We start from the raw sequence: 56,138 nt of genomic DNA, 5'->3' as shown, positions 1-56,138 counted from the left end.
AGTCCCCCGCCGGGTCCAGGGCGGTCCGCCACGCCTGCGCCACCAGGTCCTGGGTCATCGGCTCGCCGAGGCGGGCCGCCAGTTCGTCCCCGGCGTTGGTACGCCAGCGGGTCTCCCCCGAATACGCGAGGAAGAGCACCGGCCGGACGACCCCGTCGCGCAGCGCGTCGGCGTAGCCGTACACCGAGTCGGCGCGCGAGCGCAGCAGCCCGTCCCCGCCCCGCTCGTACTCGACGAAGGGGATCGGGTTGTCGTCGGAGCGGAACGGCGTACCGGTGAGCATCAACCGGCGTACGGCCGGCTCGAAGGCGGCCTTGACCCCGTCGCCCCAGGTACGGGAGTCGCCGGCGTGGTGGATCTCGTCGAGGATGACCAGGGTGCGCCGGGTCATCGTGCGGCGCCGGTGTACCTGCGGGGCCATGCCGACCTGGGCGTAGGTGATCACCGCACCGTGGAAGTCGGCGGCGGAGTGCACGTCGGCGTTGCGGAACGCGGCGTCGAGCTGGATGCCCACCCGGGCTGCGGCCTCGGCCCACTGGGTCTTCAGGTGCTCGGTCGGGGCCACCACGGTGACCGCCTCGACGGTGCCGTCGGCCAGCAGCTCGGCGGCGATGCGCAGGGCGAAGGTGGTCTTGCCGGCGCCCGGTGTGGCGACCGCGGTGAAGTCGTCGGTACGACGGCGCAGGTACTCCACCAGGGCCTTGCGCTGCCAGGCACGCAGTGCCGGGAACGTCTCTAGCACCGGTGTCCGGGCTGCCACGCGAAGCTCCTCTCCGACCGCACGAGGGCGGACACCGGGCGAGGGCCACGAGTACCGCCGCCCATGAAAACGCCTCCGCGCAGAAGCTGCCGCGAAGGCCGACTCAGCATAACCAGCGCGCGCCCGTGGGCCCAGGCGACGCCACGCTGGTCACATCCGTGACCCTCACCAGGGCTCGCCGGTGCGCGGTGGCCGCAACGCCGCCACCGGCGCGGACCAGCGGCGACGCATCGCCACCAGGCGCAACCCGAACACCCCGACGGCGGCGGCGATGAGCGGTACCGGGCCGGTCTGGCCGGTCCGGTACAGCAGCGCCACCGCGACCGAGCCGGCCAGCGCGGCCACCGCGTAGATCTCCCGGCGCAGCACCACCGGGATCTCCGCGGTGAGCAGGTCCCGGCCCAGACCGCCGCCGATCGCGGTCAGCATGCCGATCAGGCAGGCGCCGACGGCCGGCACCCGGGCGTCGAGCGCCTTGAGCGTGCCGGTCACGGTGAACAGCGCGAGGCCGGCCGCGTCGAGCACCAGCACGGTGGTGCGCAGCCGGGCGAGTTGCGGGTGCAGCCAGAACACGGCGACCGCGGCGACCGCGGCGGTGGTGGCGTACCGCCAGTCGGCGAAGGCCAGCGGCGGCACCTCGTCGATGGCCAGGTCGCGGAAGATCCCGCCGCCGAGCGCGGCGACGAAGCCGACGAACGCCACACCGAAGAGGTCGAGCCGTTTGGCCACCGCGGCCGAGGCGCCGGAGGCGGCGAACACCGCGACGCCGGTCAGGTCGGCGAGGAGCAGGGCGGTGGAGGTGGTCACCGCCGCAGGCTACGTCGCCGACCGGAGCACCGGCCCGGGTTCACTCGCTGTACGAGTCGTAGATCTCCTTGCACTTGGGGCAGACCGGGGAGCCCGGCTTGGCCGCCTTGGTGACCGGGAAGGTCTCGCCGCAGAGCGCGACCACGAAGGTGCCCATGACGGCACTCTCGGCGATCTTCTCCTTGCGGACGTAGTGGAACATTTCCGGACCGGTGTCGGCGTCCTTCAGCTCCGGACGCTCGAGAACCTCTGTGCTCACGTCTGCACCTCCAACCGACAAGTTTGGCAGGTCATCACGGCCGGGTCCACCTGAGGCCGGTCGCCCTCGGACCCCGTACGGTGCCCGTGTGACTGACTTTCGCATCAGCTATGGCACCGAGGTCGCCGCAGCCCTGCGCGACGGCCGACCCGTCGTCGCCCTGGAGAGCACCATCGTCTCGCACGGCCTGCCCCGCCCGCAGAACCTGCGGGTGGCGCGGGACATCGAGCAGGCGGTCCGGGACGCCGGGGCGGTGCCGGCGACGATCGGCATGATCCGTGGCGAGTTGGTGGTCGGTCTGGACGACGCGCAGCTCACCCGACTGGCCACCGTCGATGGTGTGACGAAGCTCTCGGTGCGCGACCTGGCCGTGGCGGCGGCGACCGGCGCGGACGGGGCCACCACCGTGGCCGCGACCAGCGCGGTGGCCGCGGCGGCCGGGATCGGGGTGTTCGCGACCGGCGGGCTGGGCGGGGTGCACCGGGAGGCGGAGCACACCTTCGACGAGTCGGCGGACCTGGTCACCCTGGCCCAGACGCCGATCACGGTGGTCTGCGCCGGGGTCAAGTCGATCCTCGACGTGGGCGCGACCCTGGAACGGCTGGAGACCCTCGGGGTCGCCGTGCTCGGCTACCGCACCCGACGGTTCCCCGGCTTCTACCTCACCGACGCCGGCTTCGACCTGGACTGGTCGGTGGACTCGCCGGAGCAGGTAGCCGCCGTGCTGGCCGCCCGGGACGAGCACGCCGTGCACACCGGCGCCCTGCTCGTGGCCAACCCGCTGCCGGTCGACGAGCAGCTCGACCCGGAGCTGCACGACCGGACCCTGGCCGAGGGCCTGGCCCTGCTGGAGCGGGACGGGGTGACCGGCAAGGCCGTCACGCCGTACCTGCTGGCACACTTCCACTCGGCCACCGAGGGCGCGAGCCTCGCGGTGAACATCCGCATCATCCTGCGCAACGCCGACCTGGCCGCGCGCATCGCGGTCGCCGCGGTCGCCCGCGCCTCCGCCGTCCCGGCATGACCCCTGGGACCCGCGTGGTGGTCGTCGGAGACGTGATCACCGACGTGGTCGCGGTGCTCACCGGGCCGCTCGCGGCCGGTACGGACACCGCCGCCGAGATCAGCCTCGGCGGCGGCGGGCAGGCGGCCAACACCGCTGCCTGGGTGGCCGCGCAGGGGGTCGCCGTCACGCTCGTCGGCGCGGTCGGCGACGACGCCGCGGGCGGCGACCGGATGGCCGAGTTGGCCCGCGCGGGCGTGGACTGCGTCCTCGAGCGGGTGCCGGGCGTCCCCACCGGCACGGTGATCGTGCTGACCGCCGACGGCGAGCGGACCATGGTCACGTCGCGGGGCGCGAACCTGCGGTTGAGCGCCGAGCACGTCGAGAAGGCCGTCGCGGCGGCGCCCGACGCGGGGCATCTGCACCTGTCCGCGTACACCCTGTTGGACGACGCGTCGCGCGCAGCGGGGCTGCGGGCGTTGGCCGCCGCCCGCGAGCGCGGGCTCACCACAAGCGTCGACGCGGCCTCCGCGGGGCCGCTGCGGCGCGTCGGTGCGCGGACCTTCCTGGGTTGGGTACGCGATGTCGACCTGCTCCTGGTCAACGCGGACGAGGCCACCGTGCTGGCCGGCGGGCTGGACCCGGCGGCGCAGGGGCGGGCGTTGTCGGCGACGGCCCGGCGGGTGGTGGTCAAACGTGGCGCGGCGGGCGCGGTGTGGGTCGAGGGCCGCACGGCCACGGTCAGCGTGGCGGCGGCCCGGCGGGTGGCGGTGGTGGACGTCACCGGGGCCGGCGACGCCTTCGCGGCCGGCCTGCTGACCGCCTGGCTCGGCGGAGCCACCGCGACCGCGGCCCTGGACCGCGCGACCGAGCTGGGGGCGCTGGCCGTCTCCAGCGTCGGCGCCCGACCACCGGCCTGAGGCGTCGGAGCCCTGGCCCGCGTTTGGCGGGTCAGGGCTCGACGTCGATGATCTTGTGTGGGTGCTCTTCGGTGGTGAGGCTCATCGGTGGGGCCTCGTCCCGCCGCCGGGGATGGAACCGGTTGGCCAGCCGGTGCTCCTCCTTGGGCGGCCGGTCGTTGGCCAGCAGCACGGCCAGCCACGGGATGAGCACCATGCCGACGGCGCACAGCGGCAACCAGAGCCAGAGCAGGGGTGCCTTCGCGCCGACCAGGATCGCTCCGGCCACGATGCAGGCCACCCGGATGCCCATCATGAGGACATAGCGGCGCTGACGGCTGGTGAGCTGATCGTGCTGGCTGCGCGAGGCATCGGTGATCAGAATCGGCTGGTACGCCTGACGCTTCACCATGGACCTCCTCGAGGGGATTACGCCTCATCCTGTCACCACGAAGCCGTGATCAGCGAATATCGAGTCATCCCGGTACGTGTTACGCGCGTGGTACGCTGCGCCTCGTGGGCAGCAGGTTCAGCTTCACCGACGAGGCGTTGGCCAACCTGAGGGTCTACGACGTCACACCCGGGGAAGTCTGGGAGGCACTGCACAGCGCGCGGCGGGTCATCCGCCACCTGGGCGACGACGTGATGGTGGTCTACGCCGCCGCCCGCCGGGGCCGCCGGCTGGCGGTGCTGCTCGCCGAGGCCGATGGCACCGACAACGACTGGGACATCCTCTCCGCCCGCGAGCTGAGCGACGTCGAGTCCAAGCGCTACGACGAGGCCGTGCGGAGAGATCGCCGATGAGGGGAGCCGTGACGATGCACCGCAACGACGCGACGAAGCAGTTCCACAGCGGCGACGACCGGCTCGCCGAGCTGATCGACGAGAGCCCCGCGGTGGACCTGCCGACACCCGACACCGACGTGCCGATGGTGAGCCGGTCGGTCCGGCTGCCGCTGGACACCTACGAGCGGGTCCGGGCCGCCGCCGACGCCCGGGGCATCGGGGTCACCACGCTGATGCGGCAGTGGATCGAGGCCGGCCTCGCCGACCTGGACGACTCGGCCACCGTCTCGCTGGCCGACGTCCGGCGCGCGCTGGCCTCCCTGGCACACCCCACCGCCGCCTGAACGTCAGCCCTTCTCGGCCTTCGCCGCCGCCTTCATCTGCTGCTTGTACTCCCGCACCCGGCGCAGCGAGTCGGCGTCGGTGACGTCCGCCACCGACCGGTAGGCGCCGGGGTCGCCGTACCCGCCGGCCGCCGTGCGCCAGTCCTGCGGGGTCACCCCGAACCGCTTGCCGAGCAGCGCCACGAAGATCTGCGCCTTCTGCTTTCCGAAGCCGGGCAGGTCGGCGACCCGCCGCAGCAGCTCCGGCCCGTCGGCGACGTCCGACCACAGCAGCGCCGCATCGCCGTCGTAACGCTCCACGAGCACCCGGCAGACCTCCTGCACCCGGCTCGCCATCGCCTTCGGGAACCGGTGCAGCGCGGGCGGGGTGGCGAAGAGCGCGACCAGCGCCTCGGTGTCGTAGCCGGCCAACTCCGCCGCGTCCAGGTCGTGGCCGAGCCGCTGCGCCAGCACGTACGGCGACGAGAAGGCCTTCTCCATCGAGACTTGTTGATCAAGAACCATGCCGACCAGCAGGGCCAGCGGGCTGCGCTCCAGCAGCCGGTTCGCCTCGGGGTCGATGGGGAGCACGAGCGTCATGGCCACCATCCTGCCCGGCGCACCGACCCGGCCGGACACCGACGCTCCGACGGCTACCGGCGGGTGCCGCCGACCCGGGACGCGACGCGGGGCAGGATGGCGACGTGGACGAATACGACATGCTGCTCTCCCCCGCCGGCGTCGACGCGCTGCGGACCGCGCTGACCCGGGCCGGGTTCACCAGCAACGGCATCGCCGAACGGCTCGGCCCGCAGGCCACCGCCTCGGTGGCGCGCAACGACTACCGGGCCGCGCTGCGCGCCACCGAGGACCGCGATCCGCTCGCCACGCTGATCCGGCTGTTCATCTGCGACCAGACCGAGCCGGAGGACGCCGTCGCCGCCGCGCTGGCCCCGTTGGGGCTCGACGAGGCGCTGGCTGGCGGGCTCGTCGAGCGGTACGACGAGGGCCTGCGCGCCGGCGTCGACCTGGAGCCGTACGGCGACGACTGGTGGGTCCTCGCCGACGTGCCGGCCAGCGCCCGGCCGGGTCGACCGCTGCATGCCGAACACGTGCTCGGCATCGGCGGCGCCACCCACACCCTGATCGGGGCGACCGTGCGCCGGCCCGTCGGCGCGGCGCTGGACCTGGGCACCGGTTCCGGCGTCCAGGCCCTGCACCTCGCCACCCACGCCGACACGGTGACCGCCACGGACCTCTCCGAGCGGGCCCTGCGCTTCGCCGCCACGAACGCCGCCCTCAACGGCCAGGACTGGGAGCTGCTGCGCGGCGACATGGTCGCACCGGTGGCCGGCCGCCGGTTCGACCTGGTGGTGAGCAACCCGCCGTTCGTGGTCGGCCCCGGCACCACCACGCACGTCTACCGCGACTCGGGGCGGGTGGGTGACGCCATCGCCGCCGAGCTGGCCGCCGCCGCCCCCGGCCTGCTCACCGAGGGCGGCACCATGCAGTACCTGGCGAACTGGGTGCACGTCGCCGGCGAGGAGTGGGACGAGCGAGTCGCCGGCTGGTTCGCCGGTACCGGCCTGGACGCCTGGGTGATCCAGCGCGAGGTTGCCGACCCAATGGCGTACGTCGACCTGTGGCTCACCGACGTCGGTGAGGGCGCCGACCCGCAGCGGGCGGCCGTCTGGCTGGACTGGTTCGACCAGCACAAGATCGAGGCGATCGGCTTCGGAATCGTCTCGCTGCGCCGTGGCGGGCACGCCGATCCGGTGGTCCGCGTGGAGGACCTGCGCCAGCGGGTCCAGCCGCCGCTGGGCGACCAGATCGGCGCCTGGTTCGACCGCCAGGACTTTCTGCGGGTACGCGACACCGAGGCGTTGCTCGCCGAGCGCTACCGGGCCGCCGACGGTCTCCAGCTCCGCCAGGAGGCCACCATGGGTGACGAGGGCTGGGCGGTGGACCGGCAGGTGCTCGCGATGCCGCACGGCCTGCGCTGGACCGAGGAGATCGACCCGTTGGTGCTGGCGCTGGTCGGCGGGGCGGACGGTCGCCTACCGCTGCGCGACCAGCTCGCCCTGCTCGCGGCGGCCCACGACGTGGAACCCGACGAACTGGCCGAGGCCGCCGGCCCGATCGTCGCGCACCTGGTCGAGCGCGGCTTCATCGAGCCGGTGACGGCGTGAGGCCGCCGACCCACGCGGTGCCGGCGGCGTCCCGCATTCCCGCGTTGGTGCCGCCGGCGGCGCTGGTGCTCGGGTCGGCGCTGGTGCTCGGGTCGGCGCTGGTGCTCGGGTCGGCGGGGGTGCTCGGGTCGGCGGGGGTGCGCTGATGCGGGCGGTGGTGCAGACGGTCGAACGGGCCCGGGTGACGGTGGACGACGAGGTGGTCGGTGCGATCGAGAACGGCCTGCTGGTGCTGCTCGGCGTGACGCACACCGACACCGCCGAGACCGCCGCGACGATGGCCCGCAAGGTGCACGAGCTGCGGATCCTGGACGACGAGCGGTCCGCCGCCGACGTCGGGGCGCCGATCCTGGTGGTCAGCCAGTTCACCCTCTACGGCGACGCCCGCAAGGGCCGCCGTCCGAGTTGGACGGCAGCAGCCCCCGCCGAGGTGGCCGAACCCCTGGTGAACGCGGTCGTGCAAGCGCTCCGCGACCGTGGCGCGAAGGTCGAGACCGGCCGCTTCCGCACCCACATGCTCGTCGAAAGCACCAACACAGGCCCGAAAACCATCCTCCTAGACCTCTAACCCCACCCCCTCCACCCCCCACCCCTCCACCTGCCCCACCCCCTTCCGGCGTTGATCAAGAGGTTCGCGTCAAATTACGCGCGGTTCTTGACGCGAACCTCTTGATCACCGGGGCCGAGGGCGGGGCGGGCGGGGCGGGGCCGGCCGGGGTGGGCGCGGGCCGGGGTGGGCCGGGTGGGTGGGCGGCAAGCGGTCTGGTGACAGTTTTTTGGGGCGATCCTGCGGGATTGCTGTCGGGTCCGCGATCAGCTCACTCCCGTTTCACGTCCTGCCCGCCAAGCTGTGTTTCACACCGGCACCACTGGGCCGGAGACACGGCACAGACGTGGATACGGGGAGACAGAGATGGTCCTGCAGATGACGGAACACCGGACGCGCCCGGCTACCAGCACCGAGACCGACGCCCTCACCGACCTGGACGCCACCGACGAGCGTGGCATCTCCACCGACCTGGTCCGGGCGTATCTCAACGGGATCGGCCGGACGAAGTTGCTGACCGCCGCGCAGGAGGTGGACCTGGCCCGACGGGTCGAGGCCGGCCTGTTCGCCGAGGAGAAGCTCGCCACCTGCACTCCGGTCTCGGAGGAGCTGCGGTCCGACCTGGAGCTGATCGTCGCCGAGGGTCGCGCCGCCAAGGACCACCTGCTGGAGGCGAACCTGCGGCTGGTGGTCAGCATCGCCAAGCGCTACACCGGACGCGGGATGGCCTTCCTCGACCTGATCCAGGAGGGCAACCTCGGTCTCATCCGGGCGGTGGAGAAGTTCGACTACGCCAAGGGTTACAAGTTCTCCACGTACGCCACCTGGTGGATCCGGCAGGCCATCACCCGCGCCATGGCCGACCAGGCCCGCACCATCCGCATCCCGGTGCACATGGTCGAGCAGGTCAACCGGATGGTCCGGGCCCGCCGCGAGCTGGCGGTCACGCTGGGCCGCGAGCCCAGCGTCGGCGAGGTCGCCCGTGCCCTGGAGATCCCCGAGTTCCAGGTCATCGAACTCATCTCGTACGACCGGGAGCCGGTCAGTCTGGACCAGGCCGTCGGCGACGACGGGGAGAGCGCGCTCGGCGACTTCGTGGCCGCCGTGGACCCGCGTACCGACCCCGGCGAGGGGGCCGCACAGGGCGAGCTGCGCAACGAGGTGAGCATCGTGCTGGCTACGCTGTCGCAGCGGGAGCAGGCGGTCATCCGGCTCCGGTTCGGGCTGGACGACGGCCGGCAGCGCACCCTGGACGAGGTCGGCCGGGAGTTCGGCCTGTCCCGCGAGCGCATCCGGCAGATCGAGAAGGTGACGCTGCTCAAGCTGCGCGCGCCCGAGCGGGCCCAGCGCCTGGAGGCGTACGCCTGCTGACACGTCCACATTCCTGGAAGGCCCCGGCGGTTCGCCGGGGCCTTCCCTGCTGCCCGGATGGTTGACTGCACACACCCGACGAGAGGGCACCCGTGAACTGGACGTTGGAAGTCGTGATCGTGCCCGTGTCGGATGTGGACCGGGCGAAGGGGTTCTACGCCGACCAGCTCGGCTTCGCCGTCGACCACGACACCGTGATCGGCGACGACGCGCGCATCGTGCAGCTGACCCCGCCCGGTTCCGGCTGCTCGATCGTCATCGGCAAGGGCGTCGTGCCGGAGATGCCGCCGGGCTCGCTCAAGGGCTTGCAGCTCGTGGTGCCCGACCTGAAGCGCGCCCACGCCGAGCTGGTCGAGCGGGGGGTGGAGGTCAGCGAGATCCAGGTGGTGGGCGTCAACCCCGAACCGGTGCCCGACCCGCTGGACAATGTCGGCTTCGTCTTCTTCGCCGACCCGGACGGCAACACCTGGGGCGTACAACAGATCTCCAGCCGCGCCTGACCGGCGCGCGCCCGCAGAGCCGCCGGGGGCCGGTGCAGCCTCACAGCCGCCGGGGGCCGGTGTCGGGGCGGGCGGCCACGCCGCCGACGCGTACCTGGGCGTGCAGGACCGAGATGCCGTCCGGGCGGGCGAGCACCGGGTTGAGGGTCACCGAACGCACCCGGGGCTGCTCGTCGGCGAGCTGACCAACCCGCAGCAGCAGGTCGGCCAGGGCGGCGCGGTCCACCGGCGCGGCGCCCCGGTGCCCCCGCAACAACGGGGCCGCGCGCGGTTCGTCGACCAACTCGGCGGCGTCGGTGTCGGTGAGCGGTACCGCCCGCCAGGCCCGGTCCCCGAGCAGGTCGGTGGCGACGCCGCCGAGACCGAAGCCGACCACCGGCCCGAACGCCGGGTCCTCCACCAGCTCCACCACGCAGGCCACCCCGGGCGGGACCATCGGCTGCACCAGCACGTCCGCGCCGAAGTCGGCGGCCAGCTCGGTGTACGCGCGGCGCACGTCCGCCTCGTCGCGCAGGTCGAGACGGACCGCGCCCAGGTCGAGCCGGTGCCGGAGTCCGGGATCGGCGGCCTTGAGCGCCACCGGGAAACCCACCCGCGCCGCCGCCTCGGCCGCCGCGTCGACCGTGGCCGCCGGCTTCGAGGGCACGGTCTCGATGCCGTACGCGGCCAGCAGCGCCGCCGCGTCGGCCGGGTCGGCGCGCAGCGCGGCCTGTGCGGCGTCCCGGCCGATCCCGGGCAGCTCGGGTGCCACGCCGGACGGGCGGTCCAGCCACCGCGCGTACCGGTGCACCCGGGCGAGGGCGCGCACGGCCTCCTCCACCCCGCCGTACGCGGGCACCCCGGCCGGCAGCCGGCCGACCAGGAACGTCGCCACCGTCGGTTTGCCCAGGGCGAGGGCCGCCGGCAGCGCGGCGGTGACGTCGGCGTCCACATCGGTGCGTTGTCCGGCCAGCGGTGGGGCGAAGACCACGACGAGGGCGTCCACCCGGTCGTCGCCGGCCGTCTCGGCGAGTGCGGTGGCGAACTCGGCGGCGCCGGCGCTCGGCCCGACGTCGCGGGGATAGCCGTCGGCGACGGTCAGGCCCTGCCCGACGCAGGCCGTGGCCGCCAACCCGGTCAGCGCCGAGGAGTTGCCGACCACACCGACCCGACCGCCCGTCGGCAGCGGCTGGTTGGCCAGCAGCACCCCCACGTCGAGCAGCTCCGCCACGGTGTCCACCCGGATCACCCCGGACTGGGCGAAGAGCGCGGCCACCGCCACCTCGTCCGGGCCGGCAGCGTCACCGACCCCGGGCGGGCGGGCCGGCGAGGCGAGCGCCACCACCGGTTTGGCGCGGCCGATCCGCCGGGCCAGCCGGGCGAACTTGCGCGGGTTACCGAACGTCTCCAGATACAGCATGATCACGTCGGTGCCGGGGTCGTCCTGCCAGTACTGCAACAGGTCGTTGCCGGAGACGTCGGCCCGGTTGCCGGCCGAGACGAAGCTGGACAGGCCGAGGCCACGCCGGTCCGCCTCGGCGAGCAGCGCCACCCCGAACGCGCCGGACTGGCTGAAGATGCCGACCCGACCGGCCGGCGGCAGCGCCGGCGCGAGCGTGGCGTTGAGGCGTACCGTCGGATCGGTGTTGGCCACGCCCAGACAGTTCGGGCCGACGACCCGCATGCCCGCGGTGTGCGCCGCGCGGACCAGCGCCCGCTGGGTGGCCGCGCCCTCCGGTCCGGCCTCGGCGAAGCCGGCCGAGATCACGACGAGGCCGTGCGCCCCGGCGGCGGCCGCGTCGGCGACCACCCCGGTCGCCGCCTCCGGCGGGACCGCCACCACCGCCAGGTCCACCGCCACGCCGGCGTCGACAGCACGGGGGTACGCGGGCAGCCCGGCCACCGTCGCCGCGCTCGGATGCACCGGCACCACCGAACCGGTGAAACCGCCGTCGCGCAGGTGCCCGAGCACCGCCGCGCCGACGCCCTGGCCGGTGGCGCTCGCGCCGTAGACGGCGATGCCGCGCGGAGCGAGCAGCCGGGCGATCGAACGCGCCTCGGTGCGGTGCTCGCGGCCGCGCTGCACCTCAAGGGTGGCCTCGGTCGGGGCGATCGGGAAGCTGAGGTGTACCACGCCGTCGGCGTACGCGCGCTGGACCTGGTAGCCGAAGTCGGCGAAGACCCGCAGCATCGTCCCGTTGGCCGGCAGCACCTCGGCGACGAAGCTCATGATGCCGTTGCGCCGGGCGGCGTCGGCCAGGTGCTCCATCAACACCGAACCGATCCCGCGGCCCTGGAAGGCGTCCTCCACGACGAAGGCCACCTCCGCCTCCGGCGCCTGCGGGCCGAGCCGCTCGTACCGGCCGACCGCGACGATCCGGTCGGCGGCCAGCACCACGAACGCCTCCCGGTCGTGGTGGTCGACCGTCACGAACCGGATCAGATCCCGCTCCGGAATGCGCGGGTACGGCGAGAAGTACCGCAGGTAGCGGGTGCGCTCGGAGAACCGGCTGTGCATCGCCACGATCCCCGGCGCGTCGCTCGGCTCGATCTGCCGCAACTGGACGGTGCTGCCATCGCTGAGCAGCACGTCGACGGTCTGGTCCACGCTCGTCACCGCAGAACGGCCCGGCTCAGTCCCGCGGGTCGTACGGGTCGAGCCCGAGCAGCGGGAAGACGGTCTTGCGGGTCGCCGCGATCGCCCGGTCCACCGCGTTCGGCTCACCCGTCGGCTGCCACGGCTCGTACGACGGGTCGGCGTCGTCGGTCATCCGCAGCGGGATCTCCCGGCCCGGTCGACGTGCCGCCGCCAGTTCCCGCCAGGCCAGCGGGGTGAGCGTCGCCGGGTCGATCGGATCGCCGGTCGCCACGGCGAGCAGGTGCGCCCACGCCCGGGGCACCGCCTCGACCAACGCGTACCCGCCGCCGCCGGTGGCCACCCAGCGGCCCTCGCACAGCTCGTCGGCGAGCGCCCGCAGCGCCAGGTAGGTGGCGCGCTGCCCGTCCACCGTCAGGTTCAGATCGGCCAGCGGATCGAGCCGGTGCCCGTCCGCGCCGCACTGGCTCACCAGCACCTGCGGCCGGAACGCGCGCAGCACCGACGGCACGATCGCGTGGAACGCCCGCTGCCAGCCGCTGTCGTCGACGCCCGGCGGCAACGGCATGTTCACCGCGCTGCCCTGCGCCCCCGGCCCGCCGGTCTCGTCGGGGAAGCCGGTGCCGGGGAAGAGCGCGAGCGGCGTCTCGTGCAGGCTGACCGTGAGCACCCGCGGGTCGTCCCAGAAGATCTCCTGCACCCCGTCGCCGTGGTGCACGTCCACGTCGACGTACGCGATCCGATCGGCGCCCAGGTCGAGCAGGCGGGCGATGGCCACCGCCGGGTCGTTGTAGACGCAGAAGCCGGACGCCCGGGCGGGCAGCGCGTGGTGCAGGCCACCCGCCACGTTGACGGCCCGGCGGGCGTCCCCCCGCCAGACCGCCTCGGCCGCGGCCACCGTCGCGCCGGCGATCAACGCGCTCGACTCGTGCATCCCGTCGAAGACCGGGTTGTCGGAGGTGCCCAGCCCGTAACCGGCGAACAGCGGATCGCGCGGCGCGGCCCGTACGGCGGCCAGGTACGCCGGGTGGTGCACCCGGGTCAGCAGGGCGTCGTCGGCGGGCTCCGGCTTGACCACGCGCACACCGGGACGGGCCAGCACGCCCAACTCCTGGGCGAGCGCCACGGTCAACTCCACCCGGACCGGGTCGAGCGGATGGTCACCCAGGTTGTAGGCGAGCAGCGCCGGGTCCCACACCACCACCGTGTCGTCGGACATGAGCCCATCGTCGCACGAGGACCGTCGCCGGCCCATCGCACGCGCTGGTCAGCGCTCTGGTGTCGATCCGGTGGCGACCGGCCGGGACGGGTCGGCGACCCAGTTGCTCCACGAACCGACGTACAACGCCGCGTCCGGCCGGCCGGCCAGGTGCAGCGCGAGGACCGCCTGCGCGGCGGTCACGCCGGAGCCGCAGTACGCCCCGATCTGCCGCGCTCCGTGCACGCCCGCCGCGGCGAACCGCTCGCGCAGCACGTTGGCGGCCGGGAAGCGCCCGTCGGCGCCCACGTACTCGCCGGCGGGCAGGTTCGCCGCACCGGGCACGTGACCGGCGACCGGGTCGATCGGTTCGACCTCACCCCGAAAGCGCGGCGCCGCACGCACGTCGAGCAGCACGGCGTCGTCGGCCGCGGCCAGGGTGGCGGCCTGCGCGGCGTCGAGCACCGGCAGGTCACCGGGACGCACCTCGACGTCGCCGGGGCTCGGGGTGGGCGCCTCGGTGGAGACCGGCTGCCCGGCGGCCACCCAGGCCGGGAACCCACCGTGCAGCAGGCGTACCGGCCGGTGCCCGGCCCACCGCAGCGTCCACCAGGCGCGGGCCGCGGCCAAGCCGTCGCCGCCGTCGTACACCACCACGGGGTGACCGGCGCGGACGCCGGCGGCCCGCAGCGCCCCCCGCAGCGCGCCCGGGTCGGGCAGCGGGTGCCGGCCGCCGACGCCGGGCGGCCCGCACAGCGCGGTGTCCAGGTCGACGAAGACCGCGCCGGGCAGGTGGCCGGCCAGGTAGTCGTCGCGGCCGAGCGGGCCGGTGAGCCGCCAGCGGACGTCGAGCAGAGTGGGCGGGTCGGCATGGTCGAGCTCGGCGGCGAGCCGGTCGGCCTCGACGAGCAACTCCTCGGTACCGGACATGGCGACCATCCAACACCATCCGGTCAGCACCGGGGCGATTCGGCAGCGGTCGCTCGCCGGGCGGCAGGGTAGCATCGTTGGTCGGAGGGCCGCTTACCTTATGAAGTCTCACGATCTGGTCGACACGACCGAGATGTACCTGCGCACCATCCTCGAGCTGGAGGAGGAGGGGGTGCCGCCGCTACGCGCCCGGATCGCCGAGCGCCTCAAGCAGAGCGGCCCCACCGTCAGTCAGACCGTCGCCCGGATGGAGCGCGACGGCCTGCTCACCGTCGAGGGCGACCGGCACCTGACCCTCACCGCGCTCGGTCGTGGCACCGCCGTCTCCGTGATGCGCAAGCACCGCCTCGCCGAGCTGCTGCTCGTCAACGTCATCGGGATGCCCTACGAGGAGGCCCACGAGGAGGCCTGCCGCTGGGAGCACGTGATGAGCGACGCCGTCGAGAAGCGGGTGTACGACCTGCTCAACCGGCCGACCCGCTCGCCGTACGGCAACCCGATCCCCGGTCTGGAGGAGCTGGGCTCGCCCGAGGCGGAGGTCAGCGAGGCCGGTGAGGGCGAGCGCAACCTGGCCTTCCCGGGGCTCTCCGGACCGGTCGTGGTCCGCCGGATCTGCGAGAGCGTGCAGACCGACTCCGACGTGCTGCGCCAGTTGCACGCCGCCGGTGTCGACCCGGGTGCCACGGTGACCGTGGCGCAGGAGCGCGACGGGGTGTCGATCGACCGCTCCGGCGACCGGGTACGGCTGCCCCGCGAGGTCGCCTCCCGGGTCTTCGTCGCCGCCAGCTGACCGGAGACGGGCGTCACAGCGCCCGGGTGTCCACCTTCTTGGCCAACGCGACCAGGTCGCCGGCCATCTTGTCGGCCGCCGCACGCTCGGCCCCCTTCGCGCCGGTCCAGGTCAGGGTGGCCAGGCGTCCGTCGCCGGCCAGCCAACCGACCTCGGCGACCGGCCCGTACCCGCCGGCCGCGGCGGCGGTACGCCGGTACGCCAACTGGCCCAGGCCGGTGACCTTCGTCGCCTTGGCGGGCACCACGTCCGCGCTGAAGCTGGCCTTGTCGATGCTGGTCTCGGAGACGCTGAGCATCAGCTCCGGCAGCGCCGCACGCTCGGCCCGGACCACGCAGGTGTGGGTGTCGTTCCGTTCGCTGGCCGCCGCCACGTCGAAGCGCACCTTGACGACCTTTTCGATCACCGCGAAATCCAGCAGCCGGCAGGCGCCACCCGACGAGGCCGCCGCCACGTCCAGGGCCACCGGCGCCGGCGGTGGCACCGCCACCGGCTCGGCCTCGGCGGCACAGCCGCTCACCAGCAGGCCCGCCAGCCCGGCGACCACGATCCGCCCGCGCACGCTCCACCCTCTCGCCGACCGACGGCGGAAGGGGTCCCGCCGGATGTCCGTCGGACACCGTACGGGTTGTCCGGGTCGGGCGGAAGTCCTCATTCCGAGGGTGGATCGTCCACGTACGGGCAGTGCCGGCAACCCCTCCCGCAGCATGTGCCGCGACGGGCCAGGAAGCCGGCGCTGAGCACGAACAGACCCGTCGCCGGGTCGGGATAGCCGGCCTCTCCGGCGGCCAGCGCGGCGTCGTGCGCGGCGATGATCCGGGCCCGGTCGGGGTGCTCCGGCGGCAGGCGGGACGGGTGCGGCTCGGTGAGCGGCCGGCCGGCCAGGGGTCGTCGCTCACCGCTCATCCGCAGCAGTCTAGGAGGGGCTCGTACGGCCGCCGCAAATGCCGTGCCGGACCAGACGTCGCCTCGGTAGAGTCCGCGGGCCGCCGCCCGGTGGTGCCATCCCCAGAGACAGGCGACGACGGTGCGTCAGCAGCTGGAGCGGTCCGCGACGGCCGGGACGGCGGTCGCGTCGCTGTGGCGCAGCCGGAACTTCCTGCTGCTCTGGGGCGGTCAGACGGTCAGCGAGCTGGGCACCCGTATCGCCAACGTCGCGGTGCCGCTGCTCGCCGCCGACACTCTGCACGCCAGCGTGTTCCAGGTCTCCCTGCTGACCGTCCTGGCCTGGCTGCCGTACCTGCTGTTCTCGCTTCCGGCGGGCATCGTCGCCGACCGGCTCGACCGGCGACGGCTGATGATCGCGTGCGACCTGGGTCGGGCCGCGCTCCTGCTGTCTCTGCCGGTGGCCGCGCTGGTCGGCCACCTCACCCTGCCCTTCCTGTACGCGGTGGTGGGGCTCGGTGGCGTGCTCACCGTGCTGTTCACGGTGGCGTACAAGACCCTGCTGCCCCGGCTGGTTCCGCCGGATCTCCTGATGGACGGCAACGCGAAGCTGACCATCAGTCAGGACGCCGCCGAACTGGTCGGGCCGACGATCAGCGGCGCGTTGATCGGGCTGGTGGGCGCGGCCCGCACGTTCCTGGCCAACGGGCTCGCCTTCATGGTCAGCGCGTTGACGCTGATCCTGATCCGGGAGGCGCCGGAACGCCGCGAGCCGGCTACCCGCGCACCCCTGCGGGTGGAGTTGACCGACGGACTCGGCTTCATCCGGCGGCAGCCCATCCTGCTGAGCATCCTGGCCTGCACGACCTGGTCGAACTTCTGGGTGATGGCGTCCGCCTCGATCGAGGTGACCTTCCTGGTCCGCGAGCTGCACGCCGCCCCGGTGCAGGTCGGGATGGTCTTCTCGGTGAGCGCTGTCGGCGGGCTGGTGGTGGGGGTGCTGGCCGCCCGGCTGTCGGCCTGGCTCGGCTCGGCCCGGGTGATCTGGGTGGCGATGACCGTGCCAGGCCCGTTCTACCTGCTGATGCCGCTGGCCCGACCCGGTTGGGGACTGCTGCTCTACGGCGTCGGGCTGGCCGCGTTCTCGGCCAACGCCGTGCTGTTCAACGTGGCGGCGATGTCGTACCGGCAGCGGATCACCCCACCGGCGATCCTCGGCCGGGTCAACGCGGCGTTTCTCTGGATCTGCTTCGGTGTGATCCCGCTGGGGGCGCTGACCGGCGGCGCGCTCGGCACCGCGCTGGGGCTGCGCGGCGCACTCTGGGTGTGCGTGCTGGGCACCTGGGCCGCGTGCCTGTTCGTGGTCTGCTCGCCGCTGCGCCGGATGCGGGACACCGCTTGAGTCTCCCGTGGCGGGAGACGTGAGGGTGAGGGCATGAGCGGTGACGAGCGGTACACCATCGGCGAGCTGGCCCGACGCACCGGCCTGAGCGTCAAGACCATCCGGTACTACGCCGACAGCGGGATCGTGCCGCCGACGGACCGGAGCCCGGCCGGCTACCGCCTGTTCGACGCCGAGGCGGTCGCCCGGCTGGAACTGGTCCGGACGTTGCGCGACCTGGGTGTGGACCTGGCCGCCATCCGTCGCGTGGTGGACCGCGAGGTACCGCTGCACGAGGTGGCCGCCACGCACGCCGAGGCGCTGGCGGCGCAGATCCGCGCGCTGCGGCTGCGTCAGGCGGTGCTGACCGTCGCGGCGAAGCGCGGGGCGGGCCCGTCCGAGGTGGCCGACCTGCGCCGGTTGGCCCAGCTCACCGCCCGCGAACGGGCGCACCTGGTCGACGACTTCCTGGCCAGCGTCTTCACCGGCGACCCGCCGACGTACCCCGGGGTGCTCGTCTCGATGACACCGGAGCTGCCCGACGACCCGAGCGCCGAGCAGGTGCAGGCGTGGGTGGAGTTGGCCGAGCTGTGCCGGGATCCCACCTTCCGGGCGAGTATGCGGCGGCTCGCCCGCCAGCACGCCACCGACAACGACGTGCCCGGTCTCCCCCGCCCGGACGCCGTCGCGCTGGTTCGGGACGGGGCGGCGGGAGCCCTGGCCGCCGGTATCGATCCGGCTGGGCCCGAGGCCGAGCCGGTGGTCGCGGCGGTCATCGGCCGGTACGCCCGCCGGCACGGCCTGTCCGACGACGCCGACCTGCGCCAGCGGCTGCTGGACCGGCTGCTGCTGGCCAACGACCCACGCCGGGACCGCTACCTCGACCTGCTCTCGGTGATCAACGGCTGGCCGGGCGGTGGCGCGGTCACGCCGGCGGTGGACTGGTTCATCCGGGCCCTGCGGGCCCGGATGTCGGTCGCGGCGGGCTCTCAGCCGAACCAGGTCATCGCCTGACCGTGGCCCCGGGTCCAGGCCAGCGGCTTTCCGTCGAGTGCGAGGACGTTGTGCAGCGCCGCGTCCGGCGAGTCGGGCAACCCCTCGTAGGGCAGCACCTCCGGGGCCTCGTTCGCGATCCAGTGCCCCGGCAGCTCACCGACCAGCCGCACGAACGCGTCCCGGCGCGCGGCGGGCACCTGGTAGAGCACGGACGTGTGGAAGATGACGAGCGTCGCCTCGGCCGGCGCCCGCGCGGCCAGCGCCGGCAGGTCGTCCACCAGGTCACCCCGGACCAGCAGCGGCGGATCGGCGGCGGCGACCGCCGCCGCCGCGCGCAGCCGGGCCCGCCGGTGCGCGTGCTCCGACCAGATCAGGGCGTCCAACCAGGACACGTCGTCGGGGTCGCGCACGTCGAGCGGGTTCAGGTCGAGGCCACCCCGCCACACCACCCGGGGTACGCGCCGAGGCGGCACCAACCCAGCGGCCGCGCACTCCAGGATCGGCTCTCCGTCGCCTACCTCGTGCTCGCCGTACCGGTAGGCGTACCGGTCGGGGTAGAGGCAGAGCCCGGCGGACGCGCCGACCTCCAGCAGGGCGAGGGGCTGCGGCAGCGCGGCGAGCACCGGCAGCAGCACCGCGCACCGGCCGGCCTCGTTCGTCTGGGTGGCCCTGCGCCGCAGCTCGGTGTCGATGGCCGGCCAGTGGGTCAGCACGTAGTCGTGGAACGCGGCCGGGTCGTCGACCGGACCACCCAGCCAGCGGACCACGCCGTACAGCAGGTTCGGCTGGCGCTTGGCCGGCGGAAGCGCGTCGAGGAGGGCGAGCAGGTCGTGGTCGTCGGCGACGGCGTACGACAGCCGCTCGTACGTGGGTGAGACCCCGTGCGCCTCGCGGCGGGCGAACTCGACGTACGCCTCGGCGGTTGTCATGCCCTGATCGTCGCAGCCCATTGGCCGGAAATTCAGCCCCCGGACCCGTGTGCCGGCTCACCCGCCTTCTAGAGTGCTGCGGCGGCCGAGGTGCTGAGCAGCAGCTCAGCCGGCCTGTGCAGCGGGAGGGAACACATCGTGCGGGGGAACAGTGTCCGGGTACTCATCGTCGGCGGGGGCATCGCCGGGCTGGCGACGGTCGCCGCGTTGCGCGAGTGGGGCGCGACGGTCGACGTGGTCGAGCGGACGCCCGGACCGACCGACTCGGGCACCGGTATCTACCTGACCGGCAACGCGACCCGCATGCTCGACGTCCTCGGTCTACGGGAGCCGGTCGCCGACGTCGCCGTGGAGATCACCCGGCAGCGCAGCGCCAACCAGCGCGGACGTCGCCTCTTCGACATCGACGTGACCGCGTTGTGGCGGGGCGTCGGGCCGTGCGTATCGCTGCCCCGGGCCCGACTCCACCGGGCCCTGGTGGCCGGCGTCGCAGATGCCCCGATCCGCTGGGGTCGCCACCCGATCGCGCTCGACCCGGAAGGGAACCGCGTCGCCGTCGAGTTCGACGACGGCAGCGCCGAGCGGTACGACCTGGTGATCGGCGCGGACGGGGTGAACTCGACGGTGCGCCGACTCGCCTTCGACGCCCAGGCGGCCCGCAACCTGGGCCAGTACGCGTACCGCTGGGTCGCTCCCCGCATCGACGACGAGCCGTTCTGGTCGGTGCAGTTGGGGCGGGGCAGGCAGTTCCTGACCATCCCGATCAGCGCCGAGCAGACGTACTGCTACTACAACGACGGCCCGGTGGCCGACCGGCCGGGCTGGCGCGACGATGTGGCCGCGTCGTTCACCGAGCCGGCGGCCCTCATGCTCAAGGCCCTCGACCACGACGACAGCACCCTGCACGCCGGCCCGAACCAGGAGGTCGTCCTCGACTCCTGGGCCCGGGGGCCGGTGCTGCTGATCGGCGACGCCGCCCACGCCACCTCGCCGAACATGGCCCAGGGCGCGGCGATGGCCCTGGAGGACGCGGTCGTGCTCGCCTCGTCGCTGACCGCCGCCGACTCCATCGGAGAGGCGCTGCGGGTCTTCGAGGCGCGGCGACGCCCGCGCACCGACTGGGTGCTCAGCCAGACGCACCGCCGGGACAAGGCCACCGACCTTCCGCCCGCCCTCCGTGACCTGGTGCTGCGCCGCCTCGGCGAGCAGATGTTCCGCTCGAACTACGGGCCGCTGTTCGCGCAGCCCTGACCCCGTGAGGGGTTTCCATGATCGACACGAGGTCGGCGATGTGGCGGTGTCAGGGCCGTAGGACACCCCCACTTCGCCAATGTCGAGTCGATCACCGACCCGCGGACGATTCCACTCGTCGTCCCGCCGCGCCGGTCAGGGCAGCTGGCCCGGTCGATCGACGATGGCGATGCGCAGTCGCGCCACAGCGCTGTACAGGGACTCCTTGCCGTCCCGCACCAACGAGTTGCGGGTACCGAGGTAGACGTGGGAGTCCCGATCGAAGATGAGGTCCAGGTTCCCACCGATCACGCCGGGCATCCGAACTGCCACCCCGTGCCGACCGGCGGCGTCCACCACGTCGCCCGAGATGACGACCGCTCCCGGTTGCCGTGCCAACAGCTCGAACAGCGCCGCGAGCGCTCGGGGCGGCACGTAGCCGTCGAGCATCGACCGCGCGGTGGTGTACGGCATGCTCTCGCCCCCGTAGACGGCCTTCTCGTCGGCCCCTTCGGGCAGGTGCAGGTCGACCGGGTGTTCCCGAAGGTAGCGAAGTAGCTCGTCCGGATCGGTGGGCAGGTCGCCGTGGTACGCCGGCGGCGGGAACGCGTCGAGTTCCTTCTCGGGATCGACAGGATCATCGATGCGGAGCACCTTCAGTCGGCTCCACCCGTTCGGGTCGGTCTCCGGCCGATAGCGTGCCTGCGTGTACGCGACGCCACCGGCCGACTGCCACAGTTGGTTCCGTATCGTCCGGTACGGACCGCTGCCCGGCAGGTCGCGGATCGTCGCCAGGGACTCCGTGAAGACGTACTGGTCGGGGCGGGCGGTGAGCTCCGGCTGCTGCCGGGCGGCGTCGGCCGCCAGGTGGAAGATCTCCGACGCGCTGGCCCGGGGCGGCGACTGGCCGCCGAACCTCATGGTCTGGACCGCCAGCACACCGGCGGTCAGCGTCACCGCCATCCCGAGCGCCCCGGCCAGACGCCAACCACGCAGGAACCGGGTACGGCGTCCGGCCGTACGGCCCGCCGACGCCAGCTCGGCCCGTTGGGCGACGTGTGCGCTCAGGTCCCTGAGAAGCTGCTCCTCGAAACCCTGCGGCGACCGTTCAGTCGTGTTCATCGTCAGCTCCGTCTCAGCTCAGGCGAGGGTGGTGACCGGGCGGGCGAGCACCGCGCGGACGAGGCGGCGGGCCCGGTGCAGGCGGACCCGCGCGGCGACCGGCGACATCCCGAGCGCTGCCGCCGCCTCCGCGACGGTGAGGCCGTCCACGGCGACGAGTTCGACGAGCGACCGGGTGCCCTCGGGTAGTTCGCTGAGCGCCCGATGGGTACGGCGGGCCGCCGACTCGGCGTCGATCCGCTCCTCGATGCGCGCGATGTCGTCGGGGCCGAGGTCCCGTCGTCCGGCCAGTCGGCCGGTCACCCGCAGTCGTTGGGCAGCCCGTCGCCGCTCGTCGCCGATGACGTGGCGGGCCACTCCGTACAGCCAGCCGATTTGGCTACCGCGGTCCGGCCGGTAGCCGGCCGCCGACTCGATCACCGCCAGGAACACGTCGGCGGTCAGGTCGGCGGCGAGATGTGGGTCGTCGACCCGCCGCGCCACGAAGCGGCCCACCGCTTCCAGATGCCGCCGGTAGAAGACCTCGAAGGCTGCTGGATCCACCCCGATGGCGGAAATGTCGTCATCGGCTCGGCTCGGCTCATTCACGGGCCGTCCTCCCTCGCGCGTTCACACCTCTTCTTCGTTCGGCGGAGCACGGGTGTTACCGAACCATTCGTACGGCTGGTGGCTACGCATGGCGGTGTGTGGCATGGTCGCCGGGTGCCCGCCGGGCCCGCTACGCCTGCCGCGCCGACGGCCGGACTGACGAGTGCACAGGCGGGTACGCAGGAAGGTCGCGGATGGACGCGCTGGTCGGACGCAGGCTCGTGAAAGTCGTACGGCTGGGCTGGCACCGGCCGGGAGAACCCGACGAACCTGATGTCGGGCCGGTACTGCTTGTGTTCGATGACGGCCGAGGGCTGCTACTCGACGGCCGGAGCGACTGGACCCTCGGGCTCACGGAGACGTATCCCGGCGACGACGGCTTGCCCGATCCCTACGACTACGACGGTGGGCGATGGTTGTCGCGGGACGCCTCGGCTGAACCGCCGTTCGCATCGGTCATCACGAGACCGCTCGCTCACCTCGAAGAGATCCGCAACGACGTCAACGAGGTGACCGGCCTCAGGCTGGACTTCGATGGCCAGATGCTGACGCTCACGACATGGCAGGGAGAGATCAGGGCCTGACCTGTCGGCGCGTCGAAGCAGGCAGCGCCTCGCGCCGACTCGGGCTCATCGGGGACGGCTCGTCACCGGGCCAGTCTGGCCAGGATCGCGTCCAGGGACAGGTCTGTGGCGCTGGGCAGCAGGAGGTCTGCGTCCGTGAAGCGGGCGTGGTCCGCGTGTGGGTTCGGCACCGCAACGCAACGCAGCCCAGCGGCCCGTGCCGCCGCTACGTCATCCCGGCAGGGCGGATTCCAGATCACGGCGGGTAAGTGCGGCGGACAACCGGAGCCCTTCGGCCGCCAGATTCTCCCGTCCGCCCTGCTCCCGGTCGATGGCGCAGACCACCGACTCGACCTTCGCGCCGCCGGCCCGTAGCTGCCGGCACGACGCCAGCAACGCGCCGCCGGTGGTGACCACGTCCTCGATCACCACGACCCGCCGGCCGTCGACCGGGGTGCCCTCGGCCGCCTTGCCGGTGCCGTACTCCTTCGCCTGCTTCCGGACGAAGGCGGTCGGCAGCCCGGTCAGCTGCGACATCACGGTGGCGATCGGAATGCCACCCATCTCCATCCCCGCCAGTACGTCACACTCCGGCAGCAGGGCGACCATCGCCTCGGCCACCTCCCGCAACAGGCCAGGTTCGGCCTCGAACAGGTACTTGTCGAAGTACTCGTCGCTCGTCTGACCGGAGCGCAGGCGGAAAGACCCGGTCAGATGGCAGGTTTCGTAGACGCGGCGCGCAAGGGAAGAAGTCATGCCGCGAGCATCGCAAACGGCGCCCTCCCGCCGTGCCGTAGAGTGCCCGTACACGGCGGCAGCCCGACATCGGGGGATCACATGGCTCAGGTGTTGCTGTTCCACCACGCGCTGGGCCAGACCCCGGGGTTCGTCGCCTTCGCCGACGACCTGCGGCGTGCCGGGCACACCGTGCACACCCCGGACCTGTACGACGGCCGCACGTTCCACACCCTGGACGAGGGCATCGCCTACGCCGAGGGGATCGGCTTCGGCACCATCATCGAACGCGGCGCGCGGGTCGCCGACGACCTGCCCAGCGATCTGATCTACGCCGGCTTCTCCCTGGGCGTGCTGCCGGCGCAGAAGCTCGCGCAGACCCGCCCCGGAGCACGAGGGGCATTGCTGTTCTACTCCTGCGTGCCGGTCTCGGAGTTCGGCTCGTCCTGGCCGGCCGACGTCCCAGTGCAGATCCACGGCATGGACGCCGACCCGATCTTCATGGGCGAGGGCGACGTGGACGCCGCCCGTGAGATTGTCGCGTCCGCCCCGCAGGCTGAGCTGTTCCTCTACCCGGGAGACCAGCACTACTTCGCCGATTCCAGCCTGCCCTCCTACGACCCGCAAGCCACGGCCCTGCTCAGCAAGAGGGTGCTCGACTTCCTCGCCAGCCGCTGACCACCCGTAGCCGCACGGAATCCACAAGCGCTTCGCGCGCGACAACCGGGAACCAACGCTGCCCCGACCTCCCATCAGGAGGCCGGGGCAGCGTTGAGGCGTACGTCAGCTGCAGCCGCTGGTGGAGCCGCAGCCCTCGCAGACGTAGCAGCTACCGGCCGGGCGCATCTTCGTACCGCAGGTGAAGCAGAGCGGCGCGTCGGCGGCCTTGCCGATCACGGCCTCCAGCAGCTCGGTGCTGGAACCCACGCTCGGGGCCGGCTTGGCGGCGGCCACGTCGGCCATCTCCTGGGCCGGTTGGGCGACCGCCTCGGTCTTGGCGGGAGCCTCGACCGGCGCGGAAGACGCCATGGCGGTGAGGTCCGCACCGCTCACGGCGGCAGCCTCCGCGTCGGCCTCGGCCCGCAGCTGGGCGGCCCGCTCACCGGCGGTGAAGATGCCCAGCTCAGCGCGGCGCTCGTAGGGCAGGAAGTCCAGCGCCAGGCGACGGAAGATGTAGTCCATCACCGAGGCGGCCATCCGCACGTCCGGGTCGTCGGTCATGCCGGCCGGCTCGAAGCGCATGTTGGTGAACTTGCTGACGAACGTCTCCAGCGGCACGCCGTACTGCAGGCCGATGCTGATGGCCACCGAGAAGGCGTCCATCACGCCGGCCAGGGTCGAGCCCTGCTTGGACATCTTGAGGAAGACCTCGCCGAGGCCGTCGTCCGGGTAGGACGACGCGGTCAGGTACCCCTCGGCGCCACCGACGGAGAAGCTGACCGTCTCGGACGGACGCTTCTTCGGCAGGCGCTTGCGCACCGGCCGGTACTCGATGACCTTCTCCACCGCGGCCGGCGCGGCGGCGGCGGTCTCGACGGCGGCCGGCTCGGTGGCCTTGTTGTTCTTGGCGACCGAGAGCGGCTGGCCGACCTTGCAGTTGTCCCGGTAGATCGCCAGGGCCTTGAGGCCGAGCTTCCAGCCCTCGAAGTAGATCTTCTCGACGTCCTCGACGGTGGCCGCCTCCGGCATGTTGACCGTCTTGGAGATGGCGCCGGAGACGAACGGCTGGATGGCCGCCATCATCCGCACGTGGCCCATCGGGGCGATCGTCCGCTCGCCCATGGCGCAGTCGAAGACCGGGTAGTGCTCCGGCTTGAGGCCGGGGGCGTCCACCACGTGGCCGTGGTCGGCGATGTGCTCGACGATCGCCTCGACCTGCTCCTCGGGGTAGCCGAGGCTACGCAGGGCGCGCGGCACGGTCTGGTTGACGATCTGCATCGAGCCGCCGCCGACCAGCTTCTTGAACTTGACCAGCGCCAGGTCCGGCTCCACCCCGGTGGTGTCGCAGTCCATCATGAAGCCGATGGTGCCGGTCGGCGCGAGGACGCTGGCCTGGGCGTTGCGCCAGCCGTTCTTGTCACCGATCTTGTTGCCCTGGGTCCACTGCTTGGTCGCCTCGCGGACGATCGCGGTGGCCACCGGGCTGGTCGGCTTGATCTCGTCGTTGGCGGCGGCGTGCTTGCGCATGACCCGCTTGTGCGGCTCGGCGTTGCGGGCGTAGCCGTCGTACGGGCCGACCACGCCGGCCAGCTCGGCCGAGCGGCGGTACGCGGTGCCGGTCATCAGGGACGTGATCGCGGCGGCGACCGAGCGGCCCTGCTCCGAGTCGTACGGCAGGCCGGAGGCCATCAGCAGGGCACCCAGGTTGGCGTACCCGATGCCGAGCTGGCGGTACGCCCGCGAGGTCTCGCCGATCTTCTCGGTCGGGAAGTCGGCGAAGCAGATCGAGATGTCCATCGCGGTGATGACGAACTCGACGGACTTGACGAACTTCTCCACCTCGAAGCCGCCGTCGGCACGGAGGAACTTCATCAGGTTGAGCGAGGCCAGGTTGCACGAGGAGTTGTCCAGGTGCAGGTACTCCGAGCACGGGTTCGACGCGGTGATCCGGCCGGTCTCCGGGCAGGTGTGCCAGTCGTTGATGGTGTCGTCGTACTGCAGGCCCGGGTCGGCGCACTCCCAGGCGGCCTGGGAGATGGAACGGAACAGGTTCTTGGCGTCGACGGTCTCGATCGTCGCGCCGTCGAGGCGGCCGCGCAGGTCGAAGCCCTTGCCGTTCTCCACCGCCGTCATGAACTCGTCGGAGACCCGGACCGAGTTGTTGGCGTTCTGGTACTGCACGCTGACGATGTCGGAGCCACCGAGGTCCATGTCGAACCCGGCGTCACGCAGCGCGCGGATCTTGTCCTCCTCGCGCGCCTTGGTGACCACGAACTCCTGGATGTCCGGGTGGTCCACGTCGAGGATGACCATCTTGGCCGCACGCCGGGTGGCGCCGCCGGACTTGATGGTGCCGGCGGAGGCGTCCGCACCGCGCATGAAGCTGACCGGGCCGGAGGCGTTGCCGCCGGAGGAGAGCAGCTCACGCGACGACCGGATGCGCGACAGGTTGACGCCGGAGCCGGAGCCGCCCTTGAAGATCAGCCCCTCCTCCTTGTACCAGTCCAGGATGGAGTCCATCGAGTCGTCGACGGCCAGGATGAAGCAGGCGCTGACCTGCTGCGGCGACGGCGTGCCGACGTTGAACCAGACCGGCGAGTTGAAGCTGAACACCTGGTGCAGGAGCATCCAGGTCAGTTCGTGCGCGAAGACCTCGGCGTCGGCCGGGCTCGCGAAGTAGCCGTACTCCTCACCGGCGGTGCGGTAGGTGCTGACCACCCGGTCGATGAGCTGCTTGAGCGACCACTCCCGCTCCGGGGTCCCCACCGCGCCCCGGAAGTACTTGGTGGTGACGATGTTCGCCGCGTTGACGCTCCAGGACTCCGGGAACTCCACGCCCCGCTGCTCGAAGTTGATCGAGCCGTCCCGCCAGTTCGTCATCACGACGTCCCGGCGCTCCCAGGTCACCTCGTCGTACGGGTGGACCCCCTCCGTCGTCCACACGCGCTCGATCTTCAGCCCCGCGCCTGCCTTGTTCCGTGAACGGCTCGTTGTCACGCCGTCGCCCCCCTCGTCTGCGCGGTCACCCACCGCGCGTCCTGATCTCTCGGAAAAACAGTGAAGTCTCAGTTGGTACGGCCGGCGGCCTCGACCGCGTCGGCCCGGCCCTGCTCCCGGGCTCGCGCCACGGCCCGCAACGTCTCGATCTCGCGCTCGAAGTCGGCGAGCGAGTCGAAGGAGCGGTAGACGCTGGCGAACCGCAGGTAGGCGATCTCGTCCAGGTCGCGCAGCGGACCCAGGATCGCCAGGCCCACCTCGTGACTGGGGATCTCGGCGGCCCCCTTGGCCCGGACGGTCTCCTCCACCCGCTGCGCGAGCAGCGCGAGGGAGTCGTCGTCCACCGGCCGGCCCTGGCACGCCTTGCGCACCCCGCCGATGATCTTCGTACGGCTGAACGGCTCGGTCACCCCGCTGCGCTTGACGACCGCGAGGACCGCCTCTTCGACCGTGGTGAACCGCTTGCCGCACTCCGGGCAGGACCGTCGCCGACGGATGAGCTGGCCGTCGTCGGCCTCCCGCGAGTCGACCACCCGGGAGTCGGCGTGTCGGCAGTACGGACACCGCATCGCGGACCCCCTAATCATGATCAATCGCGTCGTACCGGACACACCCGGGCATGGGCCGCCGCGACGGTGCCATGCGCTCATAGCGCCCGCCGTGATCGACCCTACGGGAGTGCGGTCGGTAGTCGGACCCAACCTGTGGGCAACTTACGCCCGTGTCACTACTACATCTAGGGGTTGACCGTATGTCGCCGACGAACCCGGGTCAAGTTGACCGGCGTGTCCGGCGCGTCACGGACCATCGGGGTCATCCACCCCCCGCCGGACCAACGGCGCCACCCCGTCCCGGTTACCGGCCGCCCGGAGCGAGCAGCGCGGAAAACGGCCGACAATCGAACACTCGTACTATCGGACGTACCATTTATCAGAACATCCGTACGAGCAGAGGGGTTTTTCACCCCGACACGCCGGTGAGAGGTCGTACAGATGTTTGAAAATGACCGATCTCACCTATACGGTCAGGAACAACCGCACGCACCACGAGCCGACGAGGCACCCAGCGCCGACCAGGGAGGACGGACGTGACCGAGGACCGGGCCAGCCGGCCGAAGAGCCCGCAGCAGATTACCGAGGCGGGCCCGCCGGCCACCCGACGCCGCACCGCCGCGCGCAGCCGGACGGGTCAGCCCGCCGTGCGCCCGGTCACCCCGGTGGTCAGCACCTTCCCCGACCCGGCGACGGTCGACCTGACCGCCCGCCAGCGCCGCATCCTGGAGTTCATCCGCACCTGGGTGGAGCGGCACGGCTACCCGCCGAGCGTCCGCGAGATCGGTGAGGCGGTCGGCCTGGTGTCCCCGTCGAGCGTCGCCTACCAGCTCAAGGAGCTGGAGAAGAAGGGCTTCCTGCGGCGCGACCCCAACCGGCCGCGCGCCGTGGACGTCCGTGCGCCCAGCGAGGCCATCGACGACGAGGTGTCGCGCGCCCAGCGGCCCGCACCGGCGTACGTGCCGATGCTCGGCCGGATCGCCGCCGGTGGGCCGATCCTCGCCGAGCAGGCGGTGGAGGACATCTTCCCCCTCCCCCGCGAGCTGGTGGGCGAGGGCGAGGTGTTCATGCTCCAGGTCAAGGGTGACTCGATGCTCGACGCGGCGATCTGCGACGGCGACTGGGTCGTCGTCCGGCAGCAGCCGACCGCCGACTCGGGCGAGATCGTGGCCGCGATGCTCGACGGCGAGGCGACGGTCAAGACCTACCGTCGGCGCGACGGGCACGTCTGGCTGATGCCGCAGAACCCCGCCTTCGACCCGATCCCCGGTGACGACGCGACCATCATGGGCCGGGTCGTGGCGGTGCTCCGCCGGATCTGACCGACACGCGGGTGGGTGCCGTCGGCGCTCACCCGCGTCGCACGACCCGTCCCGCGCCCTCGGCCGACCGAGCGGCCGGGCCGGGCCGTCACGGGCCCGTTGCGTCAGTAGCGGTCGCCCCGAGGGCCACTACCGCCGCCGGGATACTGCTGCCCGTACGGGTCGACGGGTGCGTCGTCCTCACGTCGGCGACCGGACCGCTGAGCCCGGTAGTCCGGCTCCTGCCCGCCGCGCCGCGGCGGCTCGGCCCGACCACCGCCGGCCCGGCCACCGCCCGGCTGGCCGCCGCCAGGCTGTCCACCGCCGCCGTACACGCCGCCGCCCGGTCGGCCGCCGCCGCCACCGGACCGACCGCCGCCGCCGGACCGGCCCCCTCCGGGACCACCGGCACGACCGCCGCCGTACACGCCGCCGCCGGCCGGAGCACCGCCGCCACCACTCCCACCGGGCCGGGCGCCGCCGTAACCGCCTCCCGCCGGGCCGGCCGGCCGCCCACTCCCGGCACCGGCCGGTCGTTGGCCCCCGCCGCCCGCGCCGCTGGAGCGTGCGCCGCCCCCGCCGTAGACGCCTCCGCCAGCGGGAGCGGGACCACCCCGGCCGGCACCGCCGTAGACCCCGCCACTGGCTGCCGCGCCGCCGTACACGCCGGCGTTGGGACGGCCGCCGTTCGGCGGAACACGGTCGGTGCCGGGCGTGCCAGCGCGATCGCCGGCATCGTCCGCAGCATCATCGTCGGCGGGTGGTCGACGACGGGCCCGCACGATGCCGACGATGCCAGCGCCGACGAGCAGCAGACCGAGGACGCCGACCGCGCCCACGAGGTACGTGATGTCGGTGAAGCTGAGCCCGTCCATCCAGGACTTGTTGGCGGTCGGCTTGTCGCCCGTGGTCGCCGCCAACGGTTCCGCCGCGCTGGTGGACGGCGTGTAGCTCAGGATGTCGATCGGCTCGTCGGCGGTGAGCTGACCGGCGTCGGAGACCGTGACGAAGGACTTGCCGTCCGGGGTGTACGAGATGGCCTCGCCGAACGGGTCGGCCAGCGGCGTCACCCGGGGCTTGCCGGTGGTGAGCGCGCCGACGATGTTGTCGCCGGTGACGTCGTACTCGAAGGCGTCCGCGTAGGTGCGGATGACGACGCGGGTGCCGTCCGGCGAGCGGGCGGCACCGGTGATCGCGAGCCGTCCGTAGACGCTCAGCGGGTTCTCGGTGGTGGTCTTCGGCAGCTTGATCTCGCCGACCTTCTTCATCGGCACCGGCGGGGTGTCGCCGTTCTTCAGCTTCGCCGTCGGGGTGAAGATCTCCGAGTTGCCGTTCGCGACCTTGGTGATGATCAGTGGCAGGCCGTCGGCGCCCACCAGCAACGCCTCCGCGTCGTGGGGCTTGTTCTCCGGGTAGGAGAGCCGATGCAGCACCGGCTGCTTGTTACCGGCGATCGGCATCGTCCAGACGGCGATCCGCGTACGGCGGTCCTTGTTGGTGGCGTTGTCGCCGATGTCGCCGATCCAGAGCGTGTCCCCCTTGGGGGACAGGGCGAGATCCTCGGTGTCGGCCGGCCCGGCGCCCGAGTAGCGGACCGGCTCCTTGACGACCTTGCACTTGCTGTCGAGGAAGAAGATCCGCTTACGCGCGTCGACGTCGGTGCCGTCGTTGATGACGATGTAGCCGCTCTTGGTCGCCACCAGGCCGGACAGCTCCCGCAGGCGCTCGTCGGTGACCGTGCAGCGCTTCTTGCCCGGGGCGGCGGCGAGCGGCTGGGACGACACGGGCGCGGGAGCGGCTACGGCGACTCCGGCCAGCGCCACGGTTGCCCCGAACAGGCCGAGGGCAACCGTGACCGAGGAAACAACGCGGCGCATTCGGCCAGTGTCGCATGCCGCGCGTTTCCGATGGATGACGCCGGGGCGGCTCAGGGCCGGCTACCGACCGCTTCGCCCTCGCGCGCGACGTCGTACGGCGCCAGCTCGGCGGCGAGCGCCGCGCTGACCCGGACGTGCAGCAGAGTGCCCTCCGCCAGGTGTGACGTGCTGAGCACCTCGCCCGAACGATGTACCCGGGACACCAGGTCGCCCCGGTCGTACGGCAGCACGGCCCGCACCTCGACGGCGGGCTGCGGGAGCCGCTCCTCGATCGCCGTCCGCAACCCGTCGATGCCCCGACCGGAGTGCGCCGAGACGAAGATCGCGTCCGGCCAGAGGCGCTTGAGCCGCAGCAGCGTGTCCTCGTCGGCGGCGTCGGTCTTGTTGACCACCAGCAGCTCGGGCAGCCGGTCCGCGCCCACCTCGGCGAGCACCTCGTGCACCGCCCGCACCTGCTCCTCGGGGTCCGGGTGGGTGCCGTCGACGACGTGCACCACCAGATCGGCCTCCGCGACCTCCTCCAGCGTCGAGCGGAACGCCTCGACGATCTGGTGCGGCAGGTGCCGGACGAAGCCGACCGTGTCGGAGAGCGTGTAGAGCCGCCCGTCCGAGGCGGTGGCCTTACGGGTCGTCGGGTCCAGCGTGGCGAAGAGCGCGTTCTCCACCAGCACGCCCGCGCCGGTGAGCCGGTTGAGCAGGCTGGACTTGCCGGCGTTGGTGTAGCCGGCGATGGCCACGGCGGGCACCGAGTTGCGGGTACGCCGGGCGCGCTTGGTGACGCGTACCGTCTTCATGCTCTTGATCTCGCGACGCAGCCGGGAGATGCGGTGACGGATGCGCCGCCGGTCGGTCTCCAGCTTCGTCTCACCGGGACCACGGACACCCACGCCGCCGCCGGCGCCGCCACCGCGACCGGAACCACCGGTCTGGCGGGACAGCGTCTCACCCCAACCGCGCAGCCGGGGCAGCAGGTATTCGAGCTGGGCCAGCTCGACCTGCGCCTTACCTTCCTTGCTCTTGGCGTGCTGGGCGAAGATGTCCAGGATCAGCGCCGTCCGGTCGACGACCTTGACCTTGGTGCGCTGCTCCAGGTTGCGCAGCTGCGACGGGGACAATTCGCCGTCGCAGATGACCGTGTCGGCACCGGTGGAGAGCACCACCGCGCCGAGATCGTCGACCTTGCCGCGACCGATGTAGGTGGCCGGGTCAGGTCGGGTACGACGCTGGATCAGCCCTTCGAGCACCTGCGAACCCGCCGTCTCGGCGAGCGCGGCCAGCTCGGTCAGGGAGTTCTCCGCGTCGGTCACCGTGCCCTCGGTCCAGACGCCCACCAGGACCACCCGCTCCAGCCGCAGCTGGCGGTATTCCACCTCGGTGACATCGCTGAGCTCGGTGGAGAGGCCGGGGACGCGCCGGAGAGACTGCCGCTCCGACAGGTCCAGCTCGCCGGTGGTGACATCGTCGAACTCGTCCTCCACGGGGACGAAGTTCTCCTGGTCTCGCAAGCGGTTCTCCTGTCCGTTTTGATAAGTAGAACGTAATCCTGACACGTCACAACGCCCAGCGCACCTGCTATATGCCCGTGCTGAAGCTCGCCAAAAGCGGGGGCGAATACCGGTCGACCTCCACAACCCGGTAGAAATGCTCAGGCGGCGGCCGACCGGTCGCACAGCCGTGACGGAGGGATCCCGTGGCCATCACCCGACTGCCGAGCGCCGGATTTTCGATCACCATCCGGATCGCCGTGACCGCGGACGCGTCCTCGATCGGCCGGCTCACCACCTCCGTCGGCGAGGCCGGAGCGATCGTCACGGCGCTGGACGTGGTCGACTCGGACCCGACCCACGTGATCGTCGACCTCACCTGCGACACCGCCGACGCCAAGCACGCCGACCAGGTGGTCGACGCGCTCCGGGCGCTGGACGGCGTGGACGTGCGCAAGGTGTCGGACCGGACGTTCCTGCTGCACCTCGGCGGCAAGATCGAGGTGACCTCGAAGGTCGCGCTGCGCAACCGCGACGAGCTGTCCCGCGCGTACACTCCGGGGGTGGCCCGGGTCTGCATGGCGATCGCCGAGAACCCGGCGGACGCCCGGCGGCTAACCATCAAGCGCAACACCGTCGCGGTGGTCAGCGACGGCTCGGCGGTCCTCGGCCTGGGCAACCTCGGTCCGGCCGCCTCGCTGCCGGTGATGGAGGGCAAGGCGGCGCTGTTCAAGCGCTTCGGCGGGGTCGACGCCTGGCCGGTGGTGCTGGACACCCAGGACACCGACGAGATCGTGCAGATCGTCAAGGCGATCGCGCCCGCGTACGGCGGGATCAACCTGGAGGACATCGCCGCGCCGCGCTGCTTCGAGATCGAGGCCCGGCTGCGCGAGGCGCTGGACATTCCGGTCTTCCACGACGACCAGCACGGCACCGCGATCTGCGTGCTGGCCGCGCTGACCAACGCGCTGCGCGTCGTGGGCAAGCAGCTCTCGGACGTCCGGGTGGTCGTCTCCGGCGCCGGCGCGGCCGGCACCGCGATCATGAAGCTGCTGCTGCGCCAGGGCGTCGGCGACATCATCGCGTACGACCGCCAGGGCGCCCTGCACCGTGGGCTGGCCGACCTGAACCCGGCCTGGCAGTGGCTGGCGGAGAACACCAACAAGGAGAACTACTCCGGCGACCTGCCCGGGGCGATCCGGGGCGCCGACGTGTTCATCGGGGTCAGCGCCCCGAACCTGCTCACCGGCGACGACATCGCCGGCATGGCCAAGGACGCGATCGTGTTCGCGCTGGCCAACCCCGACCCGGAGGTGGACCCGCGGGAGGCGCGCAAGCACGCCGCGGTGGTCGCCACCGGCCGCTCGGACCAGCCGAACCAAATCAACAACGTGCTCGCCTTCCCGGGTGTGTTCCGCGGCATGCTGGACGCGCACGCCGAGGAGTTCACCGAGGAGATGGCGATCGCGGCCGCGCAGGCCATCGCCGACGTGGTGGGCGAAGACAAGATCAACCCGACGGTGATCGTGCCGAGCGTCTTCGACTCCCGGGTGGCGCCGGCGGTCGCCGCCGCCGTCCGCGCCGCCGCGCACAACCCCAGCCCGCTCCCGGCCGCCGACCCCGGCCCGGCCGACCTTCCGGAAATCGCCGCGAACGCCAGCGCCACCCCCTGACCAACTCCGCGGCTGCGGGTGCCGCTGGGCGAGGAAGGCGGCCTCACCCGGCCCGTCTCGCTCCGGATGCCGCTCGGCGAGGAAGGCGACCCCACCCCGCCGTCTCGCTACGGGTGCCGCTCGGCGAGGAAGGCGGCCTCACCCGGCCCGTCTCGCTCCGGATGCCGCTCGGCGAGGAAGGCGACCCCACCCCGCCGTCTCGCTACCGGTGCCGCTCGGCGAGGAAGGCGGCCTCACCCGGCCCGTCTGGCTCCTTTGCTCTGCTTCAACCGACGCAACACCCAGTGTCCGGTAATCGGACAACAGGTATTGCGTGGGTTGAAGCAGAGCAAAGGGCCGGCAAGAACCCACGGCAGCCGGAACGGAGCGACGACCATCCACGGCAGCCAGAACAGAGCGACAACAGCCCACGGCAGCCGGAACGGAGCGGCCTCAGCCAGCGGCAGCCGGAGCGGACGGCCTCAGCCCCGAGCCGCAACGGACAGGGCGAGGAGGTCGACCTCGCCGGTGGCCACCAGAACGGCAGGGCCGGAGAGCCAGCACGAGTCCTCGGTGACCGTCACGGTCAGGCGGCCGCCGGGGACGTCCACGGCCATCACACCGGTGTCCCGTCCCGCGTCGCGCAGGGCCACGGCCGCCACCGCGCACGCGCCCGTGCCGCAGGACATGGTCTCGGCGCTGCCCCGCTCGTACACCCGCATCCGGGTGTGGCCGTCGGTGTCGTCGACCGGGTCGCCCGGCACGATGAACTCGACGTTCACGCCGGCCGGGAAGACCGCCGGGTCGAAGCCGGGCGCGACGGTCAGGTCCAGCGCGGACAACTCCACGCCGCTGGGCAGGGCGCACACCAGGTGCGGGTTGCCGACGTCCACGACCGTGCCGGACAGGGTCAGTCCGCCGAGGGTGGCGCTCGACTCGTCGTACATCCGAGGTTTGCGCATCTCGACGGAGACCGCGCCGCCCTCGACCAGCGCGCGCACGACGCCGGCGCGGGTGGCCACCGGCAACGCCGCGCCGGCGGGCGTGGCGAGCCCGGTGTCGAGCAGGTAGCGCACGAAGACCCGGGCGCCGTTTCCGCACATCTCGGCGAACGAGCCGTCCGCGTTCCAGTAGTCCATGAACCACTCGGCCTCGCCGGCCTGGCCGGCGCCGTCGGGGTGCTTGGCCGCGCGGACCACCCGCAGCACGCCGTCCGCGCCGATGCCGCGCCGCCGGTCGCAGAGCGCCGCGACCAGCTCCGGGGTCAGCTCGAGCTGACCGTCCGGGTCGGGCAGGAGGACGAAGTCGTTGCCGGTGCCGTGCCCCTTGGTGAACTCCACGACCCCATCATCGCGCAGTGGCCGGCACCAGACGCAGGGCGGCCTCGATCAGGTCCGGCGCGGCCGAGTCGAGCCACTGAATCCGGGGGTCGCGCCGGAACCAGGACCGCTGCCGGCGGACAAAACGCCGGGTCGCCCGGATTGTCTCGTCGTACGCCTGTTCCTCAGTCAGCTCACCGTCGAACAGGCGCAGCACCTGCTGGTAGCCGAGCGCCCGGCTCGCCGTCCGCCCCTCGGCCAGACCCCGGCCGACCAGCTCACGGGTCTCGTCGACGAGCCCGTCGGCCCACATCCGGTCCACCCGCAGCGCGATCCGCTCGTCCAGCAGCCCGGTGTCGAGGTCGACGCCGAGCTGCACCGACGGGTAGTACGGGGTGGGCTGCGGCAGCGACGCGGTGAACGGCGCGCCGGTCAGCTCGATCACCTCGAGCGCCCGGACGATCCGCCGGCCGTTGGCCGGCAGGATGCTCTCGGCGGCGACCGGGTCGGCGGCGCGCAGTCGGGCGTACAGCGGCGCCGGCCCGACCTCGGCCAACTCGCGTTCGAGCCGTTCGCGCAGCGCCGCGTCGGTGCCCGGGAACTCGAAGCGTTCCAGCACCGCCCGCACGTACAGCCCCGAGCCACCCACCAGCAGCGGCACCCGCCCCCGGGACAGGATGTCGTCCACCGCCGCACGGGCCAGCCGCTGGTACTCCGCGACGCTTGCCGGCTCGGTGACCTCCCAGATGTCGAGCAGGTGGTGCGGCACACCGTCCCGCTCGGCGGTGGTCAGCTTCGCGGTGCCGATGTCCATGCCCCGGTAGAGCTGCATCGAGTCGGCGTTGACCACCTCACCGTCGAGGGCGTGCGCCAGCGCGATGCTCAACGCCGACTTGCCGGCCGCCGTCGGCCCCACCACCGCGACGACCGTCACATCCGCTCCCAGGACGCCACGAAGTAGGCCACCCCGTAGGGCGCCGACTCGTGCAGCAACTCACCGCGCCACCCGCCGCCGCCGGCGCGGGCCGCGTCGGCGAGCACCTGCCAGGCCGCCCGGCCGGCGACCTTCAACTGCGCCGACAGACCCGGGTCCAGGTCGCGCAGGGCGTCCAGGTCCGCCTCGGCCAGGGCGGTGGCGACCCCCTTGTCGTACGGGAGAGCGCGCTGGTCGTCGTACCCGGGGGCCTGCTGGCCCCGGCAGGCCGACCCGTCACCGAGTACGAGCAGCGCCACCCGGTCACCGGCGGCGGCGACCTGCGCGGCGAGCGCGGCCACCTCGGCCGGCCCGGCGTCGGCGGTGACCTGTACGGCGGTCACCTGGGGAGGCGGGGTGTGCCGGGACAGCAGCCACGCGCCGACGGTCAGGCTCAGTGGCAGCACGGCACCGCGGTCCGGCTGGCCGGGGACCAGGGGCACGTCGAGGTCGACTCCCCACGGCTGGAACGAGCCGGTGGCCGGGGGCGGAACCGGACCGGTCACCGGGCCGACGCCGAGCAGCACCACCGCGTCCGCTCCGGTGGCCAGCAGCCGGCCGACGGCGAGGTCACAGGCCGACCGGAGGTCGTCCAGTTCGCCGGCGGCGGCACCGGCCACCTCGGGCACGAGCAGGGGCGGATGCGGGCAGACGGCGGCGGCGACCAGTGGCACCCGTTCACCGTAGCGGGAATCCCCGGTGCGTCTCCGCGGCGATCCGGTCAATCAGGCCCTAGGACACCGTATGGTCACGGTCGGCGATAGGCGCTCGACGCGGACCGGGTGAGACCTGTGACAATGCCGGAAGTAACTTGGCTGCGCCGTGGCGGCGACGGGGGTTCGTTCCCTCGACGCCGGGAGAACGAGGATGGGCACATGAGCGACTGGACTGCCTTCGGACGGGTGGACGCGGACGGCACCGTTTACGTCAAGACCGCCGAGGGCGAGCGGGTGGTCGGATCCTGGCAGGCAGGAGCGCCGGAGGAGGGGCTCGCGCACTTCGCCCGCCGCTTCGCCGACCTGGTCACCGAGGTGGATCTGACCGAAGCGCGGCTCAACTCGGGCGCGGCGGACGCCGGGCACTCGTTGAGCACGATCCGGCGGATCCGCGCCACGCTGCCGGAGGCCCACGTGGTCGGCGACATCGACGCCCTGACCGCCCGGCTGGACAAGTTGGCGACCCTCGCCGAGGAGAAGGCGACCGAGGCGCGGGCCGCCCGGGACGCCGCCCGTGGCGAGGCCCTGGCCCGCAAGACCGCCCTGGTCGAAGAGGCCGAGAAGCTCGCCGCGGAGTCGACCGGCTGGAAGACGGCCGGTGACCGGCTCAAGGAGATCCTCGACGAGTGGAAGACCATCCGCGGGGTCGACAAGAAGGCCGACGGCGAGCTGTGGAAGCGGTTCGCCGCCGCACGCGACGGCTTCACCCGACGCCGCGGCGCCCACTTCGCCTCCCTGGACGCGCAGCGCAAGCAGGCGCAGACCGTCAAGGAGGAGCTGGTCGCCGAGGCCGAGAAGATCTCGGACTCCACCGAGTGGGCGGCCACGGCCAACCAGCTCAAGGAGCTGATGACGCAGTGGAAGGCCGCGCCCCGCGCCTCCAAGGAGGCCGAGCAGAAGCTCTGGGAACGGTTCCGGGCCGCGCAGGACGCCTTCTTCACCCGGCGCAGCGAGGTCTTCTCCGCCCGGGACAACGAGCAGCGCGGCAACCTGGAGCGTAAGCAGGCCCTGCTCGCCGAGGCCGAGGCCCTGGACATCGACGCCGACCCCAAGGGCGCCCAGGCCAAGCTGCGGGAGATCCAGGCCCAGTGGCACGAGGCCGGCCGGGTACCCCGCGAGGCCGCCGCCGGGCTGGAGCGCCGGCTGCGCGTCATCGACGACAAGGTCCGCGAGGTGATGGACTCCGCGTGGCGGCGTACCACCAAGGAGGACAACCCGCTGCTCGCCCAGATGCGGGCCCAGGTGGCGGAGGCCGAGGAGCGGCTGGCCCGGGCGCAGAGCGCCGGGGACGCCCGGCGGATTAAGGAGGCCGAGCAGGCGCTCGCCTCGAAGCGGCAGTTCCTGCAACTCGCCGAGCAGGCCGGCTGACCTGACGCAGTCCACGAGCCCCCGGTCCCCCGAGAGGGACCGGGGGCTCATGCGTGTCCGGCGTCACTAGCCCCGCGCGTCGGCGCACGACGCACGGGGGGGGACTCCAAGATCCTCACAACATCCCGGAAGTTGCTGCATCAGACGCGCGGGAAGCAGCAACTTCCCCGAAGTGGTGACGATCTTGGGGCGGGTTGGGCGGCGCGGGGGCGGGATGGGGTGCGGGCAGTTGACGCATTGAGGTGGGCTGATGAGAATGGGCGACGGAGTCAGGTAGGGCCACCGGACCGAGGGCGCCGACGGCGGGCATCGCCGTCGAGGATCGGTCGGTGAGCCGCCGCGAGTTTCCCGTCCGCGTGACATGGGCCGTCGCGCACTGTCCGCGTACCGCCAAAGGGCCGTGACGTGCGCACGGCCGCCTGCCGGCGTCGTCGTTGGACGGCGTCGTGCCTCCGAAGTGGAGCTCGAATGATCCGTATGAAAGCGCTCGGTGGCGCGCTGACCGCGCTCGCCACCGCCGCGGCCGGCGTGTTCCTGGCCGCCGCTGTCAGCACCACCCCGGCTTCCGCAGCCGGTACCGGCACCGGATATCTGCACACGAACGGCAACCAGATCGTGGACAGCACCGGGGCCACGGTCCGGCTGACCGGCATCAACTGGTTCGGCATGGAGACCGACAACAAGACCTTCCACGGGCTCTGGTCGAGCAATCCGTGGCGGGGGCAGCTCGACACGATGGCCCGGCTGGGCTACAACACGCTGCGGGTGCCGTACTCGAACGACTCGGTCAAGGCCGGCGCGACCGCCACCGGGATCAACGACTTCGTGAACCCGGATCTGGTCGGGCTGTCGCCGTTGCAGATCCTGGACAAGGTGATCGCCTACGCCGGCAGCAAGGGAATGCGGATCATCCTGGACCGGCACCGGCCGACGTCGGCCGGGCAGTCGCCGCTCTGGTACACGTCGACGGTCTCCGAGGCGACCTGGATCAACGACTGGAAGATGCTCGCCCAGCGGTACGCGGGCAATCCGACGGTGATCGGCGCGGACCTGCACAACGAGCCGCACGCCGAGGGGACCAACCCGGCGGCCACCGGCGCGTGCTGGGGTTGCGGCGACACGAACCGGGACTGGCGGCTCGCCGCCGAGCGGGCCGGTAACGCCATCCTCGGCGTGCAGCCCAACTGGTTGATCTTCGTGGAGGGGGTGAGCTGCCCGAGCGGTGGCCTCTCCAACGTCTGGGACAACGACCCGAGCAACGACGAGGACTGCGGCTGGTGGGGCGGCAACCTGTCGAAGGCGGGCCAGTACCCGGTACGGCTGAACGTGCCGAACCGGTTGGTCTACTCGCCGCACGAGTACGCGACGTCGGTGTACCGGCAGACCTGGTTCGACGCCCCCGACTACCCGGCGAACCTGCCGGCCATCTGGGACAAGTACTGGGGTTACCTCTACAAGCAGAACATCGCCCCGATCATGATGGGTGAGTTCGGCAGCACCCTGGCCGACCCGAAGGACCGGGTGTGGCTGGAGAAGTTGATGGCGTACACCGGCACCGGCGTGACCGGGATGTCGTTCACCTACTGGTCCTGGAACCCCAACTCGGGCGACACCGGCGGCATCGCGCTTGACGACTGGACCAACGTCAACACCACCAAGCAGGCGATCCTGCAGCCGTACCTGATCGCCCCGAGCGGGGGCGGACCCACCGGCGGACCCACCGGCGGCCCCACGGGCGGACCCACCGGCGGACCCACCGGCGGCCCCACCGGCGGGCCGACGAGCGCGCCTCCGGGCGCCTGCACTGCCACCTACCGGCAGGTCAACGCCTGGCAGGGCGGCTTCCAGGGTGAGCTGACCGTGAAGAACACCGGCACCGCAGCGGTGAATCCGTGGTCGGTCACCTGGAGTTGGCCGTCCGGCGTGACGCTGGGTAGCGGGTGGAACGCCACCGTCACCCAGTCCGGTACGACGGTCACGGCCGCCGCGCCCAGCCACGCGCCGTCTCTGGCGGCGGGCGCCTCGGTCACCGTGGGCTTCACCGCCAACGGTACGGCCAGCGCCCCGGCGACCGTAAAGCTCAACGGCGCGAGCTGTTGAGCAACCGAGGTGGTCGACGCCCACGCCGAGGGCGTCGGCCACCTCGGGCCGGGCGCGCACCAGCTCAAGCGCAGGACGACCGCGCCCCGGCCGCACGGAGCATTTACATCCAGATGCTTCTATGTTTCCATCGGGAAAGCGCTTGCCTCCGTCGCGGCCGGCGCGAGCGCGGGAGCCGCTCTCCGCACCGAACCGCACCGGCGGACCCGGGACCTGAGATCCCGGCCCACCTCGCCGCCCACGGGCATGGGCGTCGCGAGGGCATGTCCGCCTCACCGAAAGGAAGCAGCATGCGCACAGCACAGCGTCGAACGACGCTGCTCGCCACCACCGCCGCCGCGACCGTCGCCCTGGTCGCCGGCGGCCTCCTGACGGCCGTGTCGGCCCAGGCGGCAGCCGGCTGTCAGGTCGCCTACTCGGTCGCCAGCCAGTGGCCGGGCGGGTTCACCGGCAACGTCACGGTCACCAACCTCGGCGACCCGGTCTCCGGGTGGACGTTGCGCTGGTCGTACGGGGCCGGCCAGCAGGTCAGCCAGGCGTGGGGGGCCACCGTCACGCAGAGCGGCGGCGAGGTGTCCGCCGCCAACGTCGACTACAACGGCAACCTGGCCACGAACGGCAGCGCCTCGTTCGGCTTCAACGCGAGCTGGAACAACTCCAGCAACCCGGCCCCGACCAGCTTCACGTTGAACAACGTGGCCTGCACCGGCGGCACCACCACACCGACCACCGCCGCACCGACCACCCCGGGCACGCCCACCATCTCACCGATCCCCAGCCAGTCGCCGCCCAGCGTTCCGCCGCAGACCGGCCTGGTCGGCTGGGCCACCCAGAACGGCGGCACCACCGGCGGCGGTGGCGCCCCGGCGACCACCGTCACGAACGCCTCGGCGCTCACCAGCGCGCTGAACGCGACCGGGTCGGCGGTGATCCGGGTGTCCGGCACCATCTCCTGCTCGGGCATGCTGCGGGTCCGCTCCAACAAGACCATCCTCGGCAACTCCGGCGCCACGATCGTCGGCTGTGGACTCAACATCAGCGGCGACCGCAACGTCATCATCCGGAACCTGACGTTCCGGGACTGGAACGACGACGCGATAAACGTGCAGGAGTCGGCCACCAACATCTGGATCGACCACAACACCTTCAGCAACGGGTACGACGGCGCGGTCGACATCAAGCGCGGCTCGGACTTCGTCACCGTGTCGTGGAACCGGGTCTTCAACCACGACAAGACCATGCTGCTCGGCCACAGTGACGACAACGGCGCCCAGGACACCGGGCACCTGCGGGTGACGTACCACCACAACTGGTTCGACGGCAGCAAGCAGCGCAACCCCCGGGTGCGCTTCGGCAACCCGGTGCACGTCTACAACAACTACTACCGGGCCAACACCGGCTACGGCGTGGCCTCCACCGAGAACGCGGGCGTGCTCGTCGAGGGCAACTACTTCGAGAACGTCCCCGACACGTACCACCTCGGCGAGGCCGACTCCGGACCGGGCCGGCTGGTCGCCCGGAACAACCACTTCGTCAACTCGCCCGCCGGGCAGACCGGTGGCAGCGTCGCCAGCATCCCGTACTCGTACCAACTGGACACCGCGAGCAACGTCAAGTCCATCGTGACGGGCGGCGCCGGCGCCGGTCGCATCACGGTCTGACCGTGGGTCGGTCGGGGTCCGCCGGGCCGGCGGGCCCCGACCGGGGTCAGTGCGCGGAGCAGCCGGTCGTCGGCGCGGGCGCCGCGGCCGGGGCACCGACCGTGGGCAGGCCAAGCAACACCCCGGGGGTACGCGGGGAACGGCCGGCCTCGGCGGCGTCGCCGGCCCGGGTCCGCCGGTGCGACAGGGGTGCGCCGTCGGCGTTGAGGTGGTGCGGCGCGGCGTACGTGATCTCGGTGTGCACGATGTCGCCGGGGCGGATCGCACCGGCGAAGCTGCCGGCGTCGAAGTGCACCAGCCGGCCGTCGCGGGCCCGGCCGGACAGCCGCCCGGTCCGCTCGTCCTTGCGGCCCTCGCCGACCGCGACCAGCACCTCGACGGTCTCGCCCACGAGGCGCTTGTTCTCCGCCCAGGTGATCTCCTCGACGGTCGCGATGAGCCGCTCGTAGCGTTCCTGCACGACCTGCTTGGGCAGTTGGCCGTCCATGGTCGCGGCGGGGGTGCCGGGGCGCTTGGAGTACTGGAAGGTGAAGGCCGACGAGAAGCGGGCCTCGCGCACCACGTCCAGCGTGCGCTGGAAGTCGGCCTCGGTCTCGCCCGGAAAGCCGACGATGATGTCGGTGGTGATCGCCGCGTCCGGCATCGCCGCCCGGACCTTCTCGATGATGCCCAGGTACCGCTCGGAGCGGTACGACCGGCGCATCGCCTTCAGCACGTCGTCGGAGCCGGACTGCAACGGCATGTGCAGCGAGTGGCACACGTTCGGGGTCTCGGCCATCGCGGCGATCACGTCGTCGGTGAAGTCCTTCGGGTGCGGGCTGGTGAACCGGACTCGCTCCAGGCCGTCGATCTCACCGGTCGCGCGCAGCAGCTTGCCGAACGCGTACCGGTCGCCGAACTCGACGCCGTACGAGTTGACGTTCTGCCCGAGCAGCGTCACCTCCAGCACGCCCTCGTCGACGAGCGTGCGCACCTCGGAGAGGATGTCGCCGGGGCGGCGGTCCTTCTCCTTGCCGCGCAGGAAGGGCACGATGCAGAACGTGCAGGTGTTGTTGCAGCCCACCGAGATCGAGACCCAGCCGGCGTACGTGGACTCGCGGCGGGTCGGCAGCGTGGACGGGAAGACGTCCAGCGACTCCAGGATCTCCACCTCGGCGGCGGCGTTGTGCCGGGCCCGTTCCAGCAGCACCGGCAGCGCGCCGATGTTGTGCGTGCCGAAGACCACGTCCACCCAGGGCGCCTTGCGGACGATCTCGCCACGGTCCTTCTGCGCCAGGCAACCACCGACGGCGATCTGCATCCCCGGGTGCTTGTCCTTCACCGGGCGCAGATGACCGAGGTTGCCGTAGAGGCGGTTGTCGGCGTTCTCCCGCACCGCGCAGGTGTTGAAGACGACGATGTCGGGGGCGTCGTCGGCCTGGGGCGCGCGCACGTAGCCGGCCTGTTCCAGCAGGCCGGAGATGCGCTCGGAGTCGTGCACGTTCATCTGGCAGCCGTAGGTGCGCACCTGGTAGGTGCGCGGGCTGCCCGCCGCTGCGGTAGTCATGACCAGGACAGCGTATCCGGGTCGACCGGATCACCCCGAACCGAGGAGCACCCGACATGTGCCGAAGCATCAAGACGCTGCGCGAACCGTTCACTCCGCAGGTGACCGACGCGGACATCGAGGCGGCGGCGTTGCAGTACGTCCGGAAGATCTCGGGCTTCCGGGCGCCCGCCGCGCACAACGCCGCCGCGTTCGAGGCCGCCGTGGCCGCCGTGACCGAGGCCACCCGCACCCTGCTCGACCAGTTGGTCGTGCGGGGTGGGTCGAACGCCGCCGATCGACCGGCCGCCACCGCCACCGGGCGCGGCTGACGCCCCGGCCCGGCCGGCTCGGCGTGAGCGGGCCTGGCCGGCTCGGTGGCGGTCAGGCTGCGGCGAGGACCGGCGCGACGGTGTCGGGCGCCCAGCGGGAGCGGTGACACTGCGACCAGCCCCGGCAGCCCGGGTCACCCAGCGAGCAGAGCCGTCGTCGGCTGAGCACCTCTCCGTCGTCGGTGTCCCGGACGTCGAAGTGCACCGGGCGGACCGTGCCGTCCGGTGCGACGAGCAGGTGCCGGGTGACGTCGAGGGTGTCGTCCCGCAGCAGGCAGTCCCGGCCCAGCAACCGGGCCAGCGCGGCGATGCTGGCGTGCTCGGAGAGCCGCTCGGGCACCCCGTAGCAGTCGATCACCGTCGGGAACTCGCCCGGCGCCTGCCAGACGTCACACACCACCGCGTACGCCGGCAGTCTCGCCGGGTCCGCCGCCGCCAGCGGCATCACCACCCGACCGAGTGCCTCGGCCAGCGCCGGGTAGACCTCAACGGGTCGTACCCGGTCGATTCTCCAGTTCCACAGCTCGGTCATTCCGCCTCCTCGCTGCGTTCGTCCCACCGGCCTCCGGATCGGGCCTTACTGACGATGGTGGGGGGCATATGACCTCAGCCGGGGGCAAGTTACCGGTCTGTGACCATTCCGGGCAAAATTTCCCTGAGCGGCATTGCTCGGAGTAGCGGGAAGGTGACAGTTTATCGGGTATCGTGCGCCGACCGAACCACCCGGAGGGCGTGTCCCGACACCACCGGTAGCGGTTCCGTAGGCCGAGCGTCAGCGCAGGACGACCAGGTGCTCCCCGCGCGGCAGCAGCTCACCGACCACCGGCGCGCCCGGCAGCTCACCGGCCACCAGCAGACCGCCGGACGTCTGCGCGTCGGCCAGCAGCAGCCGCTCCCCCTCGTCGGCCGCGCCGAAGTCCGTCCACGGGGTGACCCACTCCAGGTTGCGGCGGCTGCCGCCACTGACGTACCCGTCGCGCAGCGCCTCCCGCGCGCCCGCCAGGTACGGCACCCGGGCCGTGTCGATGGCCACCGTCAACCGGCTGGCGCGGGCCAGCTTCGAGGCGTGCCCGAGCAGGCCGAACCCGGTCACGTCGGTGCCGCACCGGATGCCGGCGGCGACCGCGGCGCGCGCCGCGTCCCGGTTCAGCGCGCTCATCGAGGCGACCGCCTCCGGGAAGCTCTCGCCGGTGGACTTGTGGCGGGTGTTGAGCACGCCCACGCCGAGCGGCTTGGTCAGGGACAGCGGTATCCCGGCCCGGCCGGCGTCCAGAGTGATCAGCTCCTCGGGGCGTACCGTGCCGGTGACCGCGAGTCCGTACTTCGGACCGTCGTCATCCACGCTGTGCCCGCCGGCCAGGTGACAACCGGCCTCCCGGGCCACGTCCTGGCCGCCGCGCAGCACCTCCCGCGCCAACTCCAGCGGCAGCACGTCCCGCGGCCAGCAGAGCAGGTTCAGCGCCACCAGCGGCGTGCCGCCCATCGCGTACACGTCGGACAGCGCGTTGGCCGCGGCGATGCGCCCCCAGTCGTACGCGTCGTCGACGACCGGGGTGAAGAAGTCCGCCGTGCTGACCAGGCCGGTGCGCTCGTCCAGACGGACCACCGCGGCGTCGTCGCCGTGGTCCAGACCGACCAGCAGTTCCGCGCTGCCGGTGGCCGGGCCGAGACCCGCCACCATGGCCTCCAGCTCGCCCGGGGGGATCTTGCAGGCGCAGCCGCCGCCGCGCGCGTAACGGGTCAGCCGTACGGGTTCGGTCATCCCCCCATGATCTCGGCAACCGCGTGCCGCCGCCACCGTCGCGGCCCACCGGTGACCGAAACCGGACGCCGGTAGCCGATCGTGACCGGTGTTACCGCTCCGTGACCAACTGGGTTGCGTTCCGCCACATCACGCCGCCTACAGTTGCCCAACCGGGGGTCGACCGACCCCGCTCCGGGGAGACGACAGGGACGGTGGACGACGTGACGACGGGCGAACCGCTCATCGTGCTGGACGCGGTCAACAAGTGGTTCGGACCGCTGCACGTGCTGGACGACGTCTCGCTGTCGGTGGGTCGGGGCGAGGTGGTCGTGGTCATCGGCCCGTCCGGCTCCGGCAAGTCGACGCTGTGTCGCACCATCAACAGACTGGAACCGATCGATTCCGGCAGCATCACCTTCGACGGTCAGCCGCTGCCGGCCGAGGGCAAGCCCCTCGCCCGGCTGCGCAGCGAGGTGGGCATGGTCTTCCAGTCCTTCAACCTCTTCGCCCACAAGACCATCCTGGAGAACGTGACCCTCGGGCCGATCAAGGTCCGCAGGGAGAAGCCCGCCGTGGCCCGCGAACGCGGTCTGGCCCTGCTGGACCGGGTCGGTATCGCCAACCAGGCGGACAAGTTCCCGGCGCAGCTCTCCGGCGGTCAGCAGCAGCGGGCGGCGATCGCCCGCGCCCTGGCCATGCAGCCCAAGGCGATGCTGTTCGACGAGCCCACAAGCGCCCTCGACCCGGAGATGGTCGGCGAGGTGCTGGACGTGATGACGTCGCTGGCGCGGGACGGCATGACCATGGTCGTGGTCACCCACGAGATGGGCTTCGCGCGGCACGCCGCCAACCGGGTCATTTTCATGGCCGACGGCCAACTGGTCGAGGACGCCCCGCCCGCGGAGTTCTTCGCGAACCCGCGCAGCGACCGGGCCAAGGACTTCCTCTCCAAGATCCTCACGCACTAGGCGTCCGTAGTGGAGCGCGCCGCACAGGGGCGGGCTCCGTCGAAGAAGGAGAAGAGTATGCGTATGACGCGCGTGGCGGCGGTCGCCATGATGGCCTCCCTCGCCCTGTCCGCCGCGGCCTGCGGCAAGGAGGGTGAGCCGACCCCGAGCGCGGGCGGGAACGCCTCCGGCGCCGCCCAGGGGGACACCTGCAAGAGCTCCGGCGCGACCTTCACCCCGAAGGCGGACGCTGCCGTCGCCGGCAGCCCGACCTTCGACAAGATCAAGGCGGCCGGCACGGTCTCCATCGGGGTCAAGTTCGACCAGCCGAACCTCGGCTACAAGGACGCCCAGGGCAAGCGGTGCGGCTTCGACATCGAGATCGCCCAGTACGTCGCGAGCACGCTCGGCATCGACCCCGCGAAGATCCAGTACAAGGAGATCGCGTCGGCCAACCGGGAGACCGCGATCAAGGGTGGTGAGGTCGACTACTACGTCGGCACCTACTCGATCACGGACAAGCGCAAGAACGACATCTCCTTCGCCGGCCCGTACTTCGTCGCCGGTCAGGACCTGCTGGTTCGCAAGGACGAGTCGTCGATCACCGGCAAGGACACCCTCAAGGGCAAGAAGGTCTGCTCGGCCACCGGCTCGACGCCGATCCAGAAGGTCCGCGACGAGGGTCTGACCGAGGCGAACAACATCGTCGAGTTCAAGACCTACTCGGAGTGCGTGTCGCAGCTGCTGGACAAGAAGGTCGACGCCGTCACCACCGACGACGCGATCCTCAAGGGCTACGCGGCGCAGAACCCGGACGAGCTGAAGGTCGTCGGCCAGCCGTTCAGCACCGAGAAGTACGGCATCGGCCTGCCGAAGGACGACAAGGCGCTGCGCGACTACGTCAACGACCAGATCGAGGCCGCTTTCAGCAACGGCACCTGGCAGAAGATCTACGACGGCACCCTCGGCCTGTCCGGCTCGGCCGGCACCCCGCCGAAGGTCGAGCGGTACTGATCGACCCGGCTCGACACGAGTTGCGGCGCCGGGCGGGGCTTCTCCCCGTCCGGCGCCCGTGGAGAGGGACTGAGAGCGAGGCATGGGCGAGTTCTTCCGCGTACTGACGGACAACGGGCAACTGTTCGTCGACGGGTTCACCAACACCGTCAAACTCTTCCTGATCGCCGCGGTCGGCAGCCTCGTCCTCGGCACGCTGCTCGGCGCGATGCGGGTCTCCCCCGTGCCGGCGCTGCGCGCGTTCGGCGCCACGTACGTCAACCTGGTGCGTAACACCCCGCTGACGCTGGTCTTCGCGTTCCTCGTGTTCGCGGTGCCGAAGCTCGACGTCAATATCGACTACTTCCCCAGCGCCGCCATCGCGCTGACCGTCTACACCTCGGCGTTCGTCTGCGAGGTGATCCGCTCCGGCGTCAACACGGTGGCCGCCGGGCAGGCCGAGGCGGCCCGCGCCCTGGGCATGACCTTCGGCCAGGTGCTCACGCTCATCGTGCTGCCGCAGGCGCTGCGGGCGATGGTCCCGCCGATGGTGAGCGTGTTCATCGCCATGCTGAAGAACACCACGATCGCCGCCGGTTTCTCGGTGCTGGAGGCCGGCGCGATCCCCGCGTACATGGCCGAGCGGGGCGAGCCGCAGTTCGCCGTCCTGCTCTGGATCACCATCGGCTTCCTGATCCTGATCCTGCCGCTGGTGGCGTTGCAGCGGTTCCTGGAGCGCAAGTGGAGGGTGGCCCGATGAGCCCCGCAGTCGTGAACGGAGGGTGGTTGAGGTGAGCCAGGCATCGGTCCTCTACGACCTGCCCGGGCCCCGCGCCAAGCGGCGCAACGCGCTCCTGGGGGTCGTCTCCACGGCCGGCATCATCGCGCTGCTCGCCTACGTCGGCTACAAGTTCGCCGACACCGGCCAGTTCGAGGCCCGCAAGTGGGAGCAGTTCCAGTACGCCTCGGTGCAACGCGAACTGCTCGCCGGCCTGTGGGCGACGCTGAAGGCGGCCGGCATCGCCGCCGTCCTGGCGCTGCTGTTCGGCGCGATCTTCGCCAGCGGCCGGCTCAGCGACAAGTGGATCCTGCGGGCCCCGTCGACGTTCGTGGTGGAGCTGTTCCGGGCCATCCCGCTGCTGATCCTGATCTTCTTCGGCTACTACGTGCCGTTGCAGTACGGCTGGTCGATCGACAAGCTGTGGGCGCTGGTCATCGGGCTGATGCTCTACAACGGCTCGGTGCTCGCGGAGATCTTCCGGGCCGGCATCAACGCGGTGCCGTACGGGCAGACCGAGGGCGCGTACGCGATCGGCATGCGCAAGAACCAGGTGCTGCGGCTCATCCTGCTGCCGCAGGCCGTCCGGTCGATGCTCCCGGCGATCGTCAGCCAGCTCGTCGTGCTGCTCAAGGACACCGCGCTGGGCTTCATCATCACGTACCCCGAACTGCTGTTCGTCGGCAAGCAGATCGGCGGCCGGTTGCCGTTCGGGCTGCCGTACGTGCCGACGTACCTGATCGTCGCGACGATCTACATCGCCATCTGCGGCGCGCTGTCGATCCTGGCCTGGTGGTTGCAGAAGCGGATGGGCCGCGCGCCGCGCACCGCCGCGAAGGTGCTGCCCGCCCAGGACGCGGGCGCGGATTCGGCCCGGATGATCTGACCGGGACCAGCACGAACGACGGGCGGGTGGCCGAGGCCACCCGCCCGTCGCGTGTCTGCCGGTCAGCGGGCGATCTCGGTGACCCGGGACTCGCGGACCACGGTGACCCGGATCTGACCCGGGTAGGTCAGCTCCTCCTCGATCTGCTTGGCCACGTCCCGGGCCAGCACGGCAGCGCCGATGTCGTCCACGTCGTCCGGCTTGACCATCACCCGGATCTCCCGGCCGGCCTGCATGGCGAAGACCTTGTCCACACCGAGCTTGCCGGCCGCGATCTCCTCGATCCGCTCCAGCCGCTTGACGTACGCCTCCAGGCTCTCCCGCCGCGCCCCCGGCCGGCCGCCGGAGCAGGCGTCGGACGCCTGGGTGAGGACGGCCTCGATGGTCTGCGGCGGCACCTCGTTGTGGTGCGCCTCGATGGCGTGCACCACGTCCTCGTGCTCGCCGTACTTGCGGGCCAGGTCGGCCCCGATGATGGCGTGGCTGCCCTCGACCTCGTGGGTGAGCGCCTTGCCGATGTCGTGCAGGAACGCCGACCGCTTGATGGTGGGCACGTCCAGCCGCAGTTCGGCGGCCATGATGCCGGCGATGTGCGCGGTCTCGACCAGGTGCTTCAGCACGTTCTGGCCGTACGAGGTGCGGTAGCGAAGCCGACCCAGCAGGGTGATCAGCTCCGGGTGGATCTCGGTGATGCCGACCTCGACCAGGGCGTCCTCGGCGGCGCGCAGGCAGAGCTGCTCCACCTCCTGGCGGGCCAGGTCGTAGACCTCCTCGATCCGGTGCGGGTGGATCCGCCCGTCCAGCACCAGCTTCTCGAGGGTGAGCCGGCCGACCTCGCGGCGTACCGGGTCGAAGCAGGAGAGCAGCACCGCCTCGGGGGTGTCGTCGATGATCAGGTTGACGCCGGTCACCGATTCGAAGGCGCGGATGTTCCGGCCCTCGCGGCCGATGATGCGGCCCTTCATCTCGTCCCCGGGCAGGTGCAGGACGCTGACCACGCTCTCCGCGGTCTGCTCGCTGGCCACCCGCTGGATCGCGTCCACCACGATGTGCCGGGCCCGCTGCTCGGCGGTGTTGCGCGCGTCGGACTCGATGTCGCGCACCAGCAGCGCCGCCTCCCGCTTGGCGGACGTCTCGATCGCCTCGATCAGCTCGAGCCGGGCGGACTCGGCGGTGAGGCCGGCCACCCGCTCCAACTCCCGGCGGCGCAGTTCCTCGGCCTCGGCCAGTTCGGCCTCGCGCTGGGCGAGCGCGGACTCCCGGGCCGCGAGGGCGGCGCTGGCCGCCGTGAGCTGCCGTTCCCGCTCGGCGAACCGCTCCACCTCCTCGGTGTGCAGCCGCTCCCGCTCGTCCATCCGGGCCGCCCGACGCTCCACCTCGGCGGCCTGTTCACGGGTGGTGGCGGCGAGCACCGCGACCTCCCGCTCGCCGCTGCGGCGCGCGGCCGTACGGAGCTGCTCGGCGTCCGCCTCGGCCTGCTTGTGTGCCCGTTCCAGCACGGTGTCCGCCTCGGCGCGGGCGTCGTCGAGCACCCGCCGGGCCTCGGCCCGGGCCGCCTTCGCCTCGGCCTTCGCGGCAGCCGCCTCGGCGCGGGCCGCGGAGGCGGCGGACTTCGCCACGTCGATCGTGCTGTTCGCCTGGTCGGCCGCGTCGCGCAGGGCGGCCAGGGACTGCTCCTGCCGGTCCTTCTCGGCGATGAAGGCAGGATCCTCCGGAACGGGCGCCGAGCCGATCCGGCGCAGCGTCCGGATGCCGACCAGCACCGCCGCGACCACGACCACGGCGAGGATCAGGACGGCCGCGAGGAGCACCACGTCGAGGGCGTTCATGCCGGGACCCCGCGAGGTCCATCCGTGCGTCTGTGCCGCCGCCCCGCCATGGCCGCCTCCCCTGAACGTCATGACCGCAGCGACCGTGCCCAGGGCACACTCCTGCGGCTGTGGACGCCCGACCGGAGCGGCTGGCCGTGGATAGCTCTCTCCGCCGGCGGTGCCCTCGGGCATCGTCGGCGACCGGGTGCAGTTGTCGCGGCGTGCCGGACCGGCCAGTCCGGAACTGCCGCCAAAGGCCGTGGAGCCGGCCAAAGTGATGCTGTTCTGTTACGAGATCTATGTTGTGCGCTTAGCCTGCGATGGTCGGGCAATGTGAGCCTGTATGGCGAGGCTAGGTCTCCGAGGGCGGTCTGGTCAAGGACTCATGATCAAACCCCCCGAACGGAGAGAAGTTGTAACGTCACGTAAAGCTGATGTCGTGTCGGACACGGCGGGACAAACGCGGCGAGCCGACGCCCCGATTCGGGTGTCGTGCCTGTTCAGCGACGCCGACACCGGGGCGTCGGGCCGACTGTGTGACAACAGCGACCCGGCAGCGCGTCACGCACTCGCACCATCGGCGGATTGTCGATCATCTGACCTTCCCCTACCGTCCACGCATGATGCGGAAGTTGCTCCTGTTCGTGGGCGTGTTGGCGCTGTCGTTCGGCGCCGTGGTGGTCTTCGCGAACTGGCGGGCGACGACCGGCTCGGAGGGTACGGCAGCGCTCAAGGCCGGTGAGCGGACCACCACCGCGGACGGGCGGATGAGCTACACCGCACCGGCGGAGTGGACGGCCCGCCCCTGCCCGCCGCGGGGCGAACCGGACTGCACCCAGGTCTCACCGAAGGCCGGGGGCGAGGGCGACATCGTCATGCTGATGACCATGGAGCCGAACCCGGTGGAGGGCTCAGTGATGGACCTGTTCCTCGTCGACGACCCCGCCGTCGCGCCAACCGATCCGGCGGTCCAACGGCTCACGCTCGACGGCGCGAAGGCCGTACGGATCGACTCCTACAAGTTTCCTCCCGAGCCGATGGCGAACATGGAGGGGTTCCCCGGCGTCGCTGACGTCATGGTCTACGGCGTCATCCCCGACAGCACCGACGAGTTCGCGATCATGTGTCGGCACGGGGTGCTGCCGGCGGCGCAGATGCGGGCGGGCTGCGACCTGATTGTGGAGAGCCTGCGCTTCCCTCGCTGACCCCCACAACCCCGCGCCGCCCCACCGCCACTCCCGCGATCTTGCACTTTCTGTGGCGACAGAACGGGCCGTATCACACATTTCCTCAGCAGAAAGTGCAAGATCGGCGCGGGTGATGGGCGTGGCCTCGGGGGCCCCAGCGCCTCACTCGCCTTCGGCGTCGGCGAGCGCGTCGGCGTCGATCTGCTCGGCGAACTCGGCCGCCTCGGCGCTCTGCGCGGCGAGCGCGTCCTTCACCGCCCGGATCGCCACGCCCGGCGGGTAGCCCTTGCGGGCCAGCATGCCCACCAGGCGGCGGAAGACCGCATCCGGCTCACCCCGGGCGGTCCGTAGTTTGCGCTCCACGAGGGCCCGGGCGGTCTCCGCCTCGGTCTCCTCGTCCAGCTCACCCAGCGCCTCGGTGGCCACCTCGCCGTCCACGCCCTTACGGCGCAACTCGTTGGCGAGCGCCCGGCGGGCGAGGCCCCGCCCGGAATGTCGGCTCGACACCCAAGCTCGGGCGAACGCGGCGTCGTCGATGATGCCGACCTCGTCGTACCGGTCGAGCACCTCGGCCGACACCTCCTCGGAGATGCCCCGCTTGGCCAGCGCCCCGGCCAGCTCGGCGCGGGTTCGCGGCCGGACGGCGAGCTGGCGCAGGCAGATCTCGCGAGCCACCTCGGACTCGTCGCGCGGCGTGGCCGCCTGCTCGTCGGCCGGCGACTCGCCCCGACGGCCACCCCGGCGGGGGCGCGGCGGATCGGCGGCGTCGCCCGTACGAGGCGGACTGGCATCCCAGCCCCGCCCCGTACGAGCGCGTCGTCCTGCCATGGGTCAGCGACCGGTCAGAAGTCGACCGGCGGCAGCTCCGGGCCACCGGCGGCGTCGCCCGCGCCGACCCCGACGCCGAGCTTCTCCAGGATCTTCTTCTCGATCTCGGCGGCCACGTCCGGGTTCTCCTTCAGGAACTCCCGGGCCTTCTCCTTGCCCTGGCCGAGCTGGTCGCCGTCGTACGTGTACCACGCGCCGGACTTGCGGATGATCGCCTGCTCCACGCCGACGTCGATCAGCGAGCCCTCGCGCGAGATGCCCTTGCCGTACATGATGTCGAACTCGGCCTGCTTGAACGGCGCGGCGACCTTGTTCTTCACGACCTTGACCCGGGTGCGGTTACCGACCACGTCGGTGCCGTCCTTGAGGCTCTCGATGCGGCGCACGTCGAGCCGGACCGAGGCGTAGAACTTCAGCGCCCGACCACCGGTCGTGGTCTCCGGGCTGCCGAACATCACGCCGATCTTCTCCCGGAGCTGGTTGATGAAGATCGCCGTGGTGCCGGTGTTGCTGAGCACGCCGGTGATCTTGCGCAGCGCCTGGCTCATCAGCCGGGCCTGGAGACCCACGTGGCTGTCGCCCATCTCGCCCTCGATCTCGGCGCGGGGCACCAGGGCCGCCACGGAGTCGATCACGATGATGTCCAGGGCGCCGGAGCGGATCAGCATGTCCGCGATCTCCAGCGCCTGCTCGCCGGTGTCCGGCTGGGAGACCAGCATCGCGTCGGTGTCGACGCCGAGGGCCTTCGCGTACTCCGGGTCGAGCGCGTGCTCGGCGTCGATGAAGGCGGCGATGCCGCCGTTGCGCTGGGCGTTCGCCACGGCGTGCAGGGCCACCGTGGTCTTACCGCTGGACTCGGGGCCGTAGACCTCGATCACCCGGCCGCGCGGGAGACCACCCACGCCGAGCGCCACGTCGAGCGCGATGGAGCCGGTCGGGATCACGGCGGTCTGGACGACCGGCCGCTCTCCCAGCCGCATCACCGAGCCCTTGCCGAACTGCTTGTCGATCTGAGCGAGAGCAAGGTCGAGTGCCTTCTCCCGGTCAGGCCCTGCTGCCATGGTTGCCACCCCTGCCTTCGCCGGCGTCTTTGCTGAGCTTCGCGTCACGCGGACACGCTAGGCGCTAGGTCCGACAGAAAACCAGCCGACGGGCCGCGAGCTGTGGACGAGCACCCCGCTGTGGACAATAGCCGAACAGGTGTACGACTCGACAAGCGACACGCGGAACCAGCGAAAAGGCTGCTCAGCGTAGTCGCGCGGGCACGCGGTCGGGGTACGCGGCGCACACCGCCCGCCACACCGCGTGGGTCTGCTCACCCGCCGCCAACGCCTGCTCGATGGTCCGGCCGCCAAGCTGGGACAGCACCTGATCCCGGGCGATGCTGGCCGCGTAGCCCGGCCCGAACGCCTCCTCCAACCGCGCCCAGAAGTCGGTCAGCCGCACGTGATCAATCCTCCTCACCCGGTGCCCCGGTCGGCACCGGGCGCAACGCTAGCGCCACCAGGGGCACGGTCGCGACCGCCGCGAGCAGGGTGAGCACGGGATATCCGGCCGCCTGCATGACAAACCCGCTGAGCACCGCGGCACTCGCGCCGGCCAGCCCCATGATCATGTCGGAGAATCCCTGGACGCTCGGCCGCACCTCGGCCGACACCGACTCGGAGAGCAACGTCGAGCCGGCCACCATCGTCCCGGACCAGCCCAGCCCGAGCAGGACCAGACCGACCGAGAGCCGAGGGGTGTGGTGCCCGGCGGTACCGGCGACCGCGCAGGCGGCCAGCAGCAACCCGACCCCGCCGAGGATCACCGCCCGGCGGCCGAGCCGGTCGGTGAGCCAGCCGACCACCGGGGAGAACGCGTACATGCCGGCGATGTGCAGACTCAGCACGATCCCGACCAGCCGCAGCACGTCGGCGTCGGCGTGCGACTCACCGAGCCGGACCGGGGTCATCGCCATCACCGCCACCATGACCAGGTGACCCACCGCCACGGCGGCGATGCCGAGCCGGGCGGCGGGCTGTTCGCGTACCACCGACCAGGCCGCCCGCATCCCGGCGCCGCGCGGCGCACGCACGCCGACCGGCACGGCGGCCGGCCCGTCGCCACCGCCCGCCGGCGACCCGGCGGCGGGCCCGGGCGTCGCCGCCGCACCGTCCGACGGCACGGCGGCGGCCGGCCCGCCACCGTCGGGCCCGGTCGTCGGTGGCGACGCGGCGTCGGCCGCCGCGAGTCGCCGCGCGGTGAGCAGCGGGTCGGGCCGCAACAGGCCGAGGAGTACGACGGCAGCCAGCACGAACGCCGTCGCGCTGAACGCGAACGGGCCGGCCAGCGGGGGCAGCCCCCAGCCGGTGGTCACCCGGTCGGCGAGCGCGGCGAAGTTCGGCGCGGCCACCGCGCCGATGGTGGTGGCCCAGACGATCAGCGAGAGCTGGCGACCTCGACGGGCCGGCTCGGCGAGGTCCACGGCCGTGTACCGGGCCTGGAGGTTCGCGGCGGTGCCGCCACCGAACAGCAGCATGCCGAGAAAGAGCAGCGGCACCGAGCGGGTGGCCGCCGCCAGCACCACCAGGACGCCGCCGACGGCACCCACGACGTACGCCAGCACCAGGCCGGGCCGGCGGCCGTGCCGGGCCATGATCCGGGTGACCGGGACGGCGAGCAGCGCCGCGCCGACCACCCCGGCGCTCTGCGCGACCCCGGCCACCGCCGTCCCGGCGATCCGGGCGGCGAGCAACGCGCCCACCGAGATACCGATGGTCACGCCGATGCCGCCGATGATCTGGGTACCGAAGAGCAGGCGCATGGTGCGCCGCTGGATCGGTGCGGCGTCGAGCCGGGCGGCGGTACGCGACGCGGTCAGATCGGTGGCCATCGGCGCTCCTCGCGGACGGGGGAAGCCCTCATCCTCGCGCACCCACTCCGGCCCTGACGCCCCGCGGGCGGCGCTGCGCCGCCCGCCCCGCCCCGCCCCGCCCCGCCGCAAGATCCGCGCAACTTCAGGGACGTTGCTGGCTCGGCGCGCCGGGAAGCAGCAGTTTCCCCGAAGGTGCGCGGATCTTGGTCGGCGTCGGAGGGGCGG

Annotated in this window: 55 protein-coding genes and 1 pseudogene (1 of these 56 only partly in view); 27 read left to right on the top strand and 29 right to left on the bottom strand. The window is 72.0% G+C overall.

The features are described 5' to 3' along the window. The 3 genes from AC3EN4_RS11835 to AC3EN4_RS11825 all read right to left on the bottom strand — a co-directional run. A protein-coding gene (locus AC3EN4_RS11835) for a DEAD/DEAH box helicase (RefSeq protein WP_422738948.1) crosses the window boundary here: on the bottom strand, positions 1-760 show its 5' portion. Its footprint begins 974 nt before the window's first position; only the first 760 of its 1,734 coding nucleotides appear in the window; the start codon lies at positions 758-760; the stop codon falls past the left edge of the window. 165 nt (positions 761-925) lie between these two features. Beyond that, complete coding sequence (locus tag AC3EN4_RS11830) at positions 926-1,567, bottom strand: trimeric intracellular cation channel family protein (protein WP_435205966.1); 642 nt, start codon at positions 1,565-1,567, stop codon at positions 926-928. 40 nt (positions 1,568-1,607) lie between these two features. Then, complete coding sequence (locus AC3EN4_RS11825) at positions 1,608-1,826, bottom strand: DUF3039 domain-containing protein (RefSeq protein ID WP_278151181.1); 219 nt, start codon at positions 1,824-1,826, stop codon at positions 1,608-1,610. An 88-nt stretch (positions 1,827-1,914) separates the two neighbouring features. Here AC3EN4_RS11825 and AC3EN4_RS11820 point away from each other — a divergent pair, with 88 nt between their 5' ends. Both AC3EN4_RS11820 and AC3EN4_RS11815 read left to right on the top strand, forming a co-directional pair. Further along, on the top strand, positions 1,915-2,850 hold the full coding sequence (locus AC3EN4_RS11820; RefSeq protein ID WP_435205965.1) for a pseudouridine-5'-phosphate glycosidase: 936 nt from the start codon (positions 1,915-1,917) through the stop codon (positions 2,848-2,850). Continuing rightward, positions 2,847-3,749: a carbohydrate kinase family protein gene (locus tag AC3EN4_RS11815; RefSeq protein WP_435205964.1), complete on the top strand. Its 903-nt coding sequence runs from the start codon at positions 2,847-2,849 to the stop codon at positions 3,747-3,749. Before AC3EN4_RS11820 ends, AC3EN4_RS11815 begins: the two co-directional genes overlap by 4 nt. Positions 3,750-3,780: 31 nt before the next feature. Here the strand turns inward: AC3EN4_RS11815 and AC3EN4_RS11810 are convergent, their stop codons facing one another. Beyond that, positions 3,781-4,140 carry a DUF3099 domain-containing protein gene (locus AC3EN4_RS11810; RefSeq protein WP_422738942.1) on the bottom strand — a complete coding sequence of 120 codons (360 nt, stop codon included), beginning with the start codon at positions 4,138-4,140 and terminating at the stop codon, positions 3,781-3,783. A gap of 104 nt (positions 4,141-4,244) precedes the next feature. On the opposite strand from AC3EN4_RS11810, the gene AC3EN4_RS11805 reads away from it, so the two are divergent. Together AC3EN4_RS11805 and AC3EN4_RS11800 are read left to right on the top strand one after the other, a co-directional pair. Next, positions 4,245-4,532 carry a hypothetical protein gene (locus AC3EN4_RS11805; RefSeq protein WP_124771959.1) on the top strand — a complete coding sequence of 96 codons (288 nt, stop codon included), beginning with the start codon at positions 4,245-4,247 and terminating at the stop codon, positions 4,530-4,532. After that, positions 4,529-4,858: a hypothetical protein gene (locus tag AC3EN4_RS11800; RefSeq protein ID WP_422738941.1), complete on the top strand. Its 330-nt coding sequence runs from the start codon at positions 4,529-4,531 to the stop codon at positions 4,856-4,858. The genes AC3EN4_RS11805 and AC3EN4_RS11800 overlap by 4 nt, the downstream gene beginning before the upstream one ends. 3 nt (positions 4,859-4,861) lie before the next feature. On the opposite strand, the gene AC3EN4_RS11795 is transcribed toward AC3EN4_RS11800, so the two are convergent. Beyond that, positions 4,862-5,446 carry an HhH-GPD-type base excision DNA repair protein gene (locus AC3EN4_RS11795; protein ID WP_435206035.1) on the bottom strand — a complete coding sequence of 195 codons (585 nt, stop codon included), beginning with the start codon at positions 5,444-5,446 and terminating at the stop codon, positions 4,862-4,864. 95 nt (positions 5,447-5,541) lie between these two features. Between AC3EN4_RS11795 and AC3EN4_RS11790 the strand changes: the two genes are divergently transcribed. The 5 genes from AC3EN4_RS11790 (at position 5,542) to AC3EN4_RS11770 (ending at position 9,444) form a co-directional block, all read left to right on the top strand. Next, positions 5,542-7,026, top strand: coding sequence for a DUF7782 domain-containing protein (locus AC3EN4_RS11790; protein WP_435205963.1), 1,485 nt, complete (start codon positions 5,542-5,544; stop codon positions 7,024-7,026). Continuing rightward, positions 7,023-7,172, top strand: coding sequence for a hypothetical protein (locus AC3EN4_RS11785; protein WP_435205962.1), 150 nt, complete (start codon positions 7,023-7,025; stop codon positions 7,170-7,172). Before AC3EN4_RS11790 ends, AC3EN4_RS11785 begins: the two co-directional genes overlap by 4 nt. After that, entirely contained in the window at positions 7,172-7,594 is a 423-nt protein-coding gene (gene dtd, locus AC3EN4_RS11780; protein ID WP_435205961.1) for a D-aminoacyl-tRNA deacylase, read from the top strand. Before AC3EN4_RS11785 ends, dtd begins: the two co-directional genes overlap by 1 nt. 345 nt (positions 7,595-7,939) lie before the next feature. After that, positions 7,940-8,944: an RNA polymerase sigma factor SigB gene (gene sigB, locus AC3EN4_RS11775; RefSeq protein WP_435205960.1), complete on the top strand. Its 1,005-nt coding sequence runs from the start codon at positions 7,940-7,942 to the stop codon at positions 8,942-8,944. A gap of 92 nt (positions 8,945-9,036) precedes the next feature. Continuing rightward, the gene (locus AC3EN4_RS11770; RefSeq protein ID WP_435205959.1) at positions 9,037-9,444 is read left to right on the top strand and encodes a VOC family protein; all 408 of its coding nucleotides are present in this window, start codon (positions 9,037-9,039) and stop codon (positions 9,442-9,444) included. A 40-nt stretch (positions 9,445-9,484) separates the two neighbouring features. Here AC3EN4_RS11770 and AC3EN4_RS11765 read toward each other — a convergent pair whose 3' ends face one another. The 3 genes from AC3EN4_RS11765 to AC3EN4_RS11755 are packed head-to-tail and all read right to left on the bottom strand — an operon-like array spanning position 9,485 to position 14,147. Beyond that, entirely contained in the window at positions 9,485-12,040 is a 2,556-nt protein-coding gene (locus AC3EN4_RS11765; protein WP_435205958.1) for a bifunctional acetate--CoA ligase family protein/GNAT family N-acetyltransferase, read from the bottom strand. Positions 12,041-12,056: 16 nt separating this feature from the next. Next, entirely contained in the window at positions 12,057-13,238 is a 1,182-nt protein-coding gene (locus AC3EN4_RS11760; protein ID WP_435205957.1) for an acetoin utilization protein AcuC, read from the bottom strand. A gap of 48 nt (positions 13,239-13,286) precedes the next feature. Then, complete coding sequence (locus AC3EN4_RS11755; RefSeq protein ID WP_435205956.1) at positions 13,287-14,147, bottom strand: sulfurtransferase; 861 nt, start codon at positions 14,145-14,147, stop codon at positions 13,287-13,289. A gap of 100 nt (positions 14,148-14,247) precedes the next feature. Between AC3EN4_RS11755 and AC3EN4_RS11750 the strand changes: the two genes are divergently transcribed. Then, positions 14,248-14,937 (top strand): iron-dependent transcriptional repressor DtxR, encoded by a 690-nt coding sequence (locus AC3EN4_RS11750; RefSeq protein ID WP_422738932.1) that lies wholly within the window; start codon positions 14,248-14,250, stop codon positions 14,935-14,937. Positions 14,938-14,950: 13 nt separating this feature from the next. Here the strand turns inward: AC3EN4_RS11750 and AC3EN4_RS11745 are convergent, their stop codons facing one another. Continuing rightward, a complete protein-coding gene (locus AC3EN4_RS11745; protein ID WP_435205955.1) occupies positions 14,951-15,499 on the bottom strand; it encodes a hypothetical protein in 549 nt (182 codons plus the stop codon). A gap of 89 nt (positions 15,500-15,588) precedes the next feature. Next, on the bottom strand, positions 15,589-15,843 hold the full coding sequence (locus AC3EN4_RS11740; protein ID WP_435205954.1) for a DUF5522 domain-containing protein: 255 nt from the start codon (positions 15,841-15,843) through the stop codon (positions 15,589-15,591). A gap of 121 nt (positions 15,844-15,964) precedes the next feature. Between AC3EN4_RS11740 and AC3EN4_RS11735 the strand changes: the two genes are divergently transcribed. Next, positions 15,965-17,224 (top strand): MFS transporter, encoded by a 1,260-nt coding sequence (locus AC3EN4_RS11735; protein ID WP_435205953.1) that lies wholly within the window; start codon positions 15,965-15,967, stop codon positions 17,222-17,224. Between the two features lie 33 nt (positions 17,225-17,257). Then, positions 17,258-18,217, top strand: a complete 960-nt coding sequence (locus tag AC3EN4_RS11730; protein WP_435205952.1) for a MerR family transcriptional regulator — start codon at positions 17,258-17,260, stop codon at positions 18,215-18,217. Here AC3EN4_RS11730 and AC3EN4_RS11725 read toward each other — a convergent pair. Then, the gene (locus AC3EN4_RS11725; protein ID WP_435205951.1) at positions 18,193-19,128 is read right to left on the bottom strand and encodes a DUF2332 family protein; all 936 of its coding nucleotides are present in this window, start codon (positions 19,126-19,128) and stop codon (positions 18,193-18,195) included. The genes AC3EN4_RS11730 and AC3EN4_RS11725 overlap by 25 nt on opposite strands. Positions 19,129-19,266: 138 nt before the next feature. Here AC3EN4_RS11725 and AC3EN4_RS11720 point away from each other — a divergent pair, with 138 nt between their 5' ends. Beyond that, complete coding sequence (locus AC3EN4_RS11720) at positions 19,267-20,379, top strand: FAD-dependent monooxygenase (RefSeq protein WP_435205950.1); 1,113 nt, start codon at positions 19,267-19,269, stop codon at positions 20,377-20,379. 135 nt (positions 20,380-20,514) lie between these two features. Here AC3EN4_RS11720 and AC3EN4_RS11715 read toward each other — a convergent pair whose 3' ends face one another. Together AC3EN4_RS11715 and AC3EN4_RS11710 are read right to left on the bottom strand one after the other, a co-directional pair. Then, positions 20,515-21,480, bottom strand: a complete 966-nt coding sequence (locus tag AC3EN4_RS11715) for a CU044_5270 family protein (RefSeq protein WP_435205949.1) — start codon at positions 21,478-21,480, stop codon at positions 20,515-20,517. A gap of 18 nt (positions 21,481-21,498) precedes the next feature. Further along, the gene (locus tag AC3EN4_RS11710) at positions 21,499-22,068 is read right to left on the bottom strand and encodes an RNA polymerase sigma factor (protein WP_435205948.1); all 570 of its coding nucleotides are present in this window, start codon (positions 22,066-22,068) and stop codon (positions 21,499-21,501) included. Positions 22,069-22,262: 194 nt separating this feature from the next. Between AC3EN4_RS11710 and AC3EN4_RS11705 the strand changes: the two genes are divergently transcribed. Continuing rightward, the gene (locus AC3EN4_RS11705) at positions 22,263-22,652 is read left to right on the top strand and encodes a hypothetical protein (RefSeq protein WP_422738923.1); all 390 of its coding nucleotides are present in this window, start codon (positions 22,263-22,265) and stop codon (positions 22,650-22,652) included. A 210-nt stretch (positions 22,653-22,862) separates the two neighbouring features. On the opposite strand, the gene pyrE is transcribed toward AC3EN4_RS11705, so the two are convergent. Further along, positions 22,863-23,387, bottom strand: coding sequence for an orotate phosphoribosyltransferase (gene pyrE / locus AC3EN4_RS11700; RefSeq protein WP_435205947.1), 525 nt, complete (start codon positions 23,385-23,387; stop codon positions 22,863-22,865). Positions 23,388-23,468: 81 nt separating this feature from the next. Between pyrE and AC3EN4_RS11695 the strand changes: the two genes are divergently transcribed. Next, positions 23,469-24,044, top strand: coding sequence for a dienelactone hydrolase family protein (locus AC3EN4_RS11695; protein ID WP_435205946.1), 576 nt, complete (start codon positions 23,469-23,471; stop codon positions 24,042-24,044). A 105-nt stretch (positions 24,045-24,149) separates the two neighbouring features. Here the strand turns inward: AC3EN4_RS11695 and AC3EN4_RS11690 are convergent, their stop codons facing one another. Both AC3EN4_RS11690 and nrdR read right to left on the bottom strand, forming a co-directional pair. Continuing rightward, entirely contained in the window at positions 24,150-27,056 is a 2,907-nt protein-coding gene (locus tag AC3EN4_RS11690) for a vitamin B12-dependent ribonucleotide reductase (protein WP_435205945.1), read from the bottom strand. Positions 27,057-27,091: 35 nt separating this feature from the next. Further along, positions 27,092-27,592, bottom strand: a complete 501-nt coding sequence (gene nrdR, locus AC3EN4_RS11685) for a transcriptional regulator NrdR (RefSeq protein WP_007456845.1) — start codon at positions 27,590-27,592, stop codon at positions 27,092-27,094. A gap of 518 nt (positions 27,593-28,110) precedes the next feature. Between nrdR and lexA the strand changes: the two genes are divergently transcribed. Further along, positions 28,111-28,896 (top strand): transcriptional repressor LexA, encoded by a 786-nt coding sequence (lexA, locus tag AC3EN4_RS11680; protein ID WP_422738919.1) that lies wholly within the window; start codon positions 28,111-28,113, stop codon positions 28,894-28,896. Positions 28,897-29,000: 104 nt separating this feature from the next. On the opposite strand, the gene AC3EN4_RS11675 is transcribed toward lexA, so the two are convergent. Both AC3EN4_RS11675 and hflX read right to left on the bottom strand, forming a co-directional pair. Then, entirely contained in the window at positions 29,001-30,752 is a 1,752-nt protein-coding gene (locus AC3EN4_RS11675) for a hypothetical protein (protein ID WP_435205944.1), read from the bottom strand. Between the two features lie 50 nt (positions 30,753-30,802). Continuing rightward, positions 30,803-32,257: a GTPase HflX gene (hflX, locus tag AC3EN4_RS11670; protein WP_422738917.1), complete on the bottom strand. Its 1,455-nt coding sequence runs from the start codon at positions 32,255-32,257 to the stop codon at positions 30,803-30,805. Between the two features lie 185 nt (positions 32,258-32,442). On the opposite strand from hflX, the gene AC3EN4_RS11665 reads away from it, so the two are divergent. After that, entirely contained in the window at positions 32,443-33,909 is a 1,467-nt protein-coding gene (locus tag AC3EN4_RS11665) for an NAD-dependent malic enzyme (protein ID WP_435205943.1), read from the top strand. Between the two features lie 461 nt (positions 33,910-34,370). Here AC3EN4_RS11665 and dapF read toward each other — a convergent pair whose 3' ends face one another. The 3 genes from dapF to AC3EN4_RS11650 are packed head-to-tail and all read right to left on the bottom strand — an operon-like array spanning position 34,371 to position 36,854. Beyond that, positions 34,371-35,228: a diaminopimelate epimerase gene (gene dapF / locus AC3EN4_RS11660; RefSeq protein ID WP_435205941.1), complete on the bottom strand. Its 858-nt coding sequence runs from the start codon at positions 35,226-35,228 to the stop codon at positions 34,371-34,373. A gap of 7 nt (positions 35,229-35,235) precedes the next feature. Next, the gene (gene miaA, locus AC3EN4_RS11655; RefSeq protein WP_435205940.1) at positions 35,236-36,141 is read right to left on the bottom strand and encodes a tRNA (adenosine(37)-N6)-dimethylallyltransferase MiaA; all 906 of its coding nucleotides are present in this window, start codon (positions 36,139-36,141) and stop codon (positions 35,236-35,238) included. Continuing rightward, complete coding sequence (locus AC3EN4_RS11650) at positions 36,138-36,854, bottom strand: class III extradiol ring-cleavage dioxygenase family protein (protein WP_435205939.1); 717 nt, start codon at positions 36,852-36,854, stop codon at positions 36,138-36,140. Before AC3EN4_RS11650 ends, miaA begins: the two co-directional genes overlap by 4 nt. 201 nt (positions 36,855-37,055) lie before the next feature. On the opposite strand from AC3EN4_RS11650, the gene AC3EN4_RS11645 reads away from it, so the two are divergent. The 4 genes and pseudogenes from AC3EN4_RS11645 (at position 37,056) to AC3EN4_RS11630 (ending at position 42,025) form a co-directional block, all read left to right on the top strand. Further along, on the top strand, positions 37,056-38,264 hold the full coding sequence (locus AC3EN4_RS11645) for a DUF349 domain-containing protein (protein ID WP_422738912.1): 1,209 nt from the start codon (positions 37,056-37,058) through the stop codon (positions 38,262-38,264). Between the two features lie 468 nt (positions 38,265-38,732). Then, positions 38,733-40,364, top strand: a complete 1,632-nt coding sequence (locus tag AC3EN4_RS11640; protein ID WP_435205938.1) for a cellulase family glycosylhydrolase — start codon at positions 38,733-38,735, stop codon at positions 40,362-40,364. A gap of 113 nt (positions 40,365-40,477) precedes the next feature. Further along, positions 40,478-41,056 (top strand): annotated as a pseudogene (locus AC3EN4_RS11635) (cellulose-binding domain-containing protein); the annotation flags it as partial. 69 nt (positions 41,057-41,125) lie between these two features. Beyond that, positions 41,126-42,025 carry a pectate lyase family protein gene (locus tag AC3EN4_RS11630; RefSeq protein ID WP_435206034.1) on the top strand — a complete coding sequence of 300 codons (900 nt, stop codon included), beginning with the start codon at positions 41,126-41,128 and terminating at the stop codon, positions 42,023-42,025. A 46-nt stretch (positions 42,026-42,071) separates the two neighbouring features. Here the strand turns inward: AC3EN4_RS11630 and miaB are convergent, their stop codons facing one another. Continuing rightward, positions 42,072-43,571: a tRNA (N6-isopentenyl adenosine(37)-C2)-methylthiotransferase MiaB gene (gene miaB, locus AC3EN4_RS11625; RefSeq protein ID WP_435205937.1), complete on the bottom strand. Its 1,500-nt coding sequence runs from the start codon at positions 43,569-43,571 to the stop codon at positions 42,072-42,074. A gap of 56 nt (positions 43,572-43,627) precedes the next feature. Between miaB and AC3EN4_RS11620 the strand changes: the two genes are divergently transcribed. After that, the gene (locus AC3EN4_RS11620; protein WP_355053243.1) at positions 43,628-43,882 is read left to right on the top strand and encodes a DUF2277 family protein; all 255 of its coding nucleotides are present in this window, start codon (positions 43,628-43,630) and stop codon (positions 43,880-43,882) included. A 52-nt stretch (positions 43,883-43,934) separates the two neighbouring features. Here AC3EN4_RS11620 and AC3EN4_RS11615 read toward each other — a convergent pair whose 3' ends face one another. Both AC3EN4_RS11615 and selD read right to left on the bottom strand, forming a co-directional pair. Continuing rightward, positions 43,935-44,414, bottom strand: coding sequence for a hypothetical protein (locus tag AC3EN4_RS11615; RefSeq protein WP_435205936.1), 480 nt, complete (start codon positions 44,412-44,414; stop codon positions 43,935-43,937). A gap of 240 nt (positions 44,415-44,654) precedes the next feature. Then, positions 44,655-45,644, bottom strand: coding sequence for a selenide, water dikinase SelD (gene selD, locus AC3EN4_RS11610; protein WP_435205935.1), 990 nt, complete (start codon positions 45,642-45,644; stop codon positions 44,655-44,657). A gap of 194 nt (positions 45,645-45,838) precedes the next feature. On the opposite strand from selD, the gene AC3EN4_RS11605 reads away from it, so the two are divergent. The 4 genes from AC3EN4_RS11605 (at position 45,839) to AC3EN4_RS11590 (ending at position 49,230) form a co-directional block, all read left to right on the top strand. Then, positions 45,839-46,594: an amino acid ABC transporter ATP-binding protein gene (locus tag AC3EN4_RS11605; RefSeq protein WP_435205934.1), complete on the top strand. Its 756-nt coding sequence runs from the start codon at positions 45,839-45,841 to the stop codon at positions 46,592-46,594. 57 nt (positions 46,595-46,651) lie between these two features. Then, positions 46,652-47,587 carry a glutamate ABC transporter substrate-binding protein gene (locus AC3EN4_RS11600; RefSeq protein WP_435205932.1) on the top strand — a complete coding sequence of 312 codons (936 nt, stop codon included), beginning with the start codon at positions 46,652-46,654 and terminating at the stop codon, positions 47,585-47,587. 82 nt (positions 47,588-47,669) lie between these two features. Next, complete coding sequence (locus AC3EN4_RS11595) at positions 47,670-48,326, top strand: amino acid ABC transporter permease (RefSeq protein WP_355053238.1); 657 nt, start codon at positions 47,670-47,672, stop codon at positions 48,324-48,326. A gap of 31 nt (positions 48,327-48,357) precedes the next feature. Further along, the gene (locus tag AC3EN4_RS11590; RefSeq protein ID WP_435205931.1) at positions 48,358-49,230 is read left to right on the top strand and encodes an amino acid ABC transporter permease; all 873 of its coding nucleotides are present in this window, start codon (positions 48,358-48,360) and stop codon (positions 49,228-49,230) included. A gap of 62 nt (positions 49,231-49,292) precedes the next feature. On the opposite strand, the gene rny is transcribed toward AC3EN4_RS11590, so the two are convergent. Next, positions 49,293-51,059 (bottom strand): ribonuclease Y, encoded by a 1,767-nt coding sequence (gene rny, locus AC3EN4_RS11585; protein WP_422738903.1) that lies wholly within the window; start codon positions 51,057-51,059, stop codon positions 49,293-49,295. A gap of 602 nt (positions 51,060-51,661) precedes the next feature. On the opposite strand from rny, the gene AC3EN4_RS11580 reads away from it, so the two are divergent. Beyond that, on the top strand, positions 51,662-52,246 hold the full coding sequence (locus tag AC3EN4_RS11580; protein WP_435205930.1) for a hypothetical protein: 585 nt from the start codon (positions 51,662-51,664) through the stop codon (positions 52,244-52,246). A 144-nt stretch (positions 52,247-52,390) separates the two neighbouring features. On the opposite strand, the gene AC3EN4_RS11575 is transcribed toward AC3EN4_RS11580, so the two are convergent. The 4 genes from AC3EN4_RS11575 to AC3EN4_RS11560 form a co-directional block, all read right to left on the bottom strand. Further along, positions 52,391-53,056, bottom strand: coding sequence for a regulatory protein RecX (locus AC3EN4_RS11575; RefSeq protein WP_435205929.1), 666 nt, complete (start codon positions 53,054-53,056; stop codon positions 52,391-52,393). Between the two features lie 14 nt (positions 53,057-53,070). Further along, positions 53,071-54,117, bottom strand: coding sequence for a recombinase RecA (recA, locus tag AC3EN4_RS11570; RefSeq protein WP_088990914.1), 1,047 nt, complete (start codon positions 54,115-54,117; stop codon positions 53,071-53,073). A 184-nt stretch (positions 54,118-54,301) separates the two neighbouring features. Continuing rightward, the gene (locus AC3EN4_RS11565; protein ID WP_422738899.1) at positions 54,302-54,502 is read right to left on the bottom strand and encodes a DUF3046 domain-containing protein; all 201 of its coding nucleotides are present in this window, start codon (positions 54,500-54,502) and stop codon (positions 54,302-54,304) included. 4 nt (positions 54,503-54,506) lie between these two features. After that, positions 54,507-55,931, bottom strand: coding sequence for an MFS transporter (locus AC3EN4_RS11560; protein WP_435205928.1), 1,425 nt, complete (start codon positions 55,929-55,931; stop codon positions 54,507-54,509). Positions 55,932-56,138: the final 207 nt, after the last annotated feature.

It is taken from the genome of Micromonospora sp. bgisy143 (assembly GCF_057708145.1).
The sequence above is the reverse complement of the archived record's forward strand: the minus strand, read 5'-3'. Positions and strand labels throughout refer to the sequence as shown.

Coding starts and splice junctions, on each gene's coding strand:
- AC3EN4_RS11600 (WP_435205932.1), top strand. CDS start 46,652: ATGCGTATGACGCGCGTGGCGGCGGTCGCCATGATGGCCTCCCTCGCC.
- AC3EN4_RS11760 (WP_435205957.1), bottom strand. CDS start 13,238: ATGTCCGACGACACGGTGGTGGTGTGGGACCCGGCGCTGCTCGCCTAC.
- AC3EN4_RS11810 (WP_422738942.1), bottom strand. CDS start 4,140: ATGGTGAAGCGTCAGGCGTACCAGCCGATTCTGATCACCGATGCCTCG.
- AC3EN4_RS11815 (WP_435205964.1), top strand. CDS start 2,847: ATGACCCCTGGGACCCGCGTGGTGGTCGTCGGAGACGTGATCACCGAC.
- AC3EN4_RS11640 (WP_435205938.1), top strand. CDS start 38,733: ATGATCCGTATGAAAGCGCTCGGTGGCGCGCTGACCGCGCTCGCCACC.
- AC3EN4_RS11695 (WP_435205946.1), top strand. CDS start 23,469: ATGGCTCAGGTGTTGCTGTTCCACCACGCGCTGGGCCAGACCCCGGGG.
- selD (WP_435205935.1), bottom strand. CDS start 45,644: ATGACCGAACCCGTACGGCTGACCCGTTACGCGCGCGGCGGCGGCTGC.
- AC3EN4_RS11560 (WP_435205928.1), bottom strand. CDS start 55,931: ATGGCCACCGATCTGACCGCGTCGCGTACCGCCGCCCGGCTCGACGCC.
- AC3EN4_RS11675 (WP_435205944.1), bottom strand. CDS start 30,752: ATGCGCCGCGTTGTTTCCTCGGTCACGGTTGCCCTCGGCCTGTTCGGG.
- AC3EN4_RS11595 (WP_355053238.1), top strand. CDS start 47,670: ATGGGCGAGTTCTTCCGCGTACTGACGGACAACGGGCAACTGTTCGTC.
- AC3EN4_RS11750 (WP_422738932.1), top strand. CDS start 14,248: ATGAAGTCTCACGATCTGGTCGACACGACCGAGATGTACCTGCGCACC.
- pyrE (WP_435205947.1), bottom strand. CDS start 23,387: ATGACTTCTTCCCTTGCGCGCCGCGTCTACGAAACCTGCCATCTGACC.
- nrdR (WP_007456845.1), bottom strand. CDS start 27,592: ATGCGGTGTCCGTACTGCCGACACGCCGACTCCCGGGTGGTCGACTCG.
- AC3EN4_RS11715 (WP_435205949.1), bottom strand. CDS start 21,480: ATGAACACGACTGAACGGTCGCCGCAGGGTTTCGAGGAGCAGCTTCTC.
- miaB (WP_435205937.1), bottom strand. CDS start 43,571: ATGACTACCGCAGCGGCGGGCAGCCCGCGCACCTACCAGGTGCGCACC.
- AC3EN4_RS11705 (WP_422738923.1), top strand. CDS start 22,263: ATGGACGCGCTGGTCGGACGCAGGCTCGTGAAAGTCGTACGGCTGGGC.
- AC3EN4_RS11580 (WP_435205930.1), top strand. CDS start 51,662: ATGATGCGGAAGTTGCTCCTGTTCGTGGGCGTGTTGGCGCTGTCGTTC.
- sigB (WP_435205960.1), top strand. CDS start 7,940: ATGGTCCTGCAGATGACGGAACACCGGACGCGCCCGGCTACCAGCACC.
- AC3EN4_RS11740 (WP_435205954.1), bottom strand. CDS start 15,843: ATGAGCGGTGAGCGACGACCCCTGGCCGGCCGGCCGCTCACCGAGCCG.
- AC3EN4_RS11755 (WP_435205956.1), bottom strand. CDS start 14,147: ATGTCCGGTACCGAGGAGTTGCTCGTCGAGGCCGACCGGCTCGCCGCC.
- recA (WP_088990914.1), bottom strand. CDS start 54,117: ATGGCAGCAGGGCCTGACCGGGAGAAGGCACTCGACCTTGCTCTCGCT.
- AC3EN4_RS11645 (WP_422738912.1), top strand. CDS start 37,056: ATGAGCGACTGGACTGCCTTCGGACGGGTGGACGCGGACGGCACCGTT.
- AC3EN4_RS11615 (WP_435205936.1), bottom strand. CDS start 44,414: ATGACCGAGCTGTGGAACTGGAGAATCGACCGGGTACGACCCGTTGAG.
- AC3EN4_RS11575 (WP_435205929.1), bottom strand. CDS start 53,056: ATGGCAGGACGACGCGCTCGTACGGGGCGGGGCTGGGATGCCAGTCCG.
- AC3EN4_RS11795 (WP_435206035.1), bottom strand. CDS start 5,446: ATGGTGGCCATGACGCTCGTGCTCCCCATCGACCCCGAGGCGAACCGG.
- AC3EN4_RS11725 (WP_435205951.1), bottom strand. CDS start 19,128: ATGACAACCGCCGAGGCGTACGTCGAGTTCGCCCGCCGCGAGGCGCAC.
- rny (WP_422738903.1), bottom strand. CDS start 51,059: ATGAACGCCCTCGACGTGGTGCTCCTCGCGGCCGTCCTGATCCTCGCC.
- AC3EN4_RS11800 (WP_422738941.1), top strand. CDS start 4,529: ATGAGGGGAGCCGTGACGATGCACCGCAACGACGCGACGAAGCAGTTC.
- dtd (WP_435205961.1), top strand. CDS start 7,172: ATGCGGGCGGTGGTGCAGACGGTCGAACGGGCCCGGGTGACGGTGGAC.
- AC3EN4_RS11620 (WP_355053243.1), top strand. CDS start 43,628: ATGTGCCGAAGCATCAAGACGCTGCGCGAACCGTTCACTCCGCAGGTG.
- AC3EN4_RS11730 (WP_435205952.1), top strand. CDS start 17,258: ATGAGCGGTGACGAGCGGTACACCATCGGCGAGCTGGCCCGACGCACC.